This is a genomic window from Porphyromonas sp. COT-290 OH3588 (assembly GCF_000769075.1).
Taxonomy (GTDB): domain Bacteria; phylum Bacteroidota; class Bacteroidia; order Bacteroidales; family Porphyromonadaceae; genus Porphyromonas.
In genome coordinates this window covers 1-57,671 of the sequence record NZ_JRFC01000003.1, presented here as the reverse complement: position 1 = coordinate 57,671, position 57,671 = coordinate 1, and the positions used below count along the sequence as shown (strand labels likewise).

Annotated in this window: 44 protein-coding genes, 1 tRNA gene and 1 pseudogene (1 of these 46 running past the window's edge); 23 read left to right on the top strand and 23 right to left on the bottom strand. The window is 51.3% G+C overall.

Annotated features, from left to right (window positions below; all coding sequences use genetic code 11):
- From argS to mnmA, 3 genes are all read left to right on the top strand, one after another.
- Positions 1–1,027, top strand: partial view of an arginine--tRNA ligase gene (argS, locus tag HQ48_RS00370; RefSeq protein WP_044231180.1) — the 3' portion only. 770 nt of this gene lie to the left of the window's left edge; 1,027 of the gene's 1,797 nt are visible here — the last part of the coding sequence; the start codon falls outside the window, past its left edge; it ends in the stop codon at positions 1,025–1,027.
- Between the two features lie 98 nt (positions 1,028–1,125).
- Positions 1,126–1,887 (top strand): Fic family protein, encoded by a 762-nt coding sequence (locus tag HQ48_RS00365; protein WP_369794291.1) that lies wholly within the window; start codon positions 1,126–1,128, stop codon positions 1,885–1,887.
- Between the two features lie 27 nt (positions 1,888–1,914).
- On the top strand, positions 1,915–3,099 hold the full coding sequence (mnmA, locus tag HQ48_RS00360; RefSeq protein WP_081969663.1) for a tRNA 2-thiouridine(34) synthase MnmA: 1,185 nt from the start codon (positions 1,915–1,917) through the stop codon (positions 3,097–3,099).
- A 77-nt stretch (positions 3,100–3,176) separates the two neighbouring features.
- On the opposite strand, the gene HQ48_RS00355 is transcribed toward mnmA, so the two are convergent.
- The 7 genes from HQ48_RS00355 to HQ48_RS00330 all read right to left on the bottom strand — a co-directional run bounded on the left by HQ48_RS00355 (position 3,177) and on the right by HQ48_RS00330 (position 10,170).
- Positions 3,177–4,262, bottom strand: a complete 1,086-nt coding sequence (locus tag HQ48_RS00355; protein WP_044231178.1) for a GNAT family N-acetyltransferase — start codon at positions 4,260–4,262, stop codon at positions 3,177–3,179.
- Entirely contained in the window at positions 4,252–5,163 is a 912-nt protein-coding gene (locus tag HQ48_RS00350; protein ID WP_044231177.1) for a DUF2156 domain-containing protein, read from the bottom strand. Before HQ48_RS00350 ends, HQ48_RS00355 begins: the two co-directional genes overlap by 11 nt.
- A gap of 129 nt (positions 5,164–5,292) precedes the next feature.
- Positions 5,293–5,445: a 50S ribosomal protein L34 gene (gene rpmH, locus HQ48_RS09120; protein ID WP_081964754.1), complete on the bottom strand. Its 153-nt coding sequence runs from the start codon at positions 5,443–5,445 to the stop codon at positions 5,293–5,295.
- A 175-nt stretch (positions 5,446–5,620) separates the two neighbouring features.
- Positions 5,621–6,985, bottom strand: a complete 1,365-nt coding sequence (gene nhaA / locus HQ48_RS00345) for a Na+/H+ antiporter NhaA (RefSeq protein ID WP_044231176.1) — start codon at positions 6,983–6,985, stop codon at positions 5,621–5,623.
- A 34-nt stretch (positions 6,986–7,019) separates the two neighbouring features.
- Positions 7,020–7,724, bottom strand: a complete 705-nt coding sequence (locus HQ48_RS00340; protein ID WP_044231175.1) for a Crp/Fnr family transcriptional regulator — start codon at positions 7,722–7,724, stop codon at positions 7,020–7,022.
- A 109-nt stretch (positions 7,725–7,833) separates the two neighbouring features.
- Positions 7,834–8,268: a hypothetical protein gene (locus tag HQ48_RS00335; protein WP_044231173.1), complete on the bottom strand. Its 435-nt coding sequence runs from the start codon at positions 8,266–8,268 to the stop codon at positions 7,834–7,836.
- An 18-nt stretch (positions 8,269–8,286) separates the two neighbouring features.
- Complete coding sequence (locus HQ48_RS00330) at positions 8,287–10,170, bottom strand: ABC transporter ATP-binding protein (RefSeq protein ID WP_044231171.1); 1,884 nt, start codon at positions 10,168–10,170, stop codon at positions 8,287–8,289.
- Between the two features lie 235 nt (positions 10,171–10,405).
- Between HQ48_RS00330 and HQ48_RS00325 the strand changes: the two genes are divergently transcribed.
- Positions 10,406–10,487: transfer RNA gene (locus HQ48_RS00325), tRNA-Leu, on the top strand.
- A gap of 67 nt (positions 10,488–10,554) precedes the next feature.
- On the opposite strand, the gene HQ48_RS00320 is transcribed toward HQ48_RS00325, so the two are convergent.
- The 4 genes and pseudogenes from HQ48_RS00320 to HQ48_RS09465 all read right to left on the bottom strand — a co-directional run.
- Complete coding sequence (locus HQ48_RS00320) at positions 10,555–11,316, bottom strand: 3'-5' exonuclease (RefSeq protein ID WP_044231169.1); 762 nt, start codon at positions 11,314–11,316, stop codon at positions 10,555–10,557.
- A gap of 12 nt (positions 11,317–11,328) precedes the next feature.
- On the bottom strand, positions 11,329–13,059 hold the full coding sequence (locus HQ48_RS00315; protein WP_044231168.1) for a bifunctional UDP-sugar hydrolase/5'-nucleotidase: 1,731 nt from the start codon (positions 13,057–13,059) through the stop codon (positions 11,329–11,331).
- Positions 13,060–13,124: 65 nt separating this feature from the next.
- Positions 13,125–14,228: an endonuclease/exonuclease/phosphatase family protein gene (locus HQ48_RS00310; RefSeq protein WP_152568273.1), complete on the bottom strand. Its 1,104-nt coding sequence runs from the start codon at positions 14,226–14,228 to the stop codon at positions 13,125–13,127.
- Between the two features lie 621 nt (positions 14,229–14,849).
- Positions 14,850–15,074 (bottom strand): annotated as a pseudogene (locus HQ48_RS09465) (IS3 family transposase); the annotation flags it as partial.
- A gap of 297 nt (positions 15,075–15,371) precedes the next feature.
- Between HQ48_RS09465 and HQ48_RS09250 the strand changes: the two are divergent.
- Positions 15,372–15,551, top strand: a complete 180-nt coding sequence (locus HQ48_RS09250) for a hypothetical protein (protein ID WP_152567340.1) — start codon at positions 15,372–15,374, stop codon at positions 15,549–15,551.
- A gap of 33 nt (positions 15,552–15,584) precedes the next feature.
- Positions 15,585–18,197 (top strand): hypothetical protein, encoded by a 2,613-nt coding sequence (locus HQ48_RS00305; RefSeq protein ID WP_152568272.1) that lies wholly within the window; start codon positions 15,585–15,587, stop codon positions 18,195–18,197.
- 106 nt (positions 18,198–18,303) lie between these two features.
- Here the strand turns inward: HQ48_RS00305 and HQ48_RS08925 are convergent, their stop codons facing one another.
- From HQ48_RS08925 to HQ48_RS00275, 6 genes are all read right to left on the bottom strand, one after another.
- A complete protein-coding gene (locus tag HQ48_RS08925; RefSeq protein WP_052408888.1) occupies positions 18,304–19,443 on the bottom strand; it encodes a SusE domain-containing protein in 1,140 nt (379 codons plus the stop codon).
- A 12-nt stretch (positions 19,444–19,455) separates the two neighbouring features.
- Entirely contained in the window at positions 19,456–21,012 is a 1,557-nt protein-coding gene (locus HQ48_RS00295; RefSeq protein ID WP_044231162.1) for a RagB/SusD family nutrient uptake outer membrane protein, read from the bottom strand.
- A gap of 25 nt (positions 21,013–21,037) precedes the next feature.
- A complete protein-coding gene (locus tag HQ48_RS00290; protein ID WP_044231161.1) occupies positions 21,038–24,004 on the bottom strand; it encodes a TonB-dependent receptor in 2,967 nt (988 codons plus the stop codon).
- Positions 24,005–24,103: 99 nt separating this feature from the next.
- Positions 24,104–26,233 (bottom strand): glycoside hydrolase family 97 protein, encoded by a 2,130-nt coding sequence (locus HQ48_RS00285; protein WP_044231267.1) that lies wholly within the window; start codon positions 26,231–26,233, stop codon positions 24,104–24,106.
- Positions 26,234–26,613: 380 nt separating this feature from the next.
- The gene (locus HQ48_RS00280) at positions 26,614–28,128 is read right to left on the bottom strand and encodes a Do family serine endopeptidase (RefSeq protein ID WP_044231160.1); all 1,515 of its coding nucleotides are present in this window, start codon (positions 28,126–28,128) and stop codon (positions 26,614–26,616) included.
- Positions 28,129–28,965: 837 nt separating this feature from the next.
- Positions 28,966–30,618: a hypothetical protein gene (locus HQ48_RS00275; RefSeq protein ID WP_044231157.1), complete on the bottom strand. Its 1,653-nt coding sequence runs from the start codon at positions 30,616–30,618 to the stop codon at positions 28,966–28,968.
- A 633-nt stretch (positions 30,619–31,251) separates the two neighbouring features.
- Here HQ48_RS00275 and HQ48_RS00270 point away from each other — a divergent pair.
- The 8 genes from HQ48_RS00270 (at position 31,252) to HQ48_RS00235 (ending at position 42,889) form a co-directional block, all read left to right on the top strand.
- Positions 31,252–33,963, top strand: coding sequence for a 4-alpha-glucanotransferase (locus HQ48_RS00270; protein ID WP_044231156.1), 2,712 nt, complete (start codon positions 31,252–31,254; stop codon positions 33,961–33,963).
- Between the two features lie 4 nt (positions 33,964–33,967).
- Positions 33,968–34,948 carry a PhoH family protein gene (locus HQ48_RS00265; RefSeq protein WP_044231154.1) on the top strand — a complete coding sequence of 327 codons (981 nt, stop codon included), beginning with the start codon at positions 33,968–33,970 and terminating at the stop codon, positions 34,946–34,948.
- A gap of 8 nt (positions 34,949–34,956) precedes the next feature.
- The gene (locus tag HQ48_RS00260) at positions 34,957–35,898 is read left to right on the top strand and encodes a phosphoribosylaminoimidazolesuccinocarboxamide synthase (protein WP_044231153.1); all 942 of its coding nucleotides are present in this window, start codon (positions 34,957–34,959) and stop codon (positions 35,896–35,898) included.
- Positions 35,895–36,617, top strand: a complete 723-nt coding sequence (gene ubiE / locus HQ48_RS00255) for a bifunctional demethylmenaquinone methyltransferase/2-methoxy-6-polyprenyl-1,4-benzoquinol methylase UbiE (RefSeq protein WP_044231151.1) — start codon at positions 35,895–35,897, stop codon at positions 36,615–36,617. Before HQ48_RS00260 ends, ubiE begins: the two co-directional genes overlap by 4 nt.
- A complete protein-coding gene (locus HQ48_RS00250; protein ID WP_044231148.1) occupies positions 36,601–37,362 on the top strand; it encodes a shikimate dehydrogenase in 762 nt (253 codons plus the stop codon). The genes ubiE and HQ48_RS00250 overlap by 17 nt, the downstream gene beginning before the upstream one ends.
- A gap of 135 nt (positions 37,363–37,497) precedes the next feature.
- Complete coding sequence (locus HQ48_RS00245; protein WP_044231147.1) at positions 37,498–37,998, top strand: flavodoxin; 501 nt, start codon at positions 37,498–37,500, stop codon at positions 37,996–37,998.
- 620 nt (positions 37,999–38,618) lie between these two features.
- Positions 38,619–41,207, top strand: coding sequence for an endonuclease MutS2 (locus tag HQ48_RS00240; RefSeq protein WP_044231145.1), 2,589 nt, complete (start codon positions 38,619–38,621; stop codon positions 41,205–41,207).
- Positions 41,208–41,368: 161 nt separating this feature from the next.
- Positions 41,369–42,889 (top strand): NAD(P)H-hydrate dehydratase, encoded by a 1,521-nt coding sequence (locus HQ48_RS00235; protein ID WP_044231143.1) that lies wholly within the window; start codon positions 41,369–41,371, stop codon positions 42,887–42,889.
- 50 nt (positions 42,890–42,939) lie between these two features.
- Here HQ48_RS00235 and HQ48_RS00230 read toward each other — a convergent pair whose 3' ends face one another.
- The 5 genes from HQ48_RS00230 to pheS are packed head-to-tail and all read right to left on the bottom strand — an operon-like array spanning position 42,940 to position 47,411.
- Entirely contained in the window at positions 42,940–44,073 is a 1,134-nt protein-coding gene (locus HQ48_RS00230; RefSeq protein WP_044231141.1) for an endonuclease/exonuclease/phosphatase family protein, read from the bottom strand.
- Between the two features lie 39 nt (positions 44,074–44,112).
- Entirely contained in the window at positions 44,113–44,970 is an 858-nt protein-coding gene (locus HQ48_RS00225) for a rhomboid family intramembrane serine protease (protein WP_044231140.1), read from the bottom strand.
- Positions 44,954–45,673, bottom strand: a complete 720-nt coding sequence (locus tag HQ48_RS00220) for a rhomboid family intramembrane serine protease (RefSeq protein WP_044231138.1) — start codon at positions 45,671–45,673, stop codon at positions 44,954–44,956. Before HQ48_RS00220 ends, HQ48_RS00225 begins: the two co-directional genes overlap by 17 nt.
- 31 nt (positions 45,674–45,704) lie before the next feature.
- The gene (gene nth / locus HQ48_RS00215; RefSeq protein WP_044188442.1) at positions 45,705–46,379 is read right to left on the bottom strand and encodes an endonuclease III; all 675 of its coding nucleotides are present in this window, start codon (positions 46,377–46,379) and stop codon (positions 45,705–45,707) included.
- 12 nt (positions 46,380–46,391) lie between these two features.
- Complete coding sequence (gene pheS, locus HQ48_RS00210; RefSeq protein ID WP_044231137.1) at positions 46,392–47,411, bottom strand: phenylalanine--tRNA ligase subunit alpha; 1,020 nt, start codon at positions 47,409–47,411, stop codon at positions 46,392–46,394.
- A 786-nt stretch (positions 47,412–48,197) separates the two neighbouring features.
- Here pheS and HQ48_RS00205 point away from each other — a divergent pair.
- The 8 genes from HQ48_RS00205 to HQ48_RS00170 are packed head-to-tail and all read left to right on the top strand — an operon-like array spanning position 48,198 to position 55,740.
- Positions 48,198–48,998 carry a hypothetical protein gene (locus HQ48_RS00205; RefSeq protein WP_044231136.1) on the top strand — a complete coding sequence of 267 codons (801 nt, stop codon included), beginning with the start codon at positions 48,198–48,200 and terminating at the stop codon, positions 48,996–48,998.
- Entirely contained in the window at positions 48,967–50,610 is a 1,644-nt protein-coding gene (locus HQ48_RS00200; RefSeq protein WP_044231134.1) for a hypothetical protein, read from the top strand. Before HQ48_RS00205 ends, HQ48_RS00200 begins: the two co-directional genes overlap by 32 nt.
- Positions 50,611–50,643: 33 nt before the next feature.
- Positions 50,644–51,837, top strand: coding sequence for a nicotinate phosphoribosyltransferase (gene pncB, locus HQ48_RS00195; RefSeq protein ID WP_044231132.1), 1,194 nt, complete (start codon positions 50,644–50,646; stop codon positions 51,835–51,837).
- A 7-nt stretch (positions 51,838–51,844) separates the two neighbouring features.
- On the top strand, positions 51,845–52,462 hold the full coding sequence (nadD, locus tag HQ48_RS00190; RefSeq protein ID WP_044231130.1) for a nicotinate (nicotinamide) nucleotide adenylyltransferase: 618 nt from the start codon (positions 51,845–51,847) through the stop codon (positions 52,460–52,462).
- A gap of 44 nt (positions 52,463–52,506) precedes the next feature.
- A complete protein-coding gene (locus HQ48_RS00185; RefSeq protein WP_044231128.1) occupies positions 52,507–53,676 on the top strand; it encodes an 8-amino-7-oxononanoate synthase in 1,170 nt (389 codons plus the stop codon).
- A gap of 6 nt (positions 53,677–53,682) precedes the next feature.
- Positions 53,683–54,363 (top strand): DUF452 family protein, encoded by a 681-nt coding sequence (locus tag HQ48_RS00180; protein ID WP_044231126.1) that lies wholly within the window; start codon positions 53,683–53,685, stop codon positions 54,361–54,363.
- The gene (bioC, locus tag HQ48_RS00175; RefSeq protein ID WP_044231266.1) at positions 54,354–55,178 is read left to right on the top strand and encodes a malonyl-ACP O-methyltransferase BioC; all 825 of its coding nucleotides are present in this window, start codon (positions 54,354–54,356) and stop codon (positions 55,176–55,178) included. The genes HQ48_RS00180 and bioC overlap by 10 nt, the downstream gene beginning before the upstream one ends.
- Complete coding sequence (locus HQ48_RS00170) at positions 55,165–55,740, top strand: ribonuclease HII (RefSeq protein WP_044231125.1); 576 nt, start codon at positions 55,165–55,167, stop codon at positions 55,738–55,740. Before bioC ends, HQ48_RS00170 begins: the two co-directional genes overlap by 14 nt.
- 120 nt (positions 55,741–55,860) lie before the next feature.
- Here the strand turns inward: HQ48_RS00170 and HQ48_RS00165 are convergent, their stop codons facing one another.
- Positions 55,861–56,415: a pyruvoyl-dependent arginine decarboxylase gene (locus HQ48_RS00165; RefSeq protein WP_044188465.1), complete on the bottom strand. Its 555-nt coding sequence runs from the start codon at positions 56,413–56,415 to the stop codon at positions 55,861–55,863.
- Between the two features lie 262 nt (positions 56,416–56,677).
- Between HQ48_RS00165 and HQ48_RS09320 the strand changes: the two genes are divergently transcribed.
- Positions 56,678–56,842, top strand: a complete 165-nt coding sequence (locus tag HQ48_RS09320) for a hypothetical protein (RefSeq protein ID WP_160225872.1) — start codon at positions 56,678–56,680, stop codon at positions 56,840–56,842.
- Positions 56,843–57,671: the final 829 nt, after the last annotated feature.

Below are 57,671 nucleotides of genomic sequence, written 5' to 3'. Positions count from 1 at the left end.
GTGGGTGTATGCCGGCTTCGACGAAACCTACAAGCGTATGGGGGTAGATTTTGATAAGATTTACTACGAGTCCGACACTTACCTTGTAGGGCGCGACGAAGTACTTCGTGGGCTAGAGGCTGGTATCTTCACTCGTGACGAGGACGGCTCTGTGTGGGCAGACCTTACCGCCGAGGGGCTCGACCGCAAGATCCTATTACGCTCGGACGGCACATCTGTCTATATGACGCAGGATATTGGTACAGCTAAGCTACGCTTCGTGGATTATCCAATCAATAAGATGGTCTATGTGGTAGGTAACGAGCAGAATTACCATTTCCAAGTCCTATCAATCGTGCTTGACAAACTCGGCTTTGAGTTTGGTAAGGGGCTGGTACACTTCAGCTATGGCATGGTAGAGCTACCCGAGGGTAAGATGAAGAGCCGTGAGGGAACGGTGGTCGATGCCGACGATTTGATGGCAGAGATGATTAGCACTGCACACGAGATCGCCCAAGAGCAAGGCAAGGCCAAGGATATGGACGAGGCGGAGGCTCTAGAGGTCGCTCGCCGTGTAGGCTTGGGTTCGCTCAAGTACTTTATCCTCAAGGTAGACCCACGCAAGAATATGACCTTCAACCCCAAGGAGTCGATCGACTTCAATGGCAATACTGGTTCGTTCATTCAGTACACCTACGCACGTATTCAGTCGCTGCTGCGCCGTGCAGCCGAGGCCAGTATGAACATTCCCGAGCGTTTCTCGACGCTGGGCCTAGCTATTGCGCCCAAGGAAGAGGAGCTTATTGCTCGTCTAGCCGAGTATGCCGAGGTTGTAGCCGAGGCTGGCCGTAGCTACAGCCCTGCCGTCGTGGCGAACTATACCTACGAGTTGGTGAAGGAGTACAATCAGTTTTACCACGAATTCTCGGTACTCAAGGAGGAGGACGAAGTGGTGCGTGGCTTCCGCTTAGCTCTAAGCCGTGAGGTCGCCTCGACAATCCAGAGAGGCATGAGCCTACTCGGCATCGAGATGCCCGAGCGGATGTAGCAAGAAGGTAGGAATTGATTAGTTTAGATGTGCATACACTTCTTGGTAGATTTGTATGCATATTTCATCTTTGTTAAGTTAGTAAAGCTATGAATACTATCCCCTCTGTCATCACGGCCGAGCAGATGCGTAAAGCCGACTTTATTCTCTCGAGCCCCTATGCCAAGCTATCAAGTCTATCAAGGTCGGAGCTCAAAGACCTTGCTGTGGTATGGTGCTACTATTCGGGTAAGATCGAGGGGAATACTTATACGTTTGTAGAAACAGAGGCTCTCATCAAAGATGGTATTACCTCAGAGAAACGCTATGAGGACGCCAAGATGCTCAAGAACCTCTACAATATATTTGTTTCGGAAGTAGGTTATATTACTCAAACGGCTCCAGAGCTCATTGACGATAAGCTACTCCTACGTGTACATGGCCGTATTGCAGAGGGACTTATATCTGATGAAGACCTTGGACAAGTCCGAGATAGAGCCGTGGCTATATCTGGTACTAGTTATAGGCCTCCTAAGCATCGTCGTGAGCTTATGATGCACCTATCGGAGATACTCTACGTGCAAGATTTACTCTCTCACCCTCTAGAACAAGCTATTTATTTGCACTGTAATATTGCTAGGCTCCGGCCTTTTATTGATGGAAATAAACGAACGGCATGTCTTATTGAGGCTATCTGTCTAATGAATCATGGCTTGATCCCAGTGTATTCGGCCAAGGATGCCGACATACTGGCCTATAGGCGAGGGCTTATTGCCTTCTACGAGAGTGGTGACTACGGACTTTATACCGATTACTTCCTTGACAGGCAGATCGAACGTATCAATGAGATTGCAGATGAGAATGAGCGCTATGTACAATAAAACAAACACGATTGGACGCTAGATTGTATGGATATAGATAGGCTAGTAGCTCCGTTGAGGGAGCGGATCGAACGCTCGGGGGTAAAGGATCCTCGTGTGGCGGCACTCGTGTCGGGTGGCGTGGATAGTAGTGTCGTCGTACATCTGCTATGCAAGGCTGGTATTCGGCCTACACTTTTCTATATCCAGATCGGCATGGATCGAGATGGGTTTGAGGATTGCTCTTGGGAAGATGATATTGCCATGGTACAGATGCTCGCTCGTCAGTACAATTTGCCCCTAGAGATTGTTCCTCTGCACGACGAATACTGGGCTAATGTGGTGCAGTACACGATCGACACGGTGCAGCGCGGCCTTACGCCCAACCCTGATATGATGTGCAATAAGCTCATCAAGTTCGGGTGCTTTGAGGAGAAATGGGGCAAGGACTTCGACTTCATTGCGACGGGGCACTATGCTACTACGACCTACGTTGGCGATCGCCTCTACTTATCGACAGCTCCAGACCCTGTCAAAGATCAGACGGACTTCCTTGCTCAGATTAACTTCCCTCAGATTAGCAAGTTGCTTTTCCCTACTGGACATCTGACTAAAGCGGAGGTTCGAGCAATCGCCGAGGAGGCTAAGCTCCCCAGTGCACACCGCAAGGATAGCCAAGGCATCTGCTTCCTTGGTAAGGTAAACTATAACGAGTTTATTGAGCGTGCACTTGGTACGAAGCCCGGGCGTATCATTGAGCGAGAAACGGGCAAGATGCTCGGCTGGCACAATGGTTATTGGTTTCACACGATCGGTCAGCGTAAAGGGCTTGGGTTAAGCGGAGGACCTTGGTTCGTAGTTAAGAAAGACATCAAGCGCAACATTATCCTTGTGAGCCGAGGTTATGATCCAGCCGATCAGTACGGCCAGCATATCCAGACGCAGGAGATGAATTTCATCAGTTTGGACCCATGGAGCTACGAGGCTTCACTCGTAGCAGGCCAAGAGGTTGTCGTCCCAGAGAGTAGTAGAGAGCCGTTAGAAGTGTGTTTCAAGATCCGTCATACTCCGGAGTTTGCTCACGGTACGTTGCACTACGATGCAGGCATGGGGCTATATCGCCTTGATAGCCATGAGCGGATTCAAGGGATTGCTCCGGGGCAGTATGCTGTCATCTACGATACGGCTCATCGGATTTGTTTTGGTAGCGGTATGATTGATAAGGGCTGGTAAATTTACCTTTCTTGCAAAAAACAACAAGGGCGTAACAACTTCAAACAGTGCTACGCCCTTGCTGCGTTATGTCTTTTCTACTCGTGTAGAAATCTCATTTCATATTCCGGGATAAACCGTGTGACAAACTCAGGGATACTCATCTGTGGATATTCTGTTTTACCTGCAGTAAATGAAACTTCCCCTTGAGTGATGCAATAGTCGCCAGTGTTTTGAGGAAGTATCTCGTCTAGTAGTGAAAATTTTATCTCTTCGTTGGGATAAAGGAGCTGATACTCGAGAAGGAAAATATCAAATCTCAGCGGACGGATCATGGCCCTTGGTGTCGTTTGGTTTTGCTCAGAGGAGGCTTGAGATAGAACTATCTTCAGCTCGTATTGAGGGTAAGCTGATTGGACTCGCTGCAGTAATCTACGGCGATAAGTTGGTGTGCCAAAAATGCCATCAACGAAGATTGTACGCTCTGTTAGGCGTATCAATGCGCAAGCTAAGATATTTTCGCTTGCCTCTTCTCGATATACTTCAATACTTGCTTGAGGGCTTATCTCGTATTCAGTACAGATATTAGCCCAGTCTGCCCGCTCTCTCCTAATCCCTGCTTGTGCTTTCCCCTGCTCTGTGTGGTATAGAAAGTCCACAACCGAGCTATATGCAGACCCTTGAGAGCTGTCAGCTTCGTAATCAAGGCTAGCACTCTCGGGAGAGTTGGTTGAGTGGAGGTAATTGTTAGTCATGAAACCGAAATGCTTCTTGTAATAGCTCCGCAACTCATTGTCTGCAGGAATGAGGAATGCCAGTATTCTTCCTTGCATAGCCTCAGCTTGCATGGTGTGTATCATTAGATCACGCATGATCCCTTGCCCTCTGTGTTCGGGACGAGTGCAAGCCCCCGAAACGTAAAAGCCTTGGGGTAGAGCATAGGGTTCTAGGTTTGCTTGTCTAGGAGTCCCCAGAGAGAATGGGTAACGCTTGGCATGAATGTGAGCAATCGCTTGTCCATCTGCTGAGTGAGCGATGTACGCCTCCTCGGGCTTGAAGACCTTACCGAAATAGAATGTGATAAATTCGGGGCTATCTTCAAAGCACAGCTCCCAGAGCTCTTGTGCCTCCTCTCGAATGCGATTGGGATTGAGCTGATTAATCTGGCCTTGGCTAAGAATCATATCTGAGCAGCGCAACGTCTTTTGGGAAGATAATCTCAGGCTTGTAGGATAGCTTGCTCTTGCGCAAACCTTCTAGTCCGAGATCTTCTTCTCGGTTAATGTAGGTGTATTGCTCTGGGATATGGCGAGCAAACTCACGGTTGATCATGGCGAAGGCTCCCTCGTACTCAACAAGTGCTTTCTCTACGTGTACCCCGAAGGTGTTCTCATTGATTGGCGAACCGAGAGAGAAAGCAATGATACGCCCGTTTACACGAATAGCTCCTCCCAATAGACCTAGAGGCTCGAAAGCCTGTGTGATGCGCCGAATCATTCGCTTCTCCTCCTGCTCTCCTCCATGGTCGTCGCTCTGCTCAAGCCATGCTTCTGCGATGGCGAGGCATTCTTCTAGATTGTCCCGAGTGATTGGCTCATACGAGTAATCGGGATAGAGCCTCTCAAACTTGTTGATGTGGTTGCGTTTGCTCTGTAGGCTTTTACCCGAGAGAGTGCTCATCTTCTCTCTTAGATAAATGTAGTCACGACTTCCTTCGTCGCTGATGTAGTGGAAGGCATTAGGTGCTAGCTCATCAAGTTTTTGGCGACACATTGGTCCCACTCCCATCAATACAAGTGGGTAGCCGCCTTCATTTGCCAATATCTTGAGTGCCTCTAGACATTGAGTGAAGCTTTGTGGGCTATCGCAGATAGGCATTAGGAACGCAGGGTGCGAACGCCCTAGAGGCTGGAAGCTGATGACGAGTGTATCGTGTAGGATTGCCCAAGAAGTGCCGTACCGCTCGCTCCAGCCATATAGATTGGCAAAAGCTAGGTCGCAAATCTGAGAGCTGCCTTTGAGCGTAAAGCTCTGTATGATTTCCTTATCCTCGAGTGAAACTGGTTTGAATACAATAGATTCCATATTTATCTGAACGCTCCTAGTCGGAGAATTGTTTTGCTACTATAATAACTAGAGAGCATCTATCCACTGGGGACAGATGCTCTCTAGTTTGCTTTGACCGCCAGCGAGGGCCCTCACTAGCGTTAGCTCTTAACCGCAGTATTCGTCAGATACAGTTAGCTTAGCACGCCCTTTCGCGCGACGGGCAGCTAGCACACGACGACCATTGGCAGTAGCCATACGGCTACGGAAGCCATGCTTATTTTTTCTCTTGCGGTTCGATGGTTGGAACGTTCTCTTCATCTCTGATATATTTTAATTATAATTATACTCTACGGGAGCTACATTCGAGGCGCAAAGGTAGTCATAAATTTACATAAGTCAAAATTTTGACACGGAGCGATTTGTTACAATATGCTCTGAGGCTATTCGATAGCATCTCGATGATTCTGCCAGAATGGGGTTGCTAGAGCTTTGCCTAGTTTGCAGTAGCAACCTCTTCTGTGGGTTGAGTCTTTTTGAGTACTGAACCGAGTGCGATGTAGCCTACTACTCCCGAAACAATCGTGCCGACAAAGATCCCGAGCTTGGCTTGGTTGAGTAGATCCTCGTGACCAACACCATAGGATAAACTAGCGATGAATAGCGATACTGTGAAGCCAATCCCACCGAAGACCGATAGAGGAATGAGGTTACGCAAGTTCATGCCGCTGGGCCAAGACGAAACTTTGAGCTTAATAGCTACCCAAGTGAATAGGCTAATGCCAATCGTTTTGCCGACAAAGAGCCCAAGGAAGATGGCTAGAGGCAACTGAAGTAGGCCGTCTGAGGTGATACCCTCGAAAGACACCCCTGCATTGACGAATGCAAAGATCGGTAGTACAAAGTAGCTTACAAAAGGTGCGATCATATGCTCGATCGTCTGTACCGGACTGATGCTACGTCCGAGTGTTTTCTTTAATTTCTCGGTAACATCTATTTGGTCGTGCGAGAGTACAAGACCGCTTGAGCACTCACGATGTCCGGACTTGTCTAGGGAGGTAAACTGCTCTCTGAGCTTGAGCTGTAGCTCCTTAATATGCACCTTGGTTGTCAGGGGTACGCATAGCGCTACGAGTACACCAGCGATGGTAGTATGGATACCAGACTCTAGGAAGAGTAACCAAACACCGAAGAACGCCGTGAGATAGAACATAGGGTTGCGCATACCCATTTTGCCGATGAATGCTACGATGAGTAGAACCCCCAAAGCAATAAGCAGAGGGACCCAAGCCACATGGGAGCTATAGAATAGAGCGATGACGATGATGCCGCCGATGTCGTCTACTACGGCCAGTGCCATCAAGAAGATGCGCAATGAGTTGGGGACTCGGCTGCCTAGAGCACTGATGAGCGCTAGGGCAAAAGCAATGTCCGTAGCCATAGGGATAGCAGCGCCTCGTGTGGCTGGCCCCTCGTGGCAGATTGCAAAGAAGCATAGTACTGGGATAATCATACCGCCAAAAGCCGCAATAATCGGTAGGATGGACTTCTTGAACGAAGATAGCTCCCCAACCATCATTTCTTGTTTGATTTCGAGTCCCACGACGAAGAAGAAGATAGCCATGAGCCCATCATTGACGAACTGCGCCAGCGTCATCGTATGGCCATGGTGGGAGAAAAGCTCGAAGCCTAGTAGTTTAACCTCGATCGGATAGTTGAGAATATCCTGATACACATCGCTCCAAGACGAATTGGCTATCGCTACAGCCACTAGGGCAGCGACGAATAGCAGCACCGAAGCATTGGGGCGTGGCAGCGAGATCCGCCTCAATGGTAGAAGCAGTTGATTTAGTCTAGTCATATTTCCGTTATTGTAGTTGTTGTATTCTATTCGTTTAGCCTAGCTGACTGATGCGGTCTAGGCCGTCGAGATTGATGATGCGGATCTTGCGCCCGTTTAGGGCAATGATGCGCTCGTTGGAGAATAGAGATAGGGTGCGGATCGCATTGCTGGTAGTCATATTGCTCATGGCTGCCAGATCTCCTCGACTTAGGTTGATAGCTAGGGTAGCGCCATCGGCCTCGAAGCCGTAGTGTTTGATCAGCATCAGCAGAGTTTCTGCCAGACGACCTCTGATGTGCTTTTGCGTCAGGCTGATCGTGCGCTCCTCTGCAAGCTCCAACTCTAGGGATAGAGCCTCCAAGAAGTAGTGGCAGACCTGCGTATTGTTGTCGAGCAGCATCTTGATTGCATCGACATTGATTTTGAATATTTCTACACTCTGTTCGTAAGCCACGGCCGTGGTTTGGGTATGCTTGTTGGCAAAGAAAGGGCGTATGCCGAAGAACTGCCCCGGACGGATTAGTCGAGTGATATGGCTACGACCGCCCACACCCTCGCGATACATCTTGACTTTGCCCGAGTGTAGATAAAAGAGATACTCGACGGGATCACCCTCTGTGAATATACGATCTCCGTATAGATAGGCTGCCTTATGTAGATTATCCTTGAGCTTGTCACGCTCCTTATTTGTTTTTAAGGCAGTCCACAGAGCCGTCAGTTGTGCCGCTGGGTGATCAATACATTCCTCTGCTCCCAATGCAAAAACTATTAGTCAGTTTAGTCCTTCCAATGCCTAGGTGGTGTAGCCTGTCAAAGGTACACGCACAGCGCAAGATACAGATTTTCGTCCGTTGCGGCACTATCCTCTACTTGCTTGCTGTCATCATCCACTCCGTGGGAGCGATACGAATCATCTTCAATTGGCTGTTGGGTAGTTTCTTATGCCTAGCCCAGAGTGCCACTCCTTGTAGCAAATAATCTCGTAGCTTGGCATCGCTGATGCCGATGATCCCCCATGCTTCACTTATGCTCTCTAGCTGTAGATCTACGCTTAGGCGATAGGCTTCGTATGATGCCTCTACTGGCTCTATGCGATAGTGCGCTTGGTTGTTGCCCTCCCATGAGAGCATCATCAGTAGGCTGTTCATTTGGGTAAATTGGGCATATGCTAGTTCGCCTGCCATCACAACCTCTGGGTAAGGCATAGGGTAGCCCATATCTTGAAATACCTCCACCCAAGGCATGTAGGAGGCGACTTGCCCGAGATCTGCGGGCTGTGGAGCTGATTTATCTGTAGTCATACTTTATTTTGTTATGCTTTATCGAGGTCTTCCCTCTGTATGACTAACAGATGTATTTAGTTGTAGGTTGTAGAGTTGTGTATAATATCCGCCTCGGGCGAGCAATTCCTCGTGTCTGCCTTGCTCGACGATACGTCCCTCGTGTATGACGCAAATCAGGTCGGCGTGCACAATAGTCGAGAGTCTATGGGCGATGACGATGGTTGTGCGGTCGTGCATCAAGCGCTCTAGGGCACTCTGTACTAGTCGTTCGCTTGTGGTGTCGAGTGCAGATGTGGCTTCGTCAAGAATAAGGATAGGCGGATTCTTGTACACAGCACGTGCAATGCTCAGACGCTGCCTCTGTCCCCCGGAGAGCTTTGTGCCTCTGTCACCGATATTGCTCTGGTAGCCCTCGGGCATCTGGTCGATAAACTCACTAGCATGAGCGATGTCTGCAGCTCGGCGTACGGCTGCCTCGTCGGCGTTATCCATACCGAAGGCGATATTGTTAAAGACGGTGTCGTTGAAAAGGATTGGGTCCTGATTAACGTTCCCCATCATACCCCTAAGGTCAGCGAGGGCAAAATCTCTAATATCTACATCGTCAATCAAGATCTGCCCAGACTCTACGTCATAGAATCGGGGGATAAGATCTACCAGCGTACTCTTACCTCCACCGCTCTGTCCTACGAGGGCTACAGTTTGCCCCTTCTTGATGGTTAGATTGACGTCTTGCAGCACCCACTCTTGGGCATAGCGGAAGGATACGTTGCGTAGCTCAATCTGTTGCTCAAACTTCACTGGTTTGGGATCTGAGGGATCTGCGATAGGGTTATTCGCTTTGAGGATCATATCGACACGATCCATAGATCCCATACCCTTGCGTATGGCATAGATCCCCTTACTTAGATCCTTGAGTGGGTTGATCAGACTATAGAAGATAACTAGGTAGTAGATGAAGGTCGAGGCGTCGATGCCACTACGTCCGTCGAGGATCAGCACACCGCCGTACCACAGCACCACGGCGATCGTAGCCGTGCCGAGAAACTCGCTCATCGGGTGAGCGAGCTGCTGACGGCGGAATAGCCCCATCACCGCACGGCGAAATTTATTGTGTGCCTCTGCGAAGCGCTGACCCATATAGCCCTCGCTAGCGAAAGCCTTGATGACACGTAGCCCTCCAAGAGTTTCTTCTATCATGCTCATCACTTGCCCCCACTGGGTCTGTACCTCTAGGCTATCTCGTTTAAGCGCCTTACCCACACGTCCCATAATGAAGCCAGCTACTGGTAGGAGAATGAAGACGAAGAGTGTGAGCTTCCAGCTCACTAGGATCATCATGCCCAAATAAACGGTGATGAGGATTGGGTTTTTGAGTATTAGGTCGAGTGAACTCATAATGGAATTCTCCACTTCGCCCACGTCGCCAGAGATACGTGCTAGCACATCGCCCTTGCGCTCCTCGCTGAAGAAACCCAGTGGTAGGGAGAGGATCTTGTTGTAGATAGCGATGCGTATGTCACGCACGATCCCGGTACGTATGGGGATCATACAGTAGAAGCCTAGGTAGGTAGCCCCGACTTTGAGCCCTGTCATCAAGACTAGGTAGAGGCTAAGCAGAACGAGCGTATGCGATACCCCATACCGGTCTACGGCTTGCCCCACATAGTAGGCGAAGTTGTTGTTGAGGGCGTGCCCGAGGTCGCTCCAGCCAGACTTGCTCCATAGATCGAAACCTGAGAGGGGAATCAGCTCCTTGGCTCGCTCCTCGATCTGGAATAGGATACGCAGAATAGGCATAACTAACGAGAAGGCCAGCAGGTTGAGCAGTGCGCTCAAGATGTTGGCCAGAATGCTTAGCACAAGATATCCCCTATAAGGGGGTACGTAGAGCCTAAGTAGATGTAGTAAATCTTTCAATGCTTTGAGTATGATAGCCCTTGCTGGGGCACTTTATTTGCGCCGCAAAGGTACGAAACACTTTCTTAATTTTCTTGCTTTAAGAGCTCTAGCCTCTATTCAAGTCCTGTGTTTTTATAGTTAGCTATCATGGGTTGTCTGAGAGTTCTGGACAAAAAAGTGCCGATTTGTTTGCAAGTTACAAAGAATGTGTTTACCTTTGCAGTGCAAATGAGCTATTGAAGCTCTGCCTCATGCGGTTGTGGTGTAATTGGTAGCCACGTCAGACTTAGGATCTGATGCCGAGAGGCGTGGGGGTTCGAGTCCCTTCAACCGCACGAAAGAAGCCTGCAAGATATCTTGCAGGCTTCTTTTTTGTATGCTTATATCTCACCGTCTGACGCGCTACTCGGCCACAGGGAGGCTCATTCTCCTGAGGCATGCCGCCACGAGGCGCACATCTCTGAGCGTTTTGCTCCGATAGCTGATCGCTACGGCGAGCCGACCGAAGTAGAGAAACCCGAATAGCTCATCTAGCCGAGGGTATAGCTTGCGCCCATCGCCACCGATTTTGCACCCTAGGTCACGCCCCCACTCCATAGTACAGATATATGATTTGCCCTCTAAGGTTGATGTGTCTAAGCCGTGGGCTTGTAGCTCTGCGGTGAGTGTGGAGAGGTGGAACCATGCATTGTGGGCTACGACGATTTCGGCTTCCTCGAGATCCTGCATCAGTTTGTGTAGCACAGGGAGAGGCGCCTCTCCCTGTTGCATCTGCTCGTTGCTGATGCCATGGATACGGACTGCCTCGGACTGCATCGTCCCAGCCTGCCGGAGCGTATGGCTCTCCTCCTTGATGGCTTGCCCTGCACGATCGGTCAGTTGCCACGATAGGGCTACAATCCTCGATGGGCTCCATGCCTCTTGAGGCATTTCGGGGTCTATCGCATCGAAAGTCTCGGTATCTAGCACTAGGTAATAGGGCGCATTAGGGCTGCCTGCACCTAGGCCAAAGAGCTCAGACTCCTCAATGCTTAGGCGTAGCCGAGGGCGGAAGCTCTCTGCTGCGAGCCTCTGACGCCGCTTGCGCTTGAGGTACCACAGCACTAGGCCTAGCACGAGTACCAGACCTAGTGTGATGAGCAATGCCAATAGCAGTAGTGGCATATATAGATCGTCTTACTTGGCGAATAGGAACGCTCTATCTCGCTCGGCAGCCTCCTGTACCCAAGCTTCTGGGAGGAAGCTCCAGTTGCCAGCCTCGACAGGGCTAACAACGCCCTTGACCTCGAAGAACTTCATGAGGCTGAAGAACTGATCTAGCTCCGATGAGCCAACGATACGCCCCGAGAGGTCGGCTTTGTCGATGCCCGAGCCTAGAGTAAGCATACCGCCAGCACCTCCGGCACGGTAGCTATTGATGGCCACTCTATATCGTCTGTCCAGAGAGAAGGGTTCGCCACTAGACATCTGCTGTATGTTGATGCGCTCGCCTGCGGGCTTCGTTACGTCTACCGTATAGTCTATACCATGAGCTGCGCTATAGTTGAAGGTAGGTACGAGCGTCTTGTAGCGATCGGTAGGCTGCGCATCGGGGCGGAACTTGATTAGATGCCCCTCGCGGCTCGTCATCTGCTCTGTCCATCCAGCATACGAGTGCTCCAGATAGCCCTTGATCTCGGCACCAGTCAGCTCCATGACATAGAGATGATTGGAGAAAGGGCAGAACTTAAATAGATCACGTACATATACATCTCCTGCTGCCAGCTCGGCAGATAGGCTCAGAGGTGCGGCGAAGGATAGCTCGGCCCCTACTGTGTACATCTGCATCTGATGTACCACATTCATATAGGTCGAGGGACCAAAAAGGGCATCAGCGGCTACTACGGGAGCATCAATCAATCCGATCCTCTTGTCTAGAAAGCCCTGTACGCCCTCTGCTTCTCGAGCAAATGTCTTGAGGAAGTCGGCATCGGGCTGATACTGATTGAGGTCGTGCAGGGTGGCAGTAATGTGCTTGGCGGTCTTGTCGCCGTCTTTGGTGATAGTGATGCTTAGGTCGCTCACGAAGTCTAGATGATTGGCGGGGTTAATCAGCAGTACCGAGTCCCTCTCGCTACGTTTGATCCACTTATTTGTCTGGCGATGGTCGTGACCCATCAAGATGATGTCTATCCCTGCTACAGCTGTCGATAGCGCTTCGCCAGCATTCTCCATATAGCTCTCATTGTCGTTGGTCAGGCCAGAGTGTATGAGGGCGACCATCAGATCGGGTTGCTCCTTCTCGAGGATCCGTGGCACCCAGATCTGGGCGCTCTCGATGATGTCTTGGAACTCCATGCCCTCATAGAGGTGCTTGGGTAGCCACTGTGGGATCGCAGGGGTTACTAGCCCCAGTACTGCCACACGCACCCCCGATAGCTCGAAGACCTTGTAGGGCTCGAAGTAGCTTTTGTCGCTTCCCTCTACGAGGGCATTAGCTCCTAGCACGGGGAATTTGGCCTCACGGACGAACTTGTCGTACACGCTATGCCCCGGCTCGATGTCGTGATTGCCGATGACGGCAGCGTCGTACTTGAGGTAGTTCATCGCCGAGCTGACAGCATTGGGGCTGAGTGTGTCGATGTAGTTGGAGAAATAGGTGATTGGCTCGCCCTGCAAGAAGTCGCCCCCGTCAAGTAGCAGGACGTTGGGCTCTTGCTCGCGTACCTGCCGCATCATCTCGGCTAGGCGTGCCATGCTACCCGTGCCTGCACGCTGGTTGATGTGGTCCTCGGGGAATAGATTGCCATGTACGTCTGTGGTGTGTATCAGGCGTAGAGTAGTGGTAGTTTTGCCGCCCGAGCAGGCCGACAGTACTAGCCCCAGTACTAGAGTGTAGCCTAGGAGCAAAAGAGATTTACGAGTCATATTTGTCGTACTATAATTGATGAATATCTCAACTGATTGTACGACAAAGGTAAAGATAAGACCGCTTATTCCTCCACAAGTAGCTCGATGAGTACGGGGAAGTGGTCGCTATATCCGCCTTGGTAGTGTGGCCCAGCGTAGGTACGCCAAGGCACTAAGTGGCCTCCTTGGCGAGGTTCGTGCCCGAGGTAAGAGGGGCAATAGTTGCGAGCAGAGCCGTGGTGGTAGCGCAGCTGTGCCTTGCTCTGGAGCAGGCTCTCGGAGATGATGATTTGGTCCAGCTGCTCCCAGACACCCCTGAAGCAGTAGCTCCCCGCAGGAGCCTCTAGGCTTGGCAAGCGGGCGAAAGCATTGTACAGGCGCAGGGTATCGCTACTCTGCTCTAGCCCCTCTCTCGGCATAGAGAGCTGTGCGCCTAGGTCGCTTCGTGTGGCAGGCTCTTCGGGAGAGCCGTTGAAGTCCCCCATGATCACGAAATGCCCTTGCCCTTGCTGGGCGTGGTGCAGGCTATCGCAGATCTCTCTGAGCTTGCGTGCTACACTACGCCTAAACCCTTCGCTCTGGCGTACGCCTTCTCGGCGAGAGGGGAAGTGGCAGACGAGGAGATTGAGTAGGTATTTGCCTCTAAAGAGGCCAGATACTTGCAGCAGATTTCGGGTGGTCTTGTTAGGAAACCCGTCGAAGTAGATTGGATATTCCCTAAAGTCGGTTGGTTCAAATAGCTCCTTGCGATATAGTAGAGCTACGTCTATCCCTCTAGGGTCTGCGCTCTGTGTGATGCTATAGACATAGCCCGCTTTGCGCAGAGGGGTTAGCCTGAGTAGATCGCTGAGCGTATCGCCATTCTCTACCTCAACTAGACCTACGAAAGCAGGCCAAGATAAGCCACCAGCACGGCTCACCACTTGGGCGATACGCTCCAGCTTGCGCCGATAGCGCTTGTGGCTCCATAGGTTGGCACCCTCTGGCAAGAAATCTTCGTCCTCGGTAGTCGGGTCGTCTACGATGTCGAAAAGGTTCTCCACATTGTAGCTCATCAACGTGTAGCTCAGTGGCTGTGCCGTCGCTTGTGTAAGGGGTAGGGAGGACATAATAATCGGTAGAAGTATAGTCGCCACCACATCGATAGGCCTAGAGCATTGCCAATAGAGGTGGATTCGGGGATTCATTTGCTATTGTGAGTTATGTAAATAGAACTCTTCAAAGTTATACGATTTATGATAACTATTGGCCTATTGGCCTCATAAAATCTTTGCCTAGCTAAACTGCTGTTCAATTTAGATTTTAGACCAGTTTTCAGAATGTTGTAGGGAAAAGCCTTATGGACGAGGCGTAAAAAGGGTAGACCTCGTATTTGCCCTCTGGGAGGTCCTAGATGGCGTCCGACCTTGTTTCGGCACTTAGCCCCAGCCGAGTGAAAATAACCAGCTCAAGTGGTTTTTCGTTAAAATGCTAACACACAATATGTTTGAATTGCAATTAGCGGAAGCTCCATGCGTCTGTGGCACACTTTTGAGATTTTCTTCCCACCAATCTCCCGAGATTGGTGGACACATCGTATCAGATTAGTCCTCCAATCCGAAAAAAACTGCCCATCAATTTTCGGCCATATCCCCATTCATCTCGATGAAACTCCCCTCGTCCCCCTGAAAAATCTTAGAGATCCTTTTGCAATAATTAACTAAAAAGACGTGTGCTGAAAAAGTTGATAGTGGTCGGGATAGCTCTACAATTGGTTTACTGGTTCTTTCTATAATTATAGATTAGGTTGACTCCCCTTACCCTTAGGTCTAATTTCGGTTGACACGACCAGAGCTTTGTCTGATATTCATTCTTCGATGTAGCTCGGTGGGAATCTCTGGCTAATGTTTGCTCCTTGCCAGTAACGGATTTTCTGACTCTGGTGCGATGATCTGTATAGGCGTCTTCGTCCCTAGAACATGATGTAGATGCACCTCGTTGTAGATGCGTGGGGCTTGTTTTACACAAAGGAGTGCTTGATCAAGAGATTTTCTCGGGAATAATTCATATATTTGTGTCAGAATGATATGTGCAGGAAAAGACCTGCCGCAATCTGAGAAGAGAACAGATTGGCGATTACTTTAGTGAGAGAGTTGGGTTCCCTCCCTCTTTCTTGGTTTGACGGATGAAGATTTTTGAATTCATCAAATGCTAGGCTATGTGGGCAAGGCTGTCATGCCCTTAATGGCTTTCTTGGGTGTTGCAGCTACTGGCTTGAGCATCCTTAGTGGTAGCATCGAAACAGATGCTGTGCTAGCACTTTTAATTCCCCTCTTAATCAACGAAACAATATGTCAAAACTTAAAACAATCAGTATCCCTTTGTTAGAAGGCAAATTGCGGTATTGTAGCCCAGAGGTTGAGCTTCATAGCCTTCACACACCTCTTAGCTTGCTTACAACGACGTCGGAATCTCTACTCAATCTAGAGGGAGAGGTCGGCAACTATGACGATGGAGATGAATTCTACTAGGTTAAATGAAAAGGTAAAGAAAGTATGATGAAAATGAGATTTATATGGCTTGTGAGCGTATGCCTGCTGGGGGTAAGCCTTGTGGCTTGCCAAGACAAGTTCCAGCAGGAGGACGATGCCCTCTCCAAACCCAAGCCCGGAGAGGGCACATCTCTCGAGAAAAATTATGTCCCTTTTTTTGAGAGCGACGTGTTGATCTCCGAAGAGGATGAGCTTAGAAGCTTCGAGATAGAGTTTGATCGATCAGTTTCAGATGATAAGGCCAAGTTAAGCTACCCTCGTCTTAAATTCGTCGAGGGGCAAGAAATAGAGGTGGACGTAATTCTAAGGCGAGAGAAAGGCGGCAAGGTTAACTTTATTCGTAATAGAGGTAAGGCTCAGTTCATATCTGTTGCCCCGAAAGGCCTTTCAGGGAAGGTACGCTTCTGGCTGAAAAAGGAAGATCCTAAGAAAAATAAAAGCCTATTTACCTTCGAGAGTGACGAGACGTGGCATGCGATGTTTATCCTAGATGCAGAGGCTGATATTACTGCTACTCAATCAGGTCAAGAAATTGCACTCTTTGGAGAGAGACCTAGCGATAGGAATAGCCTAAATGATAATAGTCTTGACCGAGATGTCGTTTTGTTTGTCGGTAATAATCAAACAGCTGGGACGGGTGCAGCAGAAGCTCGCCGTGTTGCGCCAGATGCTAAATGGCCTGGGTTCAATGGCTATTCATATTCGTCAGGACCTCAAGAAATCCCTCTAATCTCGGATTGGAAGCGTCTAGAGATCAAGACGGGAGCGACCTCGGCCGATAGCGAGGTTATCACAGATAGGCCAAATGTATTGGTACGCTTGGCACAGAATACCACTTTCAGGATCAAACCTCAGGGGCTACTGCTCAACTATCAGATTACTGCCAATGTCTATGAGGGTATTGATATGCGTAGAGCAGAGGTCGTATCCAATACTCTCGACTTTCAAGGCCAATATAAGCTAGATACAGAGAGCTTGAAGGCGGCATTTGAAAAGAGTAATGGTGGTAATGGCTATGGTATCCCTGCTTGGGAACCCATTAAGTCGAAGCTGAAAGAGGCTCAGAGGCTAAAGATGTATAAGGCATCTGTGGCTGACTACAACTTCGGTTACCCTTGGGATATGCCTATGGTTTCGGACCGATTTGCTATCACACAGTCTGGCGGTATAGAAATGCCCGAAACAATGGCAGAGGCTGATGTTGCTATGGCTCTCTTTGAGGCTTCACACCCAACCTCATTGTATGGCACGAAGTTGTCGGGGATGAAGATCGGTCTTACTACTCCTAGGCCAACTCTAGGGGATAAGCCCCCCGGTAACTATTCCGATGTAGTTTATCATGTGCAGTGGGCTATGCCTAAGAAACAGACCCCACAGAAGCCCTTCACTTACTTGTGGATCGATGCTCACTCTGCTCATTCAGAGCAAGAGTATTTCCCGGCGACTGTCTGGACCCTTAAACCATCTGATAAGCCAGATATGTACTTACAATTCCTCAAACAGAGTTCTTTCCGTACTCAGCCAATGGTCGTGGTGCATCAAACCAATGCTGACTTCAAGAATCAAGTGGGTAAAACGCCTCGTCTATATGCCACCATCAGTGCTGATCTCATGATCACGGAGCTTGTGTATAGAAAAGAGGGAAGTCGCAACTTCTCTGTTGTTGAGTTGCAGAATCCCTCTAGGCTACCTATCAATCTTGATGACTATGCTCTGGTACGTCTAGTGTCTGATGGAACAAAGATGCAGTATAGGACATCGGGTGGTACTGGCACAGATGACCTTAATACCGCACAGCTCTACTATCTCAGCAGCTTGGATAAGAGTAAGATGGTTAGAGAGTATACAGATAAAGATGGGCTAGTCCATGTAGAAGGAGAGGGTACATCTCAGCAAGAAGCAAACTACACGTGGTCCTTTACTGGGGATTTTAGACGACCTTTTAATCAGTTCCTAGTAGATAATAAGAAGCGTCTTGAGGCGGGTCAGATTGTGTTGCTTGGGGCTCCCGGCTATACGCAGGTTGATGCGACGACACAGTCTTGGTGGGCTCAATTCTTCCCCGATGTTCCTCGCAAAAATGTTTGGTACGAAGCGGAGAAGCGTTTCAGATACTTCATCGGCTGTAATACTGAGGTTTTGAATATCAATAGCCAGAATAATGGAGGTGTCAGAGATGGCTTAGCCCTAGTTAAAATTATTGATGGTCGAAGGAAGGTTATAGACACGACCGCACCTATTGGTATGAGTAACTTAGGGTTCTCAGGTACGTTCAATGATTATAGGTCTGAGCTTGTGAAGACGAATAGCGTTGACTACTATACTCAGAATCGTAAAGATGGAGTCATTTTCCCCTTCATGCCTCCTTATCGGACTGTCAAGGTAACCTCTGACTGGTCAGACGACTGGGTGGTTACCATAAATCCGGCTAGTCACACAGCTACAGATAATAGTTTGCCGATCAATAAGCAGACGTTAGGGTATAGATGGCTAGCTTCACTCGATGGAGCGATGCTTACTGGAGGCAAGAGGCTCAAGCTAGATCGCGGTAGCAATTTCACAAAGAAGAGGACGCCTCTAGGTAGGCCTGATTTGTACAAAAACTCGCGACCAGTGCATCGCTAGAAATTCTCCAGCACTTCGCCCTAATATAGGGTAAGCGTAGTCCTAAGATAAGTAGGGTGTGCCGATTTTTTCGGCACACCCTACTTATCTTAGGAGATTATATGGCTTACTTAGCCAACTTGCGGAAGTGGTAGTGCCCCGTTAGGTCGTTGAAGACTACGAAGTATGCACCAGCCATTTCGGCCGAGATCTTGATGTTGTCGCCACTGTCGGACTTAGCTACAGGGAAACCTGTACCGCCCCAACTCTTATCCCAAGCGTCATTGGCACGGATTTTCAGCTCTCCAGTTGCGATCTCGATGCGTTCGGCCTTCCAGATATGAGGATCGTAGCTGGCTTGATTCAGATCAACATCATTATCCCAGCCTCCTACAGAGGAGCCAATCAGCCCCATGCTCTTGTAGACCATAGCTCCTTCTGCACCTGCGAAAGGCTCTACCGAATAGGTAAGTGCCTCTGGGTCGAAGCTCACCGTGAAGTAGCCACCTGCGGTAGCGTCCTTGATGTTGTCCCCCTTGCCGAGCTCTAGCTTGCCCGCAGCAGGTGTGCCGAGAGCCTTGTCCCAAACACCGAGGTTAAGCTCGTGGTCAATCTTGAACTCAGCGCCTGCGGCGAACTTACCTGTATAGGTGTAGGCCTTGCCATCGGGAGCGTCTAGGAAGAATGGGAAGCCTGCATAATCTTTTTGCCACTTATGTTCGTCGCCAAACATACTGCCGACGAAGAAGTAGTCGAGCGACTTAGTACGGATGTCAGCAGGCGTTACCTTGAGTTTCACGGCAGACGAGATAGCTGCTACAGACTGAGGCACTCTCGTTGTTGCAGTCGTGTAGGGAATAGCTCTGATCTGCAGGTTCAACTCTTCGGCTACTCCAGTGGCTAGCTTGAGCTTGCCCGTGAGGATTTGGTTCAGCTCTAGGTGGGTGTACTTGCGCATCAGTATATTTGGCCCAAGCTCGATAGCTAGGGTATCTTTAGCCTCTGCTTTTTGTGTTGGTTTCGTGATGAGTAGCTCGTAGTTGGCTACAACCTTGTCGTAGCTGAAGCGAGTGGCCGTCCACTCGAGTGTGAGGGCTGTCTCGTCGAGCGTACTCTTGTCGATCGCAACTTCGGCAGTGCTTAGCTTGAGCACGCTAGCCTGCTGAGCAGAGACTAGGATGCGCTCTTCGTTCTTGTCGCAAGAGCCTAGAGCCGCCACTAGGGCAAGGCTCATGAGGCTTTTGATTGCTACATTATATCGTTTCATACAGATGCTAGATTAGTATTTGGGATTCTGCTTGAGGTTTCTATTGGACTGTACATCGTCGGCAGGCAGAGGGTAGAGCTTGTAGTGATCTTCTACACCGCGACCCTCCGCGATACCGCCCTTCCATGGCCAGAGATATTCGCCAGAGGTGAATTTGCCGAAGCGGATGAGGTCAGTACGACGGAGGCACTCCCAGTATAGCTCGCGGGCACGCTCCTTCAGGAGAATATCGAGCGAGATACTGCGCATAGCACCATTGCTATTGCCATAGGCTCTCTGGCGTAGTCTATTGAAATACTCAAGCCCCTTGCTCGCATCAGCCTTGCCCCTTACAGAAGCCTCAGCGTAGTTGAGGTACATCTCGGCCAGACGGAAAAGAGGGAAGTCCGTATCGACAAAAGTATTGTGCTTGGCAGCAGAGCCGTCGGACTTCACGTTGCGGAACTTAGTGATCCATACCCCCTGCATGATGTCCGATACTTTCTGAATGTTGAGCTCTCTGTGATCCATGAGGTAGCGGCCGTCTTCCTTGTCAGCTCCCTCGAACTGAGCTACTAGGGCAGATGTGGCACGATTGCCACCCCAACCGCCATCGACACCCATATTGACGCCGAGCGTCTTCTGAATATCGGCATTCGTCGAGCCGTTGACTAGGAATGTTGCACCACCCCAGTTCTTGCTGTTGATGCCGTCGTAGCCAATGGCTAAGATTGTCTCTGGGTTATTGACATCGTTGTCCGCACGGAATAGGGAAGCGTACTGTTCTGCTAGCTTGTAGCCAGAGAGGATTACACGCTCGGCATATTCGGCTGCATCGGCATAGCGCTCTGTCCCCGTGTACACCTCGGCATTGAGATACATACGAGAGAGTAGTGCCCAAGCGGCGGCCTTATCAGCACGACCATATTCGTTGGTGCGAGGTGCTGCCAGATCATTCTCGATCTCTTTGAGTTCGCTCTCGATGTGCTTGAATAGATCGGCACGCTGGATCTGCTTGGGGAATACTTTCCCTGTACCGAGCTGCTGATCGATCATGGGCGGGTTGCCGAATAGATCCATCATTATCCAGTACTGGAAGGCACGAAGGAAACGCGCTTCGGCTCTGTACTGCTTGATCGTAGGGTCGCTAGCCTTGCTCTCGGTAAGCTCAAGGAAGTTTACTGCGAGTTTGATCTGATACAGGCTGCGGTAGTAGAGTCCTTTGACGAAGGGGTTGGACGAAGACCAGTTTAGGTTGTGTAGGTCGGGTAGACCATCATCGCTCCATGTGCAGATTGCCTCGTCCGTGCAGAGCTCCTGCAGGTTGAAGAAATTGCGGAAGAAGTCACTGAAGCCTTCGTCTATGCCTGCTACGTCGCCTTGCCCTGCGGGGCCTTCGTTGCCCGTGAGGGCAAATGCACCGTATACCTTGGCAAGTGCTTGCTTAGTAGACTCGCCAGAGCTGAGGATATTCTCGGATGTCGTGATGTTGGTTGGTCTACGATCAAGGTCTTTGACGCAGGCCGATAGCCCTATGAGCGCACCTAATGCTGCTACTAGGATACCTTTTTTGTTGATATGCTTATTCATACAAATTACGTAGTTGATGCCCTCTCTAGAGCGTTAGCGATAGGTTGAGCGAGTAAGTGCGAGGCACTGGGTAGAGCTGCATATCGATTGCGTGCTCTGGGTTCATGCCCTTGTAGCCACTTAGCGTGAAGACATTCTGCACCGTAGCCGTTGCTCTTAGGTTTGTCTTACCGAAGATCTTGCCGAAGTCGTAGCCGAGGGTGAGGTTGTCCATGCGCAAGAATGAGGCATTGTGGATATAGTAGTCCGACATATACTGCCCAGTAGCGAAGCCACTCTTGTAGATCTCGCTCGTCGTGTTGCGCAGGAAGCTATTGGGATTCACGACTTCGTTCTTCACGGCCATGAAGGAGGATATATTGTCGTAGATGTAGTTGCCGAAGCTAGCACGTAGAGCTGTCGAGAGCGACCATTTGCCATAGGTCAAGCTTGTGGAGAAGCCCATGAATAGATCGGGGTTGGGCGAATTGAAGTGGTAGCGATCCTTCTCGTTGTAGAGGCCATCGCCATTGAGGTCTGCGTATGCACCCTCGATAGGCTTGCCCGATGGGTCGTAGAGCTGCTTGAATACGAAGAACGAACCGGGTGTGTGGCCTACAGAGTGGATCTGAATGTTGTTGCCAGTGCCGCCAGTCACACCACCGTGTAGCACCCCTAGATAGTTGGGATCCTCGGTGAGGTTGAGCTTAGTGATCTTGGTGTCGTTGATCGTGAAGTTCATGCTCACTTCCCAGTTGAAGTCCTTAGTCTGTACTGGTGTAGCGTTGATCGTGAACTCAATCCCCTTATTCGTAATGTTACCTACGTTGGTCAGCAGTTTGTTTGAGAAGTTTGACCCTGCAGGGATAGGCACTTCGTTGAGTAGGTCCTTGGTGTTTTTGTAGTACACATCTACCGTACCAGAGATGCGGTTGTTGAGGAACGCATAGTCAAGACCGACGTTGTAGGTCTCTGTTTGTTCCCACTTGATGTCCTTGTCGTAGGCTGCTGGGCGATACATATTGTAGAACTTGTCGCCGAACTGATACATCGCTGTATTCTGGCTCAGGTAGTAGCCCATGAGATAGCTGTAGTTGGCGATGCCGTCCTGCTGACCCGTCACACCGTAGCCAAGGCGTAGTTTGAGGTCGTTGATCGCATCAACGTCCTTGAGGAAGCCTTCCTCCTTCATACGCCAAGCCAGAGCCAACGAGGGGAAGATACCCCAGCGGTTCTCCTTGCTGAAGCGTGAAGATCCGTCGGCACGGACTGTTGCGGTGAAGAGGTAGCGGTTCATCAAACTGTAGTTCAGACGTGCATAACCAGAAACTAGCGTATTCTGTGGATAGTCTACGGGGAAGATTGGTTTGCTCACGACCTCGCCAGAGGCTGTGCGGTCGGCGAACTTGTAGTCCGTCGTCTTCCAGTCTTGATAGGAGTAACCTGCCATCACATCGATGCGGCTCTTGAGCGACTCGATTTCTTTGGCGTAGTTGGCGTAGAAGTCTAGCAGTAGATTGACTTTCTTCTGTTCGTACTCATTGTTTGTTCCACCCTTACCCGGAGTCGTGCCTCGGTTCCATTCCCAAGAGGCCTGCTCAGGGACGAAGATCTTACCCTTGCCATGTGTATAGTCGTAGCCAAGGTTGAGGCTAAAGCGTAGCTCGGGGAGGAAGAACGTCTGATAGTCGATCTTCATACTACCGAGAGAGCGGAGTACATTACTGTTGTTGTCCCTTAGGTTGAGCTTAGCCACGGGGTTTACAGGAGAGAGGGCATTGATCTTGTCGCCGTTCATCCAAGTGAAGTAGCCCCCGAACTGCTCGAAGCCGTCTGCGAAGATTGGCTGTGTAGGGTCGAAAGTCACGGCATCACCGATCGCACTTCTGTCAGCGAAGCGATTCTTCGTGCCAGACACCTTGAGGTTGGCGTCGATGGCCAGATGGTTGTCTAGAAAGCGAGGGTTGAGGCTGATACCCGTGCTCACACGTTTCATGTTGTCGGTCTTGAGCACACCATTCTGGTCGTAGTAGCCGATCGAGGCACGGAAAGGAATCATGCCCACTGCACCGCTAACGCTCAAGTTATTGTCCGTACCAAAGGCTGCTTGGTAGATCTCACGCTGCCAGTTGGTATTGGCAGAGCCTAGCATAGTCTTGCGGCTTGGGTCGATCTCGGTAACGAGCTTGCGGAAGGCATCGGCACCGAGTACATCGACGAGCTTAGAAGCATGTGCAATGGAGTTGGTCGTCGAGAAGTTGATTTGCAGATCCTGCCCCATCTTACCGCGCTTGGTGGTGATGATGATTACCCCATTGGAAGCACGCGAACCGTAGATCGCCGTAGCCGAGGCGTCCTTGAGCACGTTCATCGAGGCGATGTCCTGCGGGTTGATTGAGCTTAGTACACTAGGAGCGCCAGCAGCTGCACTATTGTCAATGGGTACACCGTCGATGACGATGAGTGGATCGTTGCTAGCATTGAGCGAAGCACCACCACGAATGCGAATCTTGCTCGCACCACCGGGAGAGCCGTCGGGCGTGATCTGCACACCTGCTACCTTGCCGACGAGGAGCTCGCCGGGAGTAGAGATGGCTCCCTTCTGGAAGTTCTTCTCGTTGATGCTTGTGATAGATCCCGTTAGATCCTTTTTTTGCATCGACCCATAGCCGATGACTACGACCTCCTTGAGGGTCTGATTGTCTTCTTGCAAGACAATGCGCAGAGGGCTAACCGCTGTGGCTACTGCTATCTCTTGATTGACGTAGCCGATGTATGAGATCAACAGTGTCTCCGATTTGGGTGCCTTGAGTTGGAAGTTGCCATCGAAGTCGGTTACTGTCCCTACGCTGGGATTGCCTTTGAGGCGAATAGACGCACCGATGATGCTCTCGCCCTTGCTATCCACCACTGCGCCTTTGAGCAGGATATCCTGAGCCCAAGACGTATGGACAAATAGCAACGTAGCCAATACGAACCAAAAAGCTCTGGCTTTGATGTTACCTTGTTTCATATAAATTGGATTTGAGTGTTATTCTGTACGCTGGTCTAGGTGCTCCAACGCTATAGGTATGCTGCCGAGCTCGGCAGCATACCTATAACGAATAGAGAACTACTTCTTCACAGGGATTAGAGAGATTGCATAGCCTCCGCCCGGAGCAGACTCGAGCTTGATCTTGCTACCCTTCTTGACGGTCATTTTCTTGATTGTGTAGGCCTTGGGATTGGTAGCGTAGTGCGCACCCTTGGCGTCGGCATAGATTGTCGCCGTGTATTTCTTGCCCGCATCGAGGAAGTCTAGCACGAGCGTAGACTTGTGTCCGTCGTAGCCAGCCACGTTACCTACAAACCACCTGTCTGTTCCCTTGGCTTTGCGAGCTACGGTGATGTATTCGCCCGGCTCTGCCTCTAGATATTTGCTGTCGTCCCAGTCCACGGCTACGTCCTTGATGAACTGGAAGGCATCAAGGTGCTGATCGTAGTGCTCGGGTAGGTCGGCAGCCATCTGTAGAGGGCTGTACATGGTCAGATAGCTACCGAGCTGATTGCCGATTGTAGCCTTGATCTGATTGGTATTGCCGGGATTGAGCTTCGTCATGTCTGTCTCGAAGATACCGGGCGTATAGTCCATTGGGCCACCGATGAGGCGAGAGAAAGGCAGGATCGTCAGGTGGTTGCCATTGTTGCCCCCGAAGGCTTGATACTCCTGACCTCGTGCCGACTCTTGGGCGATGAGGTTGGGATAAGTACGGCTAAGGCCTGTCATGTGCACTGCCTCGTGGGCATTGACCGAGATGCCATACTTGGCAGCTTCCTTGACGGCGTAGAGATAGTGATTGACTAGAGTCTGACCGTAGTGGTGCTCTCCACGAGGGATCATATCGCCTACATAGCCACTCTTGACGGCGCTGTAGTTATTGTCCTTCATGAACTGGTAGGCCTGATGCATATGGCGCTCGTAGTTGCGGATAGAGCCAGAGGTCTCGTGGTGCATGATGATCTTGACGCCTTTGCTCTTGGCGTAGTCACGTAGCATAGCCACATCGAAGTCTGGGTAGGGCGTCACGAAGTCGAACACATAGTCCTTAGATAGATCGAACCAGTCTTCCCAACCTACATTCCAGCCTTCTACGAGGATTGCATCGAAGCCGTGCTTGGCAGCATAGTCAATGTAGTACTTGACACGCTCGTTGTTGGCGGCGTGCTTGCCGTTGGGCTTGGCCTTGGTGTAGTCCGTCTCGCCGATCTTCACATAGGGTAGGTCGTCGGTATATGCCCAAGAGCTCTTGCCTGTGATCATCTCCCACCAGACGCCCATATACTTCGTGGGTTTGATCCAGTCGGTCGTCTCGTAGGCACAAGGCTCGTTGAGGTTGTAAGTAAGTTTGGAGGCAAGGATATCACGTGCATCTCGGCTGACAATGATTGTGCGCCAAGGTGTGTTGAAAGGGGCTGCGATATGACCACGGTCGCCCTGTGCATCGGGAGTGAGCTCTGTCTTGAGGACGAAAGTCTTGTCGTCTAGCTCTAGGTTGATCGCAGGGAAGTCGATCAAGGCTGCCTCGTGGATGTTGATGTACAGACCATTGTCGCTCTTGAGCTGCAGTGGTGTCTGTAGACCTGTCTTGGAGAATGCCTTCTGAGAGCAGTTCTCCGTATAAGCCTTGTCGAATAGGCCACGCACCTCGGAGAGGCGACTTGTGGTGTAGTCGTACTCCTGCGTGTCGTAGTCACCGGGTACCCAGAAGGCCTTCATATCCCCCGGGAGGGCAAACTCAGTGAGCTCGCGCTGCACGACAAGGAAATTCTGCTGCTTGCCCGCAGGGAACTCGTAGCGGAAGCCTAGCCCGTCGTCGTAGAGGCGGAAGCGAATAGCGATACGATTGCCCGTAGCACGCTGCTGCAGGTGTACGAGTAGCTCGTTGTAGTGGTTGCGAATTTCCTTGACTTCGCCCCAGACTGGCGTCCAAGTTTCGTCGAAGGTGGAGGTCTTGTAGTCTGTTACCTCGAAGTTCTTGTCCATCGACTGCTTGCCGTCCTTCATCTCGAAGCCCATACGGCTAGCTTTGGTCACGACAGTGCCATCGGCTAGCTTGAGGTCATAGGTGGGTTCCCCTTGACCATTGAGCTGGAAGTTCATCTCCAGCTTCTTCCCGGGCGAGCTGAGCTTCTGAGCTAGAGCCTCGTAGACCGAGGCACTCATCAGGCATAGCCCCAGTGCCATTAGTGTTACTTTCTTCATCATCTTTCTTACGTTATTAGTTATACGCTTACAATATATCCATTTTGCTACGATCCCTTATATCTTATCAGCCGAGGATATGAGTTTTTATTTTTCTCTATATGCTTCTTTTCTATTTTCTATTTATGTAAAATAAGCCCGCAAATTTAGCGATGTTTTATTATATAAACAAAATTAGGTCGAATATCTGGTAAAAATCAAGGGGGATAGGTCTAGCGGTTGGCATCAAGGGGAGTCGCTACTGCCGAGGAAGACCACATATAATGAAGGCGGGCGTGGCCAAATAAACTCCACACCCGCCTGCTTCTTTGGAATAAAAATACAAACCTAATTGACTAAACTACTAACTCGTGAGGGCCATATATCCCTCGTGCGATATCTTACTTGAGCTCTACATCGTACGCCACCACATCTCCCGATCTAGGATAGAAGCCTCTGATGTACAGACGCTGTGAGCGTCCACGGGCTTCAAGTGTCTGGCTGACTACCTTGTTTAGGTCGCTCACCGATCTGATGGGGCGGTCGTTGGCGGTGAGGATAATGAAGCCCTCCTTGACGCCTGCCGACTTGAGTGCACCCGATGAGATGCGCTCCACCTCTACCCCATACGATAGGCCGTAGCTGCGTAGCTGCTGGCTGTCTAGGGCACGTAGCTGGGCTCCCAGTCGCTCGGCATTGCTATTTTGCTTGATGACGCCCTGACCTCCGTCTACATTTTTGAGCGTTACCTTATAGACCTTCTCCGTACCCTTACGATTGACCTTGACCTGCACGACGTCGCCGGGGCGATAGCGGCTAATCTGCTCTTGGAGCTGGCCGAAGTTGTCCACGGGAGCGTTGTTGATGGCCACAAGTACGTCCCCCTTCTCGATGCCAGCCGCTAGGGCTGCACTGATCTCGGAGAAGTCGCCTATGTAGAATCCTTTATTGACCTTTAGATTCTCCTGCTTGACGAGGTCGGCATCTACATCACGTCCAGCTACTCCGAGCAGAGCTCTCTGTACGGTGCCAAACTTCTTGATGTCTTCGACCACCTTGGCTGCCATGTTGATGGGTACGGCAAAGGAATAGCCTGCATAGTTGCCTGTCTGGGAGTAGATCATCGTGTTGATCCCGATGAGTTCGCCCGCAGCATTGACCAGCGCACCGCCACTATTGCCCGAATTGACTGCCGCATCTGTTTGTATGAAAGCCTCGGCCTTGAGCTGTCCCGACGCACTTGCGCCCGTATTGCGGCTCTTGGCACTGATAATTCCTGCCGTTACAGTGCCCGTTAGGTTAAACGGATTGCCCACAGCCAGCACCCACTCGCCTAGGCGGAGCTTGTCTGAGTCGCCGAAAGGTATGGTTGGGAGTTCCTTGGCATCGATTTTCAGTAGAGCGATGTCCGTAGAGGGGTCAGTGCCGATGAGCTTGGCGTTGAAGGTACGGTTGTCGTTGAGCGTTACACTCACCTTGTCGCTATTGTCGATCACATGATTGTTGGTGATGATGTAGCCATCGTTGCTGATGATGACTCCAGAGCCATAGCCCACCACGGGGGTATTGCGGCGTTGCATACCGCTGCCACGTCCGAAGAAGAACTCAAACGGGTCAATTGCCTGCGACATACTGCTCTGCTGCTCCTTCTCTACCTTGATGTGCACCACAGCTAGCACGGAGCTCTCGGCCGCTGGGGTAAGGTCTGGGGCTGCCCCTACGGGTTTGCTCCCATGGCTGTATGCCGTATTCTGGAAGCCATAGTCTAGAGCGGTAGACTGGTTGGGGTGTATGTAGGCGATCTCGTCGAGATCATCTCTCTCGGCATCCATAACCAATACCGTAGTGGCAGAGGCCACCACACTCACAGCTACCAAGGCACTACCATATGCCAAATTTTTCCATAGTTTCTTCATATCTGCTTACTAAATGGTTGTTATTTCTATCTTGATATTACTTCTGATAAACGCAGCCTATTCGGCTACTATTGTCTTAATAACAAAAAACACAGCGAAATTCCCACAGGCTCCCTCCAGAGCCTCGTCAAACAACATTCGGAGTGGGGGTATGCTCTCCCCTCCGCAGATTTATATTTTCGAGCAGTTTTCAGAATGTTGTTGGGAAGATCTCCTGCCGACGGGCCGAAAAAGAGAAGAGGGCGTATTTGCCTCCTAAGGGGCTCTAGAAGCCGCTCGCCCTCATTCTGGCACTTGGTACTAGACGGATGAAAATACCCCTCTAGAAACGCCTCTTTGTAATTCTTTATTAATTAGATTGATAGTATCTCCGAGTGGGCCCTTCTAGCCAAGTGACGCGGGTTTTGGGGCATTTCTTCCCACCAATTTCTTCAGATTAGTGGACATATCGCTGGGTATTGGTCCATCAATCCCCAAAAAACTCTCTGAGTTTCTCCGCAAGAGTGAAGCAATTCCCCCACAAAATGCCGCTCCATTCGTCCGAATTTAAGGTTAGGTTATTTACATACTTTAACTAAAAATGCGAAAGGTCAATTTCTAGGCTCGAGGATTTTTAGCCCAGTCATCTGGTACTGCACCCAGAGTGCCCAAGCCCACAGATAGATGTGCGCTATTTTATAATGTACAAGCTGCTGTGCTCCGCTCTGCTCTCGATTTCCGCAATCCTTGCATCTTGCGTCTTCTAAGACACCTTAAAATTAAAAGGGGCTGTGCCAAAAATGAATTTTGACACAACCCCGAAGCAGTCTAGGAGCTTCCCAATGCTAGGTGTACACCTTACTTGTCTATATGCAGTTTGACGGAGGTATTCCCCTTATTGGGGTGTACTAGTGTGATGATGTATGCCCCTTGCGTTAGTGATTGAGGCAGTAGGCAGACGCCCTCGGTGTTGCTCTCGCCTTGGAAGCATAGTATCCCTTGGGTATCGTAGACGGAGATCTGACAGCCCGAGGCCGAGGTGTATAGTGCTCTGGTGCTAGCCTGATAGCCTCCGAAGAGGTTTGCTTCTCTAGGTTGCACCTCCTCTATAAATGTGCCGAAAGGCTTCTTGAAGACCAAATAACTATTGCGTGCATTATGTTCCTCACTTTGCCCAAGACCAAAGAAAGTTATTACTAGCCCTCCTCGAGAGCGTGTGGGGTAGCCCGGTAGCGTGATTTCCTTTTTCTCTCCTGTAAAATCATCGATGCTCTCGTAGGTGAAATCTTTCTTGAGATCTCTACCACACCGTGCCGATAGCCATTTGAGGAAGGCTTGAGGCTTCTTAGTGGCGAGCGACCATACAGACGAGCCACCGATGGGAGGAGCCCCAGTAAAGCAAAATAGGTGTTGGCCTCCCCAAACATCTACAGCACAGTAGCCTTCCATATCCCGTATGATTTGTGCTTCGGACTTACGTAGGTCGTAGAGTAAGGGATACTCTTTCGTGTACGTTTCGTCGTCTTCTGCTTGACGAACTGCCCCGCAGATGAAGTTGCCATCGCTAGAGAATTGTAGCTTCTTGGAGAAGAATGAAACCGTTTTGGTTCGTGCGAGTACTTTCTTCGCCCACTCTTGGGCTGCTTTGTGGTAGGCTTGCAGTTGCTCTTGATACTTGGGGTCGGTATCGGGTACTGTGATGTAGTCTTTCTCCTGAGGTTCTGGTCCGGGTTTGGGGGCTTGCAGGTTGAAAAAAAGATCATCGAGCATACCCTCGAAGTGGTAGTTACCTTCGCTGTCCCGTACCCAGCGTACTAGTCGGTGAAACATGCCATGCCAGTCCACTTGTACTCCATAGACGATGGAGCCGTCCTCTGCGCAGAAGCGTGCTTGGGTGTACTGTGCTTCTCCCCCGAGTAGATCCTCCTTGGGGGCAGGTAGCTCCTTGACTACATAGGTGCCCGCATCGCTGCGGCTGATGATGGCCGGCAAGACATGATAGCCCCCATTAGAGAGGTTGGCAATAATATATTGGGTGTTGGAGGTCGCATAGATGGGACCAACGTAGGGATAGTCTGCTTTTGGCGACGTGAAGGACTTGACCTGCGTACTCCCCTTGGGTAGAATACCACCGCTATTCTGATTGACGAAAACTACAGCATCACCACTATCCCAGACATAGATGACACGTGTGCCAGTGCTGGGTATGGTGTACTGCTTGCTCTCTCTGTCGTAGATAAAAGAGCTGTCGAAGCTATATCCAAAGATGTAGCGACCTTGGTCGGAGGCACCCTGTACGGGGCATTTATAGGCTTCGTCGTGATCTAGGACAATCGGCCCCTCTGCGATAGGGTCCTCCATTGCTCGTAGCGAAGAGGTCGGCTGTAGGCGTGACATGGATATTTGTGCGTTTAGATCTAAACCTCCAGAGCATAGGAGTAGGGAGGTTATCAGTAGGGCTTGTGCCAGCGAGGCGTAGCGGCTCATCCCTTGGTGCAGTTCTTTGTTCATAATGTAGTTGATTATTGTTTGGCTATTTGGGGTAGTCCTTGCCACTAGCTCTCTCGTAGGCGTGGCGCGGTACCTCAGTGCTGTTCCTTTTGGCTTGGGATCTAGCTATGCGCTTGCTCTGCATCGCACTAGAGGCCTCTAAGTAGTGCCAAAATCTAAGTTTTGCCTCTCTATCTTACTCTTGTTTGGGCTTGTGTGTCAGTGGCAAGGCTTCGCTCGACATTTCCCTAGACACCAGCCTCTGCTATATCTCTTTGTTTTCAGCCCTACTCATATAATATAGGTGTGTCAAATCCTATTTAATAATGGTAACCCAAAGCACTGCTCCAGCACTGGCGGAGGGCAGGCTACACTCCCTCGGCTAGACATAGACCATATGGTGCCATTATGCTCCCTCAATCACAGCCCAACACGGCTCTGTCTATAAGACAAAAAGACCAAGTCTGTGTCCTGCGATTGCCTCAAAGGTAGCAAATTAGCCAACAAAACAATAAAATATATGAAATCATATAAATTATCCGTAATGAAGGGTTTGGCCGATACGCCGAGGTTCTAGGTCTTCAGACGTCCGATACAGCTTTCGTATGACGGAGAAATGGAGTAACTTTGCTCATCACTTGATTTATTGTGTGAATGGAAGTTACCTTCTCGATAAAATATAAGGCTAATTGGGGGCATAAGCTGTGTATCAGCGGTTCGACTACGGAGCTTGGTAGCTGGGACGAAGACAAAGCGATTGAGCTACAAGCAGAGGGTGAGGAGCTGTGGACGGGCCGTGTCCTCGTCGATGGACGTAGAAAAGATCTATCGTACTACTATCTAGTCAAGGATCAGTCTGGTCAAGTACTCCGCCGTGAGTGGAAGCGTATGCACCGCCTCCAGATCAAAGAACCATTCCGCACGATACACATGGACGACCACTGGATCAATCGTCCGCCCAATTCCCCCTTCTACAGCTCTGCTTTCTATGACGTGCTTTTTAGGCACGAGGAGGAGAGTAGCACAATCGTCAAGCGAAGTCTAGAGGTCAGCGAGAAACTTATCTTCCAGATCTATGCCCCCACGGTTCCACGTGGGCATCAGCTCTATCTCTCGGGCTCGACGGCTCAGCTAGGAGGCTGGGATATACACAAGGCCGTGCAGATGTCCTACTTGGGCAAGGGTGAGTGGTACGCCAGCATCGTGCTAGACAGAGCAGCGTTGCCGAGCCGTGATGTGTGGTTCAAGTTTTTCATGGCAGAGGACGCTCGTGGGCATATCCGCTGGGAAGCTCGGGACAATCGGCAGTTTACCCTGCCCTCTCACGGTCGCTACGATGCGATCTATCTCTCGGGTATGAGCTTCGAGGAGGGGGACTATACGCCTCACTTCTCCGGCAGTGTGGCACCTCTCTTCTCGCTCAGAGGGAGGAGTGACTGGGGAGTAGGCGACTTCGGGACCTTGCGTTTGGCCATAGACTGGGCGGCAGGAGCTAAGCAGCATGTACTACAGTTGCTACCTATTAATGACACGACCTACTACCGAGATTGGCGAGATTCGTATCCCTACAATGCGATCTCGGTCGATGCACTACACCCTATCTATCTCGATATATCAGCTCTAGCCCCTCTCAAGGATAGGGAGCTACAGCGCCACTTCGAGGAGCGTGCGGCTCAGCTGCGTATGAGCCCTACGCTACTCTACCCCGAGGTCATGGCACTCAAAGAAGAGTATCTGCGTCTGCACTACGAGGATCATGGCGCTATGCTGATGCGTAAGAAACCTTTCCGGGACTTTGTGCTCCAGCATGCCGAATGGCTCGTCCCCTATACGGCGTTTTGTCTGTTGCGTGACCTCAATGAGGGGCAGGCGCATGAGCAGTGGGGGCAATATGCTTGCTACAATCGCATCGCCATTGCTCAGCTACTAGATAGTGATGAGCATCGTCGGCAAGCAGGGTACTATAAGTATCTACAATATCTGCTTAGCGAGCAGCTGTTGCAGGCCCGAGCCTATGCCGAGGATCGAGGCGTTCTGCTCAAGGGTGATATCCCGATCGGGGTGGCGCTACAGAGCGTCGAGACGTGGGTGCACCCAGAGCTATTCCACCTTGGCCGATCGGCAGGTGCTCCGCCCGATGACTTCGCCGAGGACGGACAGAACTGGGGCTTCCCTACTTACAATTGGGAGGTAATGTATCGGGACAATATGCTCTGGTGGCGTAGACGCTTCGAGCGTATGTCGGCATACTTCAAGTCTTTCCGTATCGACCATATTCTAGGTTTCTTCCGTATTTGGGAGATCCCACGGACTCAGTACTCGGGGTTGCTTGGGCACTTTACACCAGCCTATCCGCTCTGTGGCAACTTCTGGGCTAAGCAATTTGCCCTGCTTGGTAGCCTAGAAGCCCTGATATATCCTTGCGTTCATGCAGAAGATCTGCAAGAGCTCTTCCCTCGTAGAGTCAAAGAACTTGTGGCATCGGGGCTTGTTATCCCCATAGAGCGAAGTAAATTTTATAGACTGAGCTACACTCAGCAGAGCGCCTATGCAAGTCTTCCTGTGGAGCGCATTCCGGGAGGAGAAACTACAAGAGCCTTGCTCATCGAGCTGTGCAAAGAGGTTGCATTGGTCGAGGATATGAATCAGCCCGGCTCCTATCATCCACGCATCGCTTTCGACAAAACGAAGCTCTACAAGCGTTGGAGCCTCGAGGCTCGTAGGCTGTGGGACAAAATCAATCATCACTACTACTACGAGGTGCACAACGAGCTGTGGAAGCGTACCGCAACCCAGCGCCTAATCCCCCTACTCGAGAGTACGGATATGCTCGTCTGTGCCGAGGATCTAGGTATGATCCCCGCTTCCGTCCCCGAGGTCTTGGACGAATTGCAGATCCTTACCCTCGATTTGGAGCGTATGCCCAAGACGCCGACAGCTACGGGTTTAGTACCCATGCACTCCATTCCCTATCTGTCGATCTGCACAACCTCTACGCACGATATGGCACCCCTGCGTCTGTGGTGGACACAGCTGAGCCGAGAGCAGAGGGAGCATTATTTGGCGAATCAACTACCTCACTCGGAGCTATGGGCCGAGGCGCCCGTAGCCGAGGTCATGGAGCGTATCGTTCGTGCTCACCTCTCTTCGCCTGCTATGTTTGTCGTTTTGCCCATAGCGGACTGGATGGCCATAGACAGCCGACTTCATCTGCTCGCCCCCGAGGACGAACAAATCAATCACCCCGAGGATCCACATCAAAAGTGGGCCTATCGTTTGCCGGTCTGCCTAGAAGATATGATGGATCGGTACGCAGACTGGAGCAGCCGCATCGCTCAGATGCTCTGCGATACACATAGAGATTAGACCAATGATAGAACGTATCTACGTACTAGAGGAGGCTGACGTACAGCAGTTTGTCGGAGCGAACAAAGTAAACCTCATCACGCTCTCCAACCTCTTCCCTCGCTGTCGGCTAGTGCTGCACGGCAATGTGATCAAAGTGCTCGCAGCTCAGCCCGAGGCCGAGCGCATTCTCTCTGCCCTTGAGCGGCTCGAGGGGATCTGTGTGCGCTACAATCAGCTTACCGAGGCGCAGATTATTGAGGTGGTCAAAGGGGACGACACCGCCAGCGAGAGCGAAGAACAAGCACCGAGCAACACCATTATCTATGGTTTACACGGCAAACCTATCTGCGCTCGTGGCGAAAACCAAAAGCGTATGGTACGGCAGTTCGATAGCTGTGACCTGACTTTTGCTATTGGACCTGCGGGCTCGGGCAAAACGTTTATCGCCATCTGTTTGGCGGTGAAAGCCCTCAAGAATAAGCAGGTGCGTCGCATCATTCTCTCTCGTCCTGCCGTAGAGGCTGGCGAGAAGCTTGGGTTCCTCCCCGGAGAGATGAAGGATAAGTTGGACCCCTATCTGCAACCACTCTACGATGCTCTAGGCGAATTAATCCCTGCCCCTAAGCTCAAAGATCTCCTAGACACAGGCATTATCCAGATTGCTCCGCTTGCCTTTATGCGTGGGCGTACGCTCAGCGATGCCGTTGTGGTACTAGACGAGGCACAGAATACCACCCCACAGCAGATGAAGATGTTCCTCACACGCCTTGGCAACAATGGCAAGATGATCGTCACGGGCGACACCACTCAGATAGACCTGCCCCGTGGAGTGAAGTCTGGACTCAAAGACGCCACTGAGAAGTTAGGGGAGGTCGCAGGTATCAGCTTCATTCGCTTTTCCAAAACGGACATTGTCCGCCACCCACTCGTCGAGCGTATCGTTGAGGTCTACGACAACGCCGATAGACGAGAAATACAGACGTCTAACGATACTAATAACTAAGATTTGCGATGAATAAGACTTTAACAACAACCAACTTCCAGCTTCCCGGTCAGACGGGCGTCTACCACGGCAAGGTGCGTGACGTATATTTCCTTGAGCAGGGGCTAGTGGCTATGGTAGCTAGTGACCGCATCTCTGCTTTCGACGTAGTACTCCCCGAGGGGATACCCTACAAGGGGCAAGTGCTGAACCAGATCGCTACCTACTTCCTAGAGGCAACCAAAGACATCGTGCCCAACTGGCTTATCTCTACGCCAGACCCAATGGTTTCGCTTGGTCATCGTTGCGAACCATTTAAGGTGGAGATGGTGATCCGTGGCTACCTCACTGGTAGTGCTTGGCGTGCCTACAAGGCTGGCGAGCGAAGCATCTGTGGGATTACTCTGCCCGACGGTATGCGTGAGGACGAAGCCTTCCCTACACCAATCATTACCCCAACGACTAAGGCCGATGAGGGGCACGACGAAAATATCTCACGAGAGGAAATCATCGCTCAAGGTATCGTCACGGAGGAAGACTACAAACAACTCGAGCAATACACCTACGCCCTCTTCGCACGTGGCCAAGAGATGGCTCGTGAGCGTGGGCTAATCCTCGTAGACACGAAGTACGAATTTGGCAAGAAGGACGGCAAGATCTATCTGATCGACGAGATCCACACGCCCGACTCGTCCCGCTATTTCTATGCCGATGGCTATGCAGAGCGCTTCAAGAGTGGTCAGCCCCAGAAACAACTGTCCAAAGAGTTTGTGCGCCAATGGCTCATCGAGCAGGGCTTCCAAGGACGTGAGGGCGATCAGGTGCCAGAGATGACGCCAGAGTACTGCCAGAGTGTGTCGGAGCGATACATCGAGCTGTACGAACAGGTGACAGGTCGCCCCTTCGTTAAGGCAGACAGCGAAGATATTGCACAGCGCATTGAGCGAAATCTAAGGGAGGCACTTAGATGATTACACCCTACAAGGACGAAGCGCCCAAGGTGGAGCAGGTGCAGCGTATGTTCAATCGTATCGCACCTACCTACGATCGCCTCAACCGCATCATATCGCTCGGCTTAGACAAGAGCTGGCGTAAGCAAGCGCTCGCACTACTCGAGCCATACAAGCCTAGCAAGGTACTTGATGTGGCTACTGGAACAGGCGATTTGGCCATCGAGCTGGTCACTGCTATCCCTAGCATCGAGGAGGTGCTAGGGGTAGATATATCGGAGGAGATGATGCGTGTGGGCAAAGACAAGGTGCACTCGCTCGGCTTGGACGAGCGAATTAGTTTTGCTCGTGAGGACTGTACGGCGCTTTCTCTGGAGGATAATTCGTTCGATGCGGTGACGATCGCCTTCGGTATCCGCAATTTTGACGATATTCCTCGTGCCGCCAAGGAGATTTACCGAGTGCTTCGCCCCGGCAAGCCCGTAGTGATCCTTGAGCTAACCGAGCCTGAGAACCTCATCATGCGTATGGGATACAAGCTCTATGCTGGCCACTTCATACCGCTAGTGGGGCGCCTCATCTCGGACGACGACAGAGCCTACAAATACCTCCCTGAGTCTATCGCTGCCGTCCCACAGAGGGAGGCAATGACGAGGATCCTTGAGGAGGCTGGCTTCGGCACTGCCTACTACCAGTCCCTAACCCCCGGTACTTGCGCTATCTATGTTGGCATCAAATAATCCAAAACAATTTGGCCTGATTGGCTATCCGCTGGGACATTCCTTCTCAGCGGATTTTTTTTCTCAGCTCTTTGAGCGTGAGCATATAGCTGCCTATTATACGCCTTATGAGCTTAGTTCGATTGACTTGCTCGGCTCTCTGCTTCAGAAGCAGACCAATCTCTACGGGCTCAATGTGACCTCGCCCTACAAAGAGGCTGTAGTCGAGTATGCCACGGAGCTATCGGCAGAGGTTGTCGCCACTGGGGCAGCCAATGTGCTGCACATACGCCGAGATGCTCGTGGGCAGGTCAAGCATATTGCTGCACACAATACAGATATCATTGGCTTTAGGGACTCTCTATTGCCCTATTTGTCCGATCTAAGTGGTGCAAAGGCTCTGATACTCGGCACGGGTGGAGCAGCCAAAGCTGCCTCCTATGCCCTTGAGCAACTCGGGATTGATGCCTGCCTTGTCAGTCGTTCGCCTCGAGAGGGGACCATAGGCTACGACAGTATAGAGGCGTATCTGCCAGAGGCTAGGTTGATCGTGCAGGCCACGCCAGTGGGGTTGCACTGCGGAGAGGTGGTTCTATTCCCCTACGAGAAGCTCACGGATCGGCACCTCTGCTATGATCTGATCTACAATCCAAGCGAAACGGGTTTCCTTGCCGAGGCCAAGAGGCAAGGGGCACAAACTAAAAACGGATTGGAGATGCTCCACAAGCAGGCCTTGGCGGCTTGGGAGATTTGGCAAACTCCCTAAGACTAAGGATTAAATCGTCCGAACAAAAAGCATAAAATACCTACAATTGGGGATACTTGATGCTCTGATGATGCTATACCTTTGCCTAGTAGAAATCAAATTAGTTAATTATCCTAACCAACAACATCTCTCAAAATGAAAAAAATCGGTGTTTTTTATGGGTCATCTACTGGCTCAACTTCCGAGCTTGCACAGCGTATCGCCAAGGCTGTAGGTGCAGAAGCTCATTGCTATGACGTTGCCAACGCTAGCGCATCTGATGTAGCACAGTTTGAGGTACTATTGCTCGGGAGCTCTACATGGGGTATCGGCGAGCTACAAGACGACTTCGCTGGTTTCTTGCCCGATCTAGCTGCTCAGGATCTCAGCGGCAAGGCTGTAGGTCTATTTGGCTGCGGTGATGCAGATAGCTATCCAGACTCATTCTGCGAAGCTCTCGCCGAAATCAAGCAGGAGCTATCTGGCTCAGGCTGTCGCTTCATCGGGGCTTATACGCCAGAGGGATATAGCTACGATGCTACTCGCTGCGAAGAAGACGGCAAGCTCATCGGTCTATGTATCGACGATGTTAATCAGTCTGATATGACAGAGGAGCGCATTCAGATTTGGCTAACAGCCATGAAGGGCGATCTCTAGTAGTCTGCTACTCCAACTCCAATTCAATAAACAGGGCTGTGTCGAGGCAATTGCTTCGGCACAGTCTTTTTTTGTGTTGATGCTTCGTTTGTCATCTTTTTGGTTAAGAAGTGTAAAGGAATTATTCAAGGTTTTTAGATAATACCAAGGTGTTTTGTGAAGGCTTCTGAGGCTTGGCAGGAGGATTGATGGGAAGATTTATTCGGTTTGGAGGACTAATCCCCCAAGGTGTATCCACTAATCCAAAAAGATTGATGGGAAGAAATCCGGAGAAGTTGGTTAGTTGCTCATAGAAATGCTTGCTTGATATTCTTATAAATTTGATTATCAAATATTTATTTTGGACTTGTTTAAGCAGGGTCTTTTCGCCTAGCTAGGTCGAGTACCCCAAACGCAGACCAACGCAACCTAGAGCCTGCTAGAGGGCAGGAGCGAGGTCTGCCCCTTTTGTCCCTGCTCACAGACCTCTGTCTTGCAGAGGCTGCAAACGTAATACCTAAATGTAAATTTATGTATTCGGTTAGTGGGATAGCCCTAATCTGAGGGCAATGGTGTAATTTTGTCCCTCAGCATCTTGGACAGCACCAAGAGTGCCAATCATTAAGACTTTAGCAATTTAGATGATAGCCCCAGAGGTTTACCCCAATAATTTTAGACAAAAAATAGGCTTCGACGAAGTCTGTCAGCTTCTCTCCGCTCTCTGTTCTGGTCAACTTGGCCGTGGTTTGGTCGAGGGGCTACAGGCCGACACAGAGCAGAGCGCCATACAGCTAGCCCTAGATGAGGCTGGCGAGATGCTCGCTGTGCTACGGGCAGGGCAGAGTATCCCCTCGCTCAATCTGGCAGATTGCCGAGAGGCACTACACCGCATTCGCCCAGATCGCACCTATCTCGAGGAGGCCGAGCTGCTAGATCTCGTACAGATGCTAGATGCTTTGCATGCCCTGCATCGCTTCTTTACCCAAGAGCATACGACAGGGACGATAGAGGACGATAGTCTGGCCTATGAGTACCCTCGACTGGGTGCTAGGCTCAAGCGTGCGCCAGTATTCCCCAAGATTGAGCAAAACATTCGTTTGCTGTTTGACCGAGAAGGGCGTATTAAGGACAATGCAAGCCGTGAGCTACTGCGTATCCGTCGCGAGCTGATGGAAACGGAGCGAAGCCTATCGGGTACACTACAACGCATCTTGCGTGCAGCACGTACAGAGGGCTGGGTAGAGGCCGATGTGCAGCCAGCTCTGCGTGATGGGCGATTGGTGATCCCCGTATCGCCACAGCACAAGCGTAAGATCAAGGGGATTGTCCACGATGAGTCTGGCACGGGTAAGACAGTCTATGTAGAGCCCGTGGAGCTTGTAGAGGCCAACAACCGTATTCGTGAACTCGAGGGCGAGGAGCGCCGAGAGGTTGTGCGTATCCTCACCGAGGTTGCCTCCAAGATACGTCCCAATATCAACCACCTGCTCAGTGCCTACGAGCTAGTGGCTCATCTCGATTTAGTCCTCGCTAAGGCTCGCTGGGCTGTGGAGGTTGAGGGGCTATGCCCTAGAGTTGATGCCCAGCCCTGCCTAGAGTGGTATGTCGCACGTCACCCGCTGCTGCAGCGTAGCCTGCGCTCCTCGGGGCGAGAGATCGTCCCCCTCGATATCAAACTCAGTCCAGACGAGGGGCGTATTCTCATCATCTCTGGCCCTAATGCAGGGGGTAAATCTGTTTGCCTCAAGACCGTGGGGCTCCTACAATATATGCTTCAGTGTGGTATCCCGGTACCTATGGGCGACCACTCTCGGGTCGGGATTTTCAAGCACTTCTTCATTGACATAGGCGATGAGCAGAGCATCGAGGACGATCTGAGTACGTATAGCTCTCATCTGTCTAATATGAAACACTTTGAACGACATAGCGATGCCACTACGCTCCTCTTGATTGATGAGTTTGGTGGTGGTACCGAGCCTACGATAGGCGGGGCAATCGCTCAAGCTCTGCTAGAGCGCTTCAATGCCGAGGGGGCGTATGGCGTCATCACCACGCACTATCAGAACCTCAAGACCTTCGCCGAGGATACCCCCGGGCTCGTCAATGGAGCGATGCTCTACGATCGCCACCACCTACAACCCCTTTTTCGCCTCTCGATTGGTCGCCCGGGTAGCTCCTTCGCCATAGAGATCGCCCGCAAGATCGGGCTGTCGGAGGCAGTAATCGCCCGTGCTAGTGAGTACGTAGGCTCGGACTATATTGATATGGACAAGTACTTGCAGGATATTATCCGAGATAAGCGCTACTGGGAGCAGAAGCGCCTGAATATCCGCAAGGAAGAGAAGAAACTACAAGATGCCGCAGAGCGATATAGCCTAGAGGCAGACGAAACGCAGAGAGCTAGACGTGCTGTCCTTGCCGAGGCGAAAAAAGAAGCAGAGCGCATCGTCCAAGAGGCCAACAGTCGTATCGAGCGAACTATCAGAGAGATCAAGGAAGCCGAGGCGGAGCGTGAGCGTACACTTAGTCTAAGGGCGGAGCTCAAGAGCTATCAAGATAGTCTACAAGAGGTCGAGCAAGAAGACCTGCAGGCCAGTGAACGGGCCAAGCGAGAGGTCGAGAAGCTCCTGCGCCGACGAGAGCGTAAGGCCAAGGGCGAGAGCAAGAAGGGGCAGAGCGTTGGCCTAGGTCTCAGAGCCGCCAGTGAGCAGGCACGAGAGCATCGCCTACAAGACAAGGCACGTAGCCTGCAGGAGGGCGACTTAGTGCGCCTAGAGGGGCAGCGCAGCCTCGGGACAGTCCTCTCTGTAGATAAGCGTGAGGCAGTCGTGGCTCTCGGTATGCTCAAGATGACTGTTCCACTCGATCGGCTACATCTGGCTAGCGAAGAAGAGATTAAGCAGGCAGGGCAGAGCCTCAAGACCCCTGTTCGCAGTACCTCTGCTGGCAAGTCCGTCATCGATCAGATCCATGAGAAGCGGTTGCACTTCAAACAAGATCTTGACCTCAGAGGCCTCAGAGCAAGCGAGGCGATCGATGCAACAGCCTACTTTATAGATGATGCTCTACAGCTAGGTATGAGCCGTGTGCGCATTCTGCATGGTACGGGTACGGGAGCTCTGCGTGAAGCAGTGAGAGGTTACCTGAGCGGTGTGCCCGGTGTGCGCCGTTATGCCGACGAGCATGTGCAGCTCGGTGGGGCTGGGATTACGGTTGTAGATTTGGATTAGGAGCAATGATATAGGGACTTTTGGGCTGATAAATTGGAAAAAGACCAAACGTTACTATAAATTTGTAAGGAAATCAGATTGAGGTAATCCCACCGAGGTAATTGGTCTAGCCCACGACTCCAAGAGGTTGGCTAGGTCATGCTCCCAAATAAGTCCAAACGATGAATAAGATCTATTCACCCCTCCAGCTCCAAGAGCTATATCAAACTGCCTGTCGCAGGGGCGGGCTAACACCAGCCGACCTCGTAGAGCGCATCGCACAGCGGTTCGTCTACGCCTTTACACGCCTACATAGTCCTAGCCAAAGACGGGTGCATATCTTCGCTGGTGCGGGAGAGAATGGAGCGTATGCACTAGCTATCGCTCGCTTGCTTCGTGAGCGTAACTATCGCCCCGAGGTTTACCTCTTCTATCGCCAAGGCAAACTTAGCGAGAGCTGCGAGGCTCAGAGGCTTAGGCTTGAGGGGACGGAGGTGCCACTGACCGAGGTTTCGACGGAGTTTCGTCCACCACACTTCCAAGCAGGCGAGCTGATTATTGATGGGCTATTCGGGGGGGAGCTAACCAAGCCTCTAAGCGGTGGCTATGCCTTGGTCGTGGATAAGATCAATCAGTCAGGGCTGCCTATTGTCAGCATCGAGATACCCTCGGGTTTGTACGCCGAGGATAACTCGACCAATCCGCTCGAGCAGGTCGTTCGTGCTACGCATACGATTGCTTTCGAGTCGCCTTATCTGTCGTTGCTTTTTGGAGAGTCTGCACCATACGTAGGGCAGTGGCAGGTACTCCCTATCGGGATTGATGAGGGGCTACACCAAGATGTCAATAGTCGATATTACCTCCAGAGTGAGCAGACGCTAGGGGCATCGCTCCTGACTCGTCAGCCATTTGCGGACAAGCAGGCGTGTGGCTCGGCTCTGTTGATTGGGGGCTCTACGAGCAAGGTTGGGCATCTCCTACTAGCCCTCAGGGCTGCTCTACGGGCTGGTTGCGGTGAGCTAACAGTGCATACCCTCACACCTCTTGCGACCTCCTTACAGATCGCTCAGCCCGAGTTGCTAGCCAGTTTGGCTGGTGGGCAGGAGTTTGAGCAGCTACCCAAGCACCTTGGGCAGTATCAGACCATTGCTATTGGTACTGCCATGGACGAGCCTGCGATGAGTGAGAGCCTTCTGCGCCAACTGATGACTAGCAGTTCTCGCCCGATGATCTTCGACGACTGGGCGATCCAGCGCTTCGCACACAATCGCTCGCTCCTCGATATCGTGCCACGTGGTAGCGTCCTGCTCTGTTCACGTAGAGATCAGGAGCGTCTTTTCGGCGGCCATACCACCTCGCTCGAGCGGGTCGAGTTGGCTAAGCAACTCGCTTCACGGCTCGATGCCACCGTTGTACTCAAGGGAGCCTATACGGCGATCTGTCGTGCCTCGGATAATGTTTACTTCAATACTACGGGAAATGCCGCTCTTGCCCGATCGGGTAGCGGTGATGTGCTCACGGGACTTTTGCTCGGTCTGATGGCTCGTGGATACGGTAGCCTCGTTGCCACACTACTGGCCTGCTATCTGCACGGACAAGTCGCCGATTTGTGTGCGGCTCGTCAGTCGATCGAGTCGGTGCTCCCCAGCGATCTGGTTAATCACATCGGAGAAGCTCTGCGTCAGCTCGCCTCAGATGTCTAGCCTCTGACCTAGAGTTTAGTCGAGGCTTAGTGAACTGTCTATGATTAGGTCTATTGCTTTGGATTAGGCAACCAAAGCGTTGCGTGGATTGGGTGGTGATCGCTCATGGTAGCGGCGTCATCAACGTACGAACTCTCAGGAACGAAAGCTCCGCCGCAGAGGATATGGTCGATGCGAACGACGAAGAACCACGTCGTGTAGCTAAAGCCAAAACCGTTGCCTCGCTCGATATAAGCGTCCTGAAGTGAGTGCGCAATTCGCCGACGGGCGTAGGATATGGGCGTATCGTTGAAGTCGCCGCAGACGATGACCCGCTCGCTTCCATAGTCTTCTATCTGCCGAGCAATCATATCAGCCTGCACATTGTGTGCTCTGAAGGTAGGGGCGAACTTGGCATTAAGGGCTTCTTTGAGCCGAAGAGCCTGTCGCTCTCGTACGAGCTGTACATAGCCCTCGCCATCTTTCTTGCGCAGACGAAAAGACTCCAAGTGCAGATTGACTACCATGATCTCACGATCATCAACTTGTAGCTTGTACCAAACGGCGCCATTGGCGTGCGACTTGATCGGGAAGCGATGTACTTCTTTGATCGGATACTTGGAGAGTAAAATCAGCGTGCTACCATGCTTCTGAGCATTGCGCTGGTCAATGTGTGGATATTGCTCCCCGAGATATGCTTTGAGCTGCTTGAAAGTAACACCATACTCAGCCTTATCTGCGAGCATTGACTCCTGAAGACAGACAATGTCGGCGTCGGTGCTCTTGATGTATTGGAGGATTGGGTTTGGGCTAGAGGGCGAGTGTCGTTTGAAGCCGAAAGCACTGGTATTGTAGGAGAGGACTTTGATCTGTTTGCCTGCCTCGGTTGGCTCATGCTCCCACTTGCGATTAATCGGTAGATAAGCCGAGAGGGCGCTCCAAGATAGAGCGAAGATGATCGCCATTAGCCCAACCATACGCCATCGTCCACGCACAAACCAGTATAGGCTGACCGTTAGTTGTAGCACGAATAGTATGGGGAAAGTAAGCCCGAGTAGGGCTGGTATGGTCGTGAGTGTGGGGCGAATGTAAGGCGAGTGGGCACCGAGCAGGTAGAGGCACGCCACTAGAGCTGTCACGAGGTACAGCGTCCAGCGCAGGCTGCCACGTATGATGCGCCAAGCTTTGAGGAGGAATAACTTCATCGCCTTAATCTCATTGTGCTGTGTCGTAGGGTCGATCCGCTACGATTGTTGCTTCTTGTCCCTATCGGAGGCCGAGAAGAGTTGCCGTTTCTCGTCTGCACTCAGACTACCATAGCCCGACTGGCGGAGCTTGTCTAGGATCTGATTGACAGGGAGGTCGGTCTTTTCTCTTGTTTTTTTTGTCCTATTAGGCCTCTTCTGTCTTAGCAAAACAGCTAGACGGTCAATAAGTTTGGAGATTGGCTCCGTGATATCTCGCCCTTGCTTGCGTAGGCAATAGCCGAAAACAAAGCCAACAGCCGCTCCGCCTATGTGGGCGAGCTGTCCGCCTAGGTTATCCAACATGAGTAGTAGCTGTAGCAGAAGGATACCACCTGCCATCTGAGCGTACCCAATGCGCCCGAGTGGAGTCTGGAGCTTGAGCCAAGGAGTATAGAAAGCCAAGGCAAAAATCAGTGCTATAATAGCCGCAGACGAACCGACAAGGCCCAGCGGAAGGACGAAAATGCCCAATGCTTGTAGGAGCGAATAGCCACCTAGATAGAGCAGTGAGCCCGAGAGGGCAGCCATGAGGTAGAGTGGCACAAAGCGCCTTTCCCCGAAGACCTCGATAAATCTGCGCCCGATGAACCACAAGATCGCCATATTGATGGCCAGATGTAGCAGCCCACTGTGCACCAGCGAATAGGTTAGCACGGACCAAGGGCGCCTCACGAGCCAATAGGTGTCGGGAACGAACTTGAGCAAACGCCCCAGCCAACCAGCAGGCAAGCCTACTAGAGCGAGGATAGAGCCGCTAATCCAAACGAGCAGAGAGATGCCCACATTGCAGGCTATGCTCCACTCAAGCAGTCCCCAAGTCTTGGTATCGAGTAGTCTATTAGTTGTACGGGCCATCAATATCTCCCTTCTTTCTCCAAAGTCTGATCAGTATAAAACCGCCGAGCATACCACCCAAGTGAGCGAAATGGGCGACATTGCTACCCCACGAAGGGTTGATGCCGAGGAATAGCTCTATCAGACCGTAGATAATAACGAAGTACTTAGCCTTAATTGGTATAGGTAGGAAGAATAAAAAGATGACACTATTGGGGAACAGCATACCGAAAGCTAGCAGAAGCCCGAAAACAGCTCCCGAAGCACCCACTGTCATGGGCAGATTGAGTATCTCCCGACCGTAACGGACGATGCCATCGCCTAGGTTGATCATTTCATTGGCCAGAGGAATTAGGCTCCTGAGTTCGTAGTGCCAGACCAGCTCTTGTGCCAGCCCTGCGGTCAGTCCGCAGGTCAGGTAGAAGAATAGATAGCGCTTTGCCCCCCAAAATCGCTCAATCACACTACCAAACATCCATAGCGAGAACATGTTGAAGAATAGATGATTGATCCCGTCCGTGCTGTGTAGGAACATATAGGTCAGCGCTTGGGTGATGCTGAAGTCCTCGGCGGGGAAATAGTGTAGCCCCAGCAGTTGACCCAAGTCGATCCCGAAGCGATGCTCCGCCACCATCTGAGCCAGCCAAATGAGCGTATTGATGATGATTAGGCGTAGGGTTACGGGGGCAACGCTATTATTGAGGTTGAAAGTTCTCTCTGTCATATTGTCGTCGTGATGTGCTTCTTGTTAATCATTACTTCGTGGCCTTCTCCTTGGCCTTAGCCTCTGCTTTTTGCTTAGTACTCCAGTAGCGGCACCAAGGCGTTAGTCCGCAAGCCTCGCACTTAGGGCGCCGAGCTAGGCAGATGTATCGCCCGTGCAAGATCAGCCAGTGGTGCGCCTTGGGGATAATGGCCTCGGGAATGTGCTGTATGAGTACCTGCTCGGTTTGGAGCGGAGTCTTGGAGCGTGTGGTCAGTCCGATGCGCTCCGATACTCTGAAGACGTGCGTGTCTACCGCCATCGTCGGTTCGTCGAAGATGACAGAGCTAATCACGTTCGCTGTCTTGCGCCCAACACCCGGGAGCTTCATCAGCTCCTCACGCCCCTGAGGGACCTCTCCGCCAAAGTCGGCGATCAGCATCTGTGCCAGCCCCACGAGGTGCTTGGACTTACTGTTGGGGTAGCTGATGCTACGGATTAGGTCGAAGATTTCTTCTTCGCTAGCTCGTGCCATGGCTGATGCCGTCGGGTACTCCATGAAGAGCCGAGGCGTCACCATATTCACCCGCTTGTCTGTGCACTGAGCTGATAGGACTACGGCCACAAGGAGCTCAAAGGGCGTCGTGTAGTTGAGCTCGGTTTCTGCCACTGGCACGTTCTGCTCAAACCAGCCGATGATGCCTGCAAATCGCTCCTTTCTCGTCATACCACCTTGGGTCTAGTGCGCTCCCTTAAACTGGTCGAGGAAGCGCTGGTCATTCTCCGAGAAGAGGCGCAGGTCCTTGACACGATACTTGAGGTTCGTGATGCGCTCGATGCCCATACCTAGAGCATAGCCAGAGTAGCGTTTGCTGTCGATGCCACAGCTCTCCAGTACATTGGGGTCTACCATACCGCACCCGAGGATCTCTACCCAACCAGTATGCTTACAGAAGGCACAGCCCTCGCCACCACAGATATTGCAGCTGATGTCCATCTCTGCCGAAGGCTCTGTGAAGGGGAAGTAGGAGGGGCGTAGGCGGATCTTGGTTTCGGGACCGAACATCTCTTGGGCGAAGTAGAGCAGTACCTGCTTGAGGTCGGCGAAAGATACATCTTGGTCGATGTAGAGTGCCTCCATCTGATGGAAGAAGCAGTGTGCACGGTAGCTGATGGCCTCGTTGCGATACACACGTCCGGGACAGATGATGCGCAGTGGTGGCTGCTGGGTGCTCATCACTCGGCTCTGTACCGATGAGGTATGAGTACGCAGTAGGCTGCCGGGTACGTTCTGCACGAAGAAGGTGTCCTGCATATCTCGGGCAGGGTGATCGTCGGCGAAGTTGAGCGAGGAGAATACGTGCCAGTCGTCCTCGATCTCTGGCCCCTCGGCGATAGAGAACCCTAGACGAGCGAAGATAGAGCAGATCTCCTCTTGTACGAGCGTCAGAGGGTGACGTGTCCCTAGAGGTGTAGGGTAGGCCGTGCGGCTCCAGTCGATTTCCTTGGCCTCTGCTCCCTTGTTTTGGAGTGCATCTCGTAGGCTATTGATACGATTTTGTGCCGTTTCCTTGAGCTGATTGAGTAGCTGACCTACGAGGCGCTTCTCTTCGTTGGGGACACTTCGGAAGTCCTCAAACAGTTGAGATACAAGTCCCTTTTTGCTGATATACTTGATGCGAAGCTCCTCTACCTGCTCTAGGCTCTCGGCAGCAAGTGCCTCGATTTCGTCGAGCAGTTGCTTAATCTTATCTTGCATATAGTTCGTCTAATGTCATTTGTTTTGTAAGCCACAAAGATAGTTATTAATGTAGAGCCCTCAATGCTCCGGGGTATCATAGCTCGCTCATTGAGGGCATATAATCCGACCTCTGTCAGTAGCTCCTAGGCTCTAGTCCTGTGTTAATCTGGCTCAGCTCTGTATGAACGCTGCGTGCTGTGTCGCAGATCCCAAGGCTTTGCTAGTCTATTTCTCTACTTTTTGGTTAAGAAATGTTAAGGTTTTGTTGAGGTTTTTATTGGAATGGGACGGTGGTTCTTAAAGTTTGTTCGGGTGGAGAGATGGAGTCAGTGGGAAGATTTGGGGTAGTTGTAGGATCAATCCGCTACGATGTGTCCACCAATCCTCAAAGATTGATGGGAAGAAAATCCCAAAAGTGTGAGATAAGTTTATAAAACCGCTTTATGTGTGGGTCTATATGTCTGATCAATAATGTTTTGTGTTTTTCTTGTTTTAAGCCGTTGTTTTCGTTTGGCTGGGTTCGAGAGCCAAAACGAGGTCGAGTGCCGTGTAGGGCTCGCTAGGGGGCAAATACGAGGTTTGTATTTGAGTCTGTGGGTTGGTCGGGGGCGTATGCATAGAGCACCGAGAGTGCAATGGAGTAGATAAATTTTGTAAATGTGCGTTCTGTTCATAGATTAAGTCAGCTCTGACGAAGGAGGTGAAGTAGGCGAGTCCTGTCGTATAAACTAAGTTTGCTAGAGGTATGTGATATAGTTTAGTATGTTTATCTTTGCCGTAGTGGCTTAAAATATATGTTACACCTTGGAAGATTTCGATAAACTACAGGAGCTCATTCGGCCCGAGCAGATTCATCAGCTGCGAGAGCCTGTGGCTATGCCCAAGCAGGCTAGCTTCTTTCGCTATGTACATCGGCTCAGAGATCGGGTAGAGCAGGGCAAGCTCCACCTCGACGAAGACGAGCTTATCAGACGCATGGACGAGCTACTGATGATGGACACCCCGAGCGAAGTGCTTCTGCGCCGTGTATTTGCCAGCCTCGCCTGCACCGAGAGTATCGCTGCTCTGCGTGCGATCGAGCTAGTCCTGCCAGAGCTCACAGGCTCCAAACGAGAGTGGGCACTGCTGGCCGAGTTACAGCTGCGCATCAGCATCGTAGGAGATTTGCTAGGCGAGCGTCAGGTCGCTATGACCAGTGGGCTAGGAGGCTCCGGGACGCTTATTCGCATCAATGGGATTGTCCTTAGTCGGGACTTTGCCCCTTGGCTACCCTATCAGCAGGAGCTGATGACAGAGGAGCTACGCCGCTGCTGTAGTGAGGAGGGCGGTAGCCTAGAGGAGGAGATATGGGGCGAGTGTTTCTATATATTCGTCGTCCTACTCCCCTACAACAGCGATATCATGCCCCTAATCAGAGGCTATGTGAAACAATGCAACGAGTATGGGCAGTTTATCCAAATGGATTGTATGGTGACGAACCTACAGAAGTTTACTGCCGAAGATGCCAACAAACTGATTGACGAGCTCAAGCAGAGCCAAGAGAACCAACAGCAAGATCAAACACCTACATTAGATGATCAACTCACCCAATCCTCCGACCTCTAGTGGTTTTACCAGCTCACTCCTGACGAGTTTTGTGCGCTTGCTGCTCAAGCGCCCTATCTATATCTTGGCTAGTCTGCTCATCGTCGTAGCCATCAAACTTGTGTGGCGACCCACCACACCTATGCCTACACGAGAGTACTTCACCACCTACCGCATCAAGTATAGCGACCCGGGGCAAGGCTATCGTGTGAGCAAGGCGCTAGAGACGGATCCGCAGCAGAGCTATCGCCCGCAGTGGGCTATGGTCAATCCCTATGACCGTGATATTGCAGTCAAGTATTTCGAGTCTACACAGATTGTCGTCAATGCGGGCAGTCGCCTGAACTATACCGTTGTCTACTGGCACGAGGGTAAGGATATCTATCCAGATTGCCCTATTGATCTGCGCTTCTTGAGCAAGGAGCTCGATGGCTTCGACTCATGGCAGATGGAGGTCGCTGTGCACAAGGATAGAGTCGTGATCTCAGACATTAAGGGCAAGTACAAGACCAAGGTCATTAAGCAAGCAAAACCAATCTCGGTGCCTTACGGCGAGGTCGTCCAGACGCCAGTAGGCCCTGTCGAGGTTAAGCTCGTACGCCCCATCGGGGAGTACACGGAGCTAACGCTCAAGCGCATGAGCGATATTGATGCACAGGAGAAATATGATAGCAAGCTCAGACGCTATATGGGTAGCAACCTCATTGAGCTCTTCTTGATGGCGGACTGTACGCACGAGTTCGCTCGTGACTTCTTCCGTGAGATCGGGCTAGAGTATGAGCGCTATGCACTTGCGACCTACCGTAAGGAACTCGATACTTATATGGCACGTCTTGCTAAGGCTAGACAAGGACTGCTAGGGGAGAAGCGTCTCCCTCTGGACGAAGTGGCGACATCCCTCGGGCTCAAGAATGCGTCTGGTCGTGCAGAGCTACTGACCCAGATAGATCGGCTGATCCAAGAGGCTCAGACCAATGCTCTGATCCTAGAGGAGGAGTCGATGCTCGAGATCCTAGACGACACATTCATACGCTCACCCAAGCAGAGTGTATCTCCACAGGCCTATATCACTTTTGGGCTCGTGGTGCTATTCATACTTATTCCTATCTTGGCTACGCTACTGGAGCTGCTACTGCGTCGCCCAGTGCTGGGGCGTGGTTCTCTGCCCGAGGATTGGCAAGGGGCGGATCGTTTGATTCCGCTACCAAGTGCCAAAGCTCCATTCCTGAGGTGGAACTTTGTGCGCCTCAACCTCAATCGCCACCAAGAGGGCAAGGCTCGCAGAGTCGTCTTGCTTACTAGCCTCACAGCCGATGCCTATACCGATACTGTCGCTCAGCATCTCGAGCAGACCTATATGCTCGCAGGCGATAGAGTACTTGTCGCCAAGGTCTACAACGCCTCGGAGCTGGTTACACTGCTAGAGCAGAGCTCGGCAGAGGCTTGTCTACTCGTCAAGACGCCTGCACTAGATGCCTCGCATCTAGCCGTCGAGCTACAGCAGAGCAGAGGCTATACGCTCGGGCTCGTAGTGCGCAATACACGCACTGCAGCTCATGGGCTAGAGGCGCTCCACGAGTGGTATCAGGGGCACGCCGAACAGCCTACGATACTCTGGGACGATCATATCTAGCTGGCTCATCATTCACTTCAAAACTATCTGACTATGGCTATTATTCGTTCGGTCTTGGACACAGACCTATATAAGTTCACCACGAGCTATGCTTATAGCAAACTCTATCCTCGTGCATACGGGCAGTTTCGCTTCATAGATCGAGCACGCACACGTTACCCCGAGGGGTTTGCCGAGCGGCTTAGAGCCGAGCTAGATGCTATGGCCGAGCTTCGCCTCAGTGCAGACGAGGAGCTATTCCTGCACCGTGAGCTGCCTTACCTGCCACCTACATACATCGACTTTCTCAGCGGCTTTCGCTTTCGTCCCGAGGAGGTTCAGGTCAGCCAAGATGCCGAGGGCTATCTGAGTATCGTCGCCGAGGGCTTGCTCTATCGCATTACCCTCTGGGAAACACCTATTCTAGCACTAGTCAGTGAGCTCTACTACCGCTGTATGGGGGCAGAGCCCGATATGGACTACGCCGAGCAGGCGATTATTGCCAAGGCCAAGAAGCTGACCGAGCACAACATTACCTACTCGATGTTTGGCATGCGCCGCCGCTTCAGCTTCGAGGTCGAGGATCGAATGACGGAGCTACTCAAACAGCACTCGGGCGACAACTTCTACGGCACGAGCAATGTGCACATTGCCCACAAACTGGGCCTCAAGGTTTCGGGGACTCACCCACACGAGTGGATTCAGTTCCATGGAGCGATGTTTGGCTACAAGATGGCTAACTATATGGCTATGGAGGACTGGATCAATGTCTACGACGGTGATCTCGGAGCTGTGCTGACCGATACCTACACCACCGATGTGTTTATGAAGAACTTCAGTAAGAAGCATGCGATGCTCTTCACGAGTCTTAGACACGACAGCGGCGATGCTTTCGAGTTTACGGATAAGGTGATCGCCCGCTACCGTGAGCTACGTGTAGATCCCAAGATCAAGTACATCATTTTCTCGGACGGCCTCAATACCGACCGAGCTATCGAGATAGCCGACTATTGCCGAGGTAAGATCGGTGCGACCTTCGGTATCGGTACGAATTTCTCCAACGACGTGGGCAATGGTATCAAGCCGATGAATATCGTGATGAAGCTCTGGCAGTGCAAGATGACTGAGCGTGACCGCTGGCATCCTTGCGTCAAGCTAAGCGATGTGGCAGGTAAGCACACAGGTATCCCCTCGGAGATCGAGCTAGCTCAGCGCACGCTTGGGCTGGACGAGGGGCAGCAATCTTAGGCGTGCTATGACTAGTGCGAGCAGGCGTGTCTGCCTGTATTTTGGTTCGTTCAATCCTATTCATCGAGGGCATTTGTCTTTGGCTCGCTATGCCCAAGGGGAGCTCGGCTTCGATGAGGTGTGGCTAGTGCTTAGTCCACTCAATCCGCTCAAGAGTCAAGCCGATCAACTTCCCTATGCCCTGCGCCGTGATTTGGTCGAGGCTTCAATCCGAGAGGAAGAGGGACTTAGGCTGTGCTCTCTAGAGGTCGATTTGCCTCAGCCCCGCTATACGATTCGCTCTCTGCGTGCCCTTCGGATGCTGTACCCGAGGACAGAGTTCTCTATGCTTATCGGTGCGGACAATCTGCTTATTCTACCTTCGTGGCATCAGTACGAGCGCCTGCTGCATAGTACAGCCCTCTATGTCTACCCAAGGCCGGGGCACGAGGTGGTGGAGCTCCCACTCTGGAGCAAGGGAGCTGAGGTGCATTACTGCGCCGATGCTCCTCAGATGGATATCTCTTCCTCCTTTATCAGGCAGGCTATCGCCGAGCATCGAGATGTGCGCGAATGCCTCGGTGCTCCAGCTCTATGGGGTAGAGTAGCCGAGGCACTGCAACAGCGGAGCGCAGGCAAGCCCTAGAGCGATGGTTTCTTCGTACCTTTGCCGGCAAAAGAACCAAGAGCATGGATCGTAAATATCAAGCAGAGCTGGAGGGGCTAGCCCAGAGTGATATGCTTCGTTCGCTCAAGACAACCCGAGCAGAGGGTACCTATATATATATGGACGGACGGAGGATGCTCAACCTCTCGAGTAATGACTACCTCGGCATCGCTACACGGGGTGACTTAGCCCAAGAAGTCGAGGCAGAGCTACATCGCCTCGGCGGAGCTGGTAGTACCTCCTCTCGCCTGATGACGGGCAACTACGAGGAGTACCAGAGGCTAGAGGATTTGCTTGCAGAGCGATTTGCCCGTGAGGCTGCCCTCGTTTTCGGCAGTGGCTACCACATGAATGTGGGGATCGTCCCAGCCCTAGCCGATAGCTCAACCATTATCCTAGCCGATCGCCTCGTCCATGCCAGTATGATTGACGGCATTAGGCTCTCGGGTTGCCGCTTCGAGAGATTTCGACACAATGATTTGGCTCATCTAGAGCGTCTGCTCAATAAATACACCGGGGCCGAGCGCATCATCGTGATGGTGGAGAGTGTGTATAGTATGGACGGCGATTGTGCCGACCTAAAAGGCTTAGTTGCCCTCAAAGAGCGCTATCCCAGTGTGATGCTCTACGTAGACGAGGCGCATGCTATCGGTGTCTTTGGCGATACTGGTCTAGGGCTGGCAGAGGCGACAGGGACAATTCAACAAATTGACCTGCTACTTGGTACCTTCGGTAAGGCTCTCGCCGGTATGGGTGGCTATCTGATTTGCTCGGACGTAGTCAAGCGTTACCTCGTCAATCGCTGTCGCTCTCTGATTTTCTCCACTGCTCTACCGCCTCTAACCATAGCTTACGATCGTCTTGCCTTCGAGGCTTTACCTAGATATACGGCCGAGCGCCAGAGGCTGAAGGCCTCAAGCGAACATCTACGCCAGCGATTGGGCGAGTGGAGCCTACAGACACCGAGCCAGACCCACATCATTCCGATCGTTATTGGTGGGGCGCAGCAGACCGTCCAGCTCGCCGAGCGTTTGCAGGCTCTGGGCTACTATGCCTTGGCTGTTCGTCCGCCTACTGTCCCCGAGGGGAGCTGTCGTCTAAGGCTATCCCTCACTGCGGAAATAGACCTTGCAGACTTCGAGCGCGACTTCGCCCCATTGGTAGCCGAACTTGTGGCTACACAACACCAATAAGCCCCTATGCAATATCAATTATATTCCTCTCCTACTCCTGCCGATAGGCTTATTCTCTACTTCAATGGCTGGGCAATGACGCCCGAGGCTGTGGAGCACCTCATTCGTCCCGAGGGCTACGATTTGCTCATCGTCTGGGACTACCGTTCGCTGGATCTCGACTTCGACCTCTCGGCCTATAAGGCCATTAGCCTTGTAGCTTGGTCTATGGGGGTGTGGGCTGCTGATCGCTTTGCGCTAAGGCTTGCAGAGGCTCTGCCGCTAGAGCGTGCCGTAGCCATTTGCGGTACGGGCTATCCCGTCGATGACGCTTGGGGCATTCCGCAGGCCGTCTTCGAGGGGACAATGAATGGTCTGAGCGAAGCCAACCGAGTGCGCTTCAATCGCCGTATGTGCGGAGGTAAGACCTACCGCCATCTCTTCGAGGCTCTGGCCAAACGCTCCACCGATGAAATCAAAGCAGAGCTCGAGGCGGTCTATCGGCACGAAGTTTCGGCCGAGCGTTCCCTTCCCAAGGCCGATGCACTGCGATGGTCACTTGCCCTCATTGGGCAGGAAGATCGCATTATCCCTGCCGACAATCAGCTGGCTTACTGGCGTGGACAAGGCGTGGAGAGCAGAATGGATACAAACGCAGCACACTATTTGCTAGGAGGAGCTACAACGTGGGAGGAGCTATGGGCGTAGACACCAAGGCGACACCACTGATTGATAAGGCAATCGTCGGCAAACGCTTTAGCGCATCGGCAGCGTCTTACGATCGCTATGCCGTAGCGCAGAAACATATCTACCAGAGGCTTGGCAAGCTGTTAGAGGCTGCCGGGCAGAAATCCTTCGATCGTGTGCTTGAGGTAGGCTGTGGTACGGCTGGGCTGAGCAAATATGTCGATAACCTCTGCGAAGTAAAACACTGGACACTCAACGATCTTGGCTCGTGTATGCTGGAGTATGGCGATTTTCGTCCACGCTATGCCTCGACGCCTGAGCTGATTATGGGAGATGCCGAGCAGATTGATTTGGGTACGGACTACGATCTGATTATCTCTGCCTCAGCGATACAATGGTTTCATGATGGTGAAGCCTTCGTCAGATCACTACACAATCGACTCCGTCCCGGTGGGATATTGCTGCTAAGTACTTTCGGCCCAGAAAATCTGATCGAGATCAAAATACTTACGGGGCAGGGGCTACATTATCATTCACTTACCGAGATCTCCGACTGGTTTAGGGACTATACGGATCTACAGCTTATGGACGAAGTTTATCCCCTCTCTTTCTCTACCCCGAGGGAGGTGCTTCTGCATCTCAAACGTACGGGCGTTACGGCGACCTCTGCCCACTCGTCTGTCTGGACGGCTGAGCGACTGCGTACCTTTGAGCATACCTATACCGAGCAGTACGGACAGCCCGAGGGAGGTGTGCCGCTGACCTATCACCCGATCTACATCGTAGCTCGCCGAGCATTTCGATCCAACCCTATAGTAGACGATGCTTCTCGCTAGATATATCCAAGATGACCTGATAGAATGTGGCTGTGACGAAGCAGGCCGAGGCTGTTTGGCTGGTCCTGTGTATGCCGCAGCCGTAATTTTGCCTTCAGACTTCCAGCATCCATTCCTGCACGACTCCAAGCAACTCACCGAGCGTAAGCGTGATTTGCTCCGTCCGATCATCGAGCGAGAGGCCTTGGCTTGGGCAGTAGGGGTCTGTACGGCAGAGGAAATTGATGAGATCAATATCCTCAGAGCATCGCATCTGGCGATGCACCGAGCGGTAGCGGCTCTCTCTATTCGTCCCGATCGTCTGCTGATTGATGGTAACCGCTTCACGCCTTACGAGGGTATCGAGCACCACTGCATTGTCAAGGGCGACGGCAAGATCGCAAGCATTGCGGCAGCTTCTATCCTCGCTAAGACACATCGTGACCAAGAGATGCTCAGGCTTGCGAGGCTATTCCCTGAGTATGGCTGGGATAAACATAAGGGTTACCCGACCAAGGAACACCGAGCAGCCATTGCCGAGTATGGCCCTTCGCCACATCATCGACTAACTTTTAAGCTTTAGACGGGGTGCAGGTCTACTGAGCAAGCAAGATGGCCCAATAAATTAGGCGGCAAGTGAGAACTCTCACTTGCCGCCTAAATTTATTGTCTAGATCACATGGGGCTACACCCCGATGGAGCCTTAGTGACCTTCCAAAGCAGCCTCTACTTGTGGGAGCTTGAAGTCTACGAAGCACAGCCCTGCTAGTGCTGTACCATAGCGCTTCTCAATCGTGATCCCTTCGGTTACGAAGTTCAACTCACCGAGGTAGTACTGCGAATAAGTCTTAGCATGCAGGTCATTGATCACGCGGATCAGACGTGCCTCTAGCTCCTCAATGCGGTAGCGACCGCTTACCTCACAGACTAGTCCGCCTACCTTCTTATCGAAGTTTTCGTCGGCATACATCCAAGCGTATACCACACCAGCCGATACAAATTCGTCCTGCTGACCGTGAGAAACCGCTAGGATTGTCTTCAGCTCCGAACCGAATGGTGGTAGGTCGATTTCGTCCATCGTTGCTAGACGAGCCGTAGCAGGTAGCACCGATGAATACACCATGATGTTGAAATCAGAGATTCCAGCATCGAAGAGAGCCATGTGGTAAGAGCCAGCATGGAGCTCTAGGTCAGATTCTCCGCTACCCTTGGTTACGAAGAACGTGTTTGGGATAAGATTCCCTACGAAATTGCTCATTTACAAAAACCTATTAGAGAGTAATTTTTTAACTTAGTTTGCATCTCTGCCGAGTTACAAAGTTACAACTAATTAATAGAATAGCAGTCAAATTGTTCAATTCACTGGCTGTTGTGGATCTTTTCCCGTCTCTCTGGTTGCTGTATTATTACTCCTTGGTCGGGCATACAAGGCCAGTAATATGTCGTGTAGCAGGCTTGGTGAGGCAAAGGCTTTGGGGCTTTGCCAAGCGATGCTCTAGGATTGCTATGAAACATTTTTTTTGAATTCTGTTGATAGTAGCTCACTCTTCAGAGCTCTGGAGGAGGCTTCGATCCAGATGTGGGCGCATGGAGGCAGACTGCGTATTTGCCCTCTAGCGGCCTCTAGGCTGCGTCTGAACACGTTTCTGCTCTTACCTCCCAGACGAGTGGAAATAGCCCCTTAGAACGGTCTTTTGTAACATCTTTGTTATCAGTGTTTTATGATTGTGTTTGGAGAGGTTTGATACACTTATCCTATACTTTTGGATGTTTCACTCCTTCAATTTATTTGTTTTGGTGAGCTTATTCGTGCAGGTGTATCCATCAATCCGACTAAATGTTCCCTTCAACTTAGTGCAACAGTTCTATCTGCCTTTATAAACTGCCTGCTTATTTCCCGAAAATTCTTGGTAAATCCTTAACACTCCTTAACCAAAAAGTAGAAGAATGGGGCTGTGTCAAAATTGAATTTTGGCGCAGCCCCTTTTAAGGTGTCTCAGAATCCGCAAAATGTAAGGCGCTAAGACTGAGGCTGACGGGAGCATACTAAAGTATGTGATCGAAGCCGAATGTCGCAAGCAAAACAGCAGTTTGTGCATTATGACACACCGCCTTTTGCATTGAGCGATTTGGCATTAGGGTACAGCTCTACAAGTCACAGAAACAAGCAAGTAGGGAACCACTCGAAAAAGGTTGCTCTCGAAATATAAATAGGCGAAAAAATACTATCTTAGCACTCAAACCAAGCATAAGCGGAAGACACCCACTAGCTAGGCCTAAGAATTTAATAAAGAGAAGTATTTACCAATAAGCTCCGACTATGTACCGATTGAGACCGTTGCACGTCATTTTGCCTCTTTTCGGCTAGAAACGTTGTATATATCTCTGATTATTATTATCTTTAATATGTAATTACATTGTATCGACATGGCAACTAAACCAACCGAACCAGCTCCGAGCTTCCTACAAGTATATACTCAGGTTCGTCGCGACCGTATGAAGCACTCCTTTCTG

Coding starts and splice junctions, on each gene's coding strand:
- mnmA (WP_081969663.1), top strand. CDS start 1,915: ATGGATATAGATAGGCTAGTAGCTCCGTTGAGGGAGCGGATCGAACGC.
- HQ48_RS00355 (WP_044231178.1), bottom strand. CDS start 4,262: ATGATTCTTAGCCAAGGCCAGATTAATCAGCTCAATCCCAATCGCATT.
- HQ48_RS00350 (WP_044231177.1), bottom strand. CDS start 5,163: ATGGAATCTATTGTATTCAAACCAGTTTCACTCGAGGATAAGGAAATC.
- rpmH (WP_081964754.1), bottom strand. CDS start 5,445: ATGAAGAGAACGTTCCAACCATCGAACCGCAAGAGAAAAAATAAGCAT.
- nhaA (WP_044231176.1), bottom strand. CDS start 6,985: ATGACTAGACTAAATCAACTGCTTCTACCATTGAGGCGGATCTCGCTG.
- HQ48_RS00335 (WP_044231173.1), bottom strand. CDS start 8,268: ATGACTACAGATAAATCAGCTCCACAGCCCGCAGATCTCGGGCAAGTC.
- HQ48_RS00320 (WP_044231169.1), bottom strand. CDS start 11,316: ATGCCACTACTGCTATTGGCATTGCTCATCACACTAGGTCTGGTACTC.
- HQ48_RS00315 (WP_044231168.1), bottom strand. CDS start 13,059: ATGACTCGTAAATCTCTTTTGCTCCTAGGCTACACTCTAGTACTGGGG.
- HQ48_RS00310 (WP_152568273.1), bottom strand. CDS start 14,228: ATGAATCCCCGAATCCACCTCTATTGGCAATGCTCTAGGCCTATCGAT.
- HQ48_RS09250 (WP_152567340.1), top strand. CDS start 15,372: ATGTCAAAACTTAAAACAATCAGTATCCCTTTGTTAGAAGGCAAATTG.
- HQ48_RS00305 (WP_152568272.1), top strand. CDS start 15,585: ATGAGATTTATATGGCTTGTGAGCGTATGCCTGCTGGGGGTAAGCCTT.
- HQ48_RS08925 (WP_052408888.1), bottom strand. CDS start 19,443: ATGAAACGATATAATGTAGCAATCAAAAGCCTCATGAGCCTTGCCCTA.
- HQ48_RS00295 (WP_044231162.1), bottom strand. CDS start 21,012: ATGAATAAGCATATCAACAAAAAAGGTATCCTAGTAGCAGCATTAGGT.
- HQ48_RS00290 (WP_044231161.1), bottom strand. CDS start 24,004: ATGAAACAAGGTAACATCAAAGCCAGAGCTTTTTGGTTCGTATTGGCT.
- HQ48_RS00285 (WP_044231267.1), bottom strand. CDS start 26,233: ATGAAGAAAGTAACACTAATGGCACTGGGGCTATGCCTGATGAGTGCC.
- HQ48_RS00280 (WP_044231160.1), bottom strand. CDS start 28,128: ATGAAGAAACTATGGAAAAATTTGGCATATGGTAGTGCCTTGGTAGCT.
- HQ48_RS00275 (WP_044231157.1), bottom strand. CDS start 30,618: ATGAACAAAGAACTGCACCAAGGGATGAGCCGCTACGCCTCGCTGGCA.
- HQ48_RS00270 (WP_044231156.1), top strand. CDS start 31,252: ATGGAAGTTACCTTCTCGATAAAATATAAGGCTAATTGGGGGCATAAG.
- HQ48_RS00265 (WP_044231154.1), top strand. CDS start 33,968: ATGATAGAACGTATCTACGTACTAGAGGAGGCTGACGTACAGCAGTTT.
- HQ48_RS00260 (WP_044231153.1), top strand. CDS start 34,957: ATGAATAAGACTTTAACAACAACCAACTTCCAGCTTCCCGGTCAGACG.
- ubiE (WP_044231151.1), top strand. CDS start 35,895: ATGATTACACCCTACAAGGACGAAGCGCCCAAGGTGGAGCAGGTGCAG.
- HQ48_RS00250 (WP_044231148.1), top strand. CDS start 36,601: ATGTTGGCATCAAATAATCCAAAACAATTTGGCCTGATTGGCTATCCG.
- HQ48_RS00245 (WP_044231147.1), top strand. CDS start 37,498: ATGAAAAAAATCGGTGTTTTTTATGGGTCATCTACTGGCTCAACTTCC.
- HQ48_RS00240 (WP_044231145.1), top strand. CDS start 38,619: ATGATAGCCCCAGAGGTTTACCCCAATAATTTTAGACAAAAAATAGGC.
- HQ48_RS00235 (WP_044231143.1), top strand. CDS start 41,369: ATGAATAAGATCTATTCACCCCTCCAGCTCCAAGAGCTATATCAAACT.
- HQ48_RS00230 (WP_044231141.1), bottom strand. CDS start 44,073: ATGAAGTTATTCCTCCTCAAAGCTTGGCGCATCATACGTGGCAGCCTG.
- HQ48_RS00225 (WP_044231140.1), bottom strand. CDS start 44,970: ATGGCCCGTACAACTAATAGACTACTCGATACCAAGACTTGGGGACTG.
- HQ48_RS00220 (WP_044231138.1), bottom strand. CDS start 45,673: ATGACAGAGAGAACTTTCAACCTCAATAATAGCGTTGCCCCCGTAACC.
- nth (WP_044188442.1), bottom strand. CDS start 46,379: ATGACGAGAAAGGAGCGATTTGCAGGCATCATCGGCTGGTTTGAGCAG.
- pheS (WP_044231137.1), bottom strand. CDS start 47,411: ATGCAAGATAAGATTAAGCAACTGCTCGACGAAATCGAGGCACTTGCT.
- HQ48_RS00200 (WP_044231134.1), top strand. CDS start 48,967: ATGATCAACTCACCCAATCCTCCGACCTCTAGTGGTTTTACCAGCTCA.
- pncB (WP_044231132.1), top strand. CDS start 50,644: ATGGCTATTATTCGTTCGGTCTTGGACACAGACCTATATAAGTTCACC.
- nadD (WP_044231130.1), top strand. CDS start 51,845: ATGACTAGTGCGAGCAGGCGTGTCTGCCTGTATTTTGGTTCGTTCAAT.
- HQ48_RS00185 (WP_044231128.1), top strand. CDS start 52,507: ATGGATCGTAAATATCAAGCAGAGCTGGAGGGGCTAGCCCAGAGTGAT.
- HQ48_RS00180 (WP_044231126.1), top strand. CDS start 53,683: ATGCAATATCAATTATATTCCTCTCCTACTCCTGCCGATAGGCTTATT.
- bioC (WP_044231266.1), top strand. CDS start 54,354: ATGGGCGTAGACACCAAGGCGACACCACTGATTGATAAGGCAATCGTC.
- HQ48_RS00170 (WP_044231125.1), top strand. CDS start 55,165: ATGCTTCTCGCTAGATATATCCAAGATGACCTGATAGAATGTGGCTGT.
- HQ48_RS00165 (WP_044188465.1), bottom strand. CDS start 56,415: ATGAGCAATTTCGTAGGGAATCTTATCCCAAACACGTTCTTCGTAACC.